The 56,647-nt window shown below is 52.3% G+C and carries 63 protein-coding genes and 1 pseudogene (1 of these 64 cut by a window edge); 8 read left to right on the top strand and 56 right to left on the bottom strand.

Annotation, left to right across the window (positions count from 1 at the left end; translation table 11 throughout):
• Positions 1 to 416 precede the first annotated feature (416 nt).
• From guaA to groES, 9 genes are all read right to left on the bottom strand, one after another.
• Entirely contained in the window at positions 417 to 2,009 is a 1,593-nt protein-coding gene (gene guaA, locus A7E48_RS03315; protein WP_068169430.1) for a glutamine-hydrolyzing GMP synthase, read from the bottom strand.
• A gap of 81 nt (positions 2,010 to 2,090) precedes the next feature.
• The gene (locus A7E48_RS03320) at positions 2,091 to 2,657 is read right to left on the bottom strand and encodes a DUF3817 domain-containing protein (protein WP_068169432.1); all 567 of its coding nucleotides are present in this window, start codon (positions 2,655 to 2,657) and stop codon (positions 2,091 to 2,093) included.
• Positions 2,654 to 3,622 (bottom strand): SURF1 family protein, encoded by a 969-nt coding sequence (locus A7E48_RS03325; RefSeq protein WP_068169435.1) that lies wholly within the window; start codon positions 3,620 to 3,622, stop codon positions 2,654 to 2,656. The genes A7E48_RS03320 and A7E48_RS03325 overlap by 4 nt, the downstream gene beginning before the upstream one ends.
• Positions 3,623 to 3,731: 109 nt before the next feature.
• The gene (locus tag A7E48_RS03330; RefSeq protein WP_068169437.1) at positions 3,732 to 4,862 is read right to left on the bottom strand and encodes a GuaB3 family IMP dehydrogenase-related protein; all 1,131 of its coding nucleotides are present in this window, start codon (positions 4,860 to 4,862) and stop codon (positions 3,732 to 3,734) included.
• Positions 4,863 to 4,919: 57 nt separating this feature from the next.
• Positions 4,920 to 6,437, bottom strand: a complete 1,518-nt coding sequence (guaB, locus tag A7E48_RS03335; protein ID WP_068169442.1) for an IMP dehydrogenase — start codon at positions 6,435 to 6,437, stop codon at positions 4,920 to 4,922.
• Between the two features lie 181 nt (positions 6,438 to 6,618).
• Entirely contained in the window at positions 6,619 to 8,652 is a 2,034-nt protein-coding gene (locus tag A7E48_RS03340) for an acyltransferase family protein (protein WP_158004392.1), read from the bottom strand.
• Positions 8,653 to 8,702: 50 nt separating this feature from the next.
• A complete protein-coding gene (locus A7E48_RS03345; protein ID WP_068169447.1) occupies positions 8,703 to 10,793 on the bottom strand; it encodes an acyltransferase family protein in 2,091 nt (696 codons plus the stop codon).
• Positions 10,794 to 11,006: 213 nt separating this feature from the next.
• A complete protein-coding gene (gene groL, locus A7E48_RS03350; protein ID WP_068169449.1) occupies positions 11,007 to 12,593 on the bottom strand; it encodes a chaperonin GroEL in 1,587 nt (528 codons plus the stop codon).
• A 33-nt stretch (positions 12,594 to 12,626) separates the two neighbouring features.
• Positions 12,627 to 12,923 carry a co-chaperone GroES gene (groES, locus tag A7E48_RS03355; protein WP_198924120.1) on the bottom strand — a complete coding sequence of 99 codons (297 nt, stop codon included), beginning with the start codon at positions 12,921 to 12,923 and terminating at the stop codon, positions 12,627 to 12,629.
• Between the two features lie 209 nt (positions 12,924 to 13,132).
• On the opposite strand from groES, the gene A7E48_RS03360 reads away from it, so the two are divergent.
• Positions 13,133 to 14,419: a class I SAM-dependent methyltransferase gene (locus tag A7E48_RS03360; protein ID WP_068169456.1), complete on the top strand. Its 1,287-nt coding sequence runs from the start codon at positions 13,133 to 13,135 to the stop codon at positions 14,417 to 14,419.
• 124 nt (positions 14,420 to 14,543) lie between these two features.
• Positions 14,544 to 15,701 carry a glutamate--cysteine ligase gene (locus A7E48_RS03365; protein WP_068169459.1) on the top strand — a complete coding sequence of 386 codons (1,158 nt, stop codon included), beginning with the start codon at positions 14,544 to 14,546 and terminating at the stop codon, positions 15,699 to 15,701.
• Here the strand turns inward: A7E48_RS03365 and tsaD are convergent.
• The 5 genes from tsaD to alr are packed head-to-tail and all read right to left on the bottom strand — an operon-like array spanning position 15,685 to position 19,849.
• Positions 15,685 to 16,785: a tRNA (adenosine(37)-N6)-threonylcarbamoyltransferase complex transferase subunit TsaD gene (gene tsaD / locus A7E48_RS03370; RefSeq protein WP_068169462.1), complete on the bottom strand. Its 1,101-nt coding sequence runs from the start codon at positions 16,783 to 16,785 to the stop codon at positions 15,685 to 15,687. The two genes, A7E48_RS03365 and tsaD, sit on opposite strands and share 17 nt — an antisense overlap.
• Complete coding sequence (gene rimI / locus A7E48_RS03375) at positions 16,778 to 17,275, bottom strand: ribosomal protein S18-alanine N-acetyltransferase (protein ID WP_068169464.1); 498 nt, start codon at positions 17,273 to 17,275, stop codon at positions 16,778 to 16,780. The genes tsaD and rimI overlap by 8 nt, the downstream gene beginning before the upstream one ends.
• A complete protein-coding gene (gene tsaB / locus A7E48_RS03380) occupies positions 17,276 to 17,986 on the bottom strand; it encodes a tRNA (adenosine(37)-N6)-threonylcarbamoyltransferase complex dimerization subunit type 1 TsaB (protein WP_068169468.1) in 711 nt (236 codons plus the stop codon).
• Positions 17,987 to 18,013: 27 nt separating this feature from the next.
• The gene (gene tsaE / locus A7E48_RS11325; RefSeq protein WP_068169471.1) at positions 18,014 to 18,622 is read right to left on the bottom strand and encodes a tRNA (adenosine(37)-N6)-threonylcarbamoyltransferase complex ATPase subunit type 1 TsaE; all 609 of its coding nucleotides are present in this window, start codon (positions 18,620 to 18,622) and stop codon (positions 18,014 to 18,016) included.
• A 3-nt stretch (positions 18,623 to 18,625) separates the two neighbouring features.
• Complete coding sequence (alr, locus tag A7E48_RS03390) at positions 18,626 to 19,849, bottom strand: alanine racemase (RefSeq protein WP_068169474.1); 1,224 nt, start codon at positions 19,847 to 19,849, stop codon at positions 18,626 to 18,628.
• Between the two features lie 123 nt (positions 19,850 to 19,972).
• Between alr and A7E48_RS03395 the strand changes: the two genes are divergently transcribed.
• The 3 genes from A7E48_RS03395 (at position 19,973) to A7E48_RS03405 (ending at position 23,780) form a co-directional block, all read left to right on the top strand.
• Positions 19,973 to 21,229: a glycosyltransferase gene (locus tag A7E48_RS03395; RefSeq protein WP_233125963.1), complete on the top strand. Its 1,257-nt coding sequence runs from the start codon at positions 19,973 to 19,975 to the stop codon at positions 21,227 to 21,229.
• Positions 21,230 to 21,244: 15 nt separating this feature from the next.
• Positions 21,245 to 22,030 carry a phosphatase gene (locus A7E48_RS03400; RefSeq protein WP_068169478.1) on the top strand — a complete coding sequence of 262 codons (786 nt, stop codon included), beginning with the start codon at positions 21,245 to 21,247 and terminating at the stop codon, positions 22,028 to 22,030.
• Between the two features lie 274 nt (positions 22,031 to 22,304).
• Positions 22,305 to 23,780: a sugar transferase gene (locus A7E48_RS03405; protein ID WP_186303180.1), complete on the top strand. Its 1,476-nt coding sequence runs from the start codon at positions 22,305 to 22,307 to the stop codon at positions 23,778 to 23,780.
• A gap of 73 nt (positions 23,781 to 23,853) precedes the next feature.
• Here A7E48_RS03405 and A7E48_RS03410 read toward each other — a convergent pair whose 3' ends face one another.
• From A7E48_RS03410 to glmS, 3 genes are all read right to left on the bottom strand, one after another.
• Positions 23,854 to 25,437: an NAD(P)H-hydrate epimerase gene (locus tag A7E48_RS03410; RefSeq protein WP_068169480.1), complete on the bottom strand. Its 1,584-nt coding sequence runs from the start codon at positions 25,435 to 25,437 to the stop codon at positions 23,854 to 23,856.
• The gene (locus A7E48_RS03415; RefSeq protein WP_068169483.1) at positions 25,434 to 25,880 is read right to left on the bottom strand and encodes a holo-ACP synthase; all 447 of its coding nucleotides are present in this window, start codon (positions 25,878 to 25,880) and stop codon (positions 25,434 to 25,436) included. Before A7E48_RS03415 ends, A7E48_RS03410 begins: the two co-directional genes overlap by 4 nt.
• A 127-nt stretch (positions 25,881 to 26,007) precedes the next feature.
• Complete coding sequence (glmS, locus tag A7E48_RS03420; RefSeq protein WP_068169486.1) at positions 26,008 to 27,891, bottom strand: glutamine--fructose-6-phosphate transaminase (isomerizing); 1,884 nt, start codon at positions 27,889 to 27,891, stop codon at positions 26,008 to 26,010.
• Positions 27,892 to 28,040: 149 nt separating this feature from the next.
• Between glmS and coaA the strand changes: the two genes are divergently transcribed.
• The 3 genes from coaA to mscL all read left to right on the top strand — a co-directional run bounded on the left by coaA (position 28,041) and on the right by mscL (position 29,910).
• A complete protein-coding gene (gene coaA, locus A7E48_RS03425) occupies positions 28,041 to 28,997 on the top strand; it encodes a type I pantothenate kinase (RefSeq protein WP_068169491.1) in 957 nt (318 codons plus the stop codon).
• A 122-nt stretch (positions 28,998 to 29,119) separates the two neighbouring features.
• Positions 29,120 to 29,365, top strand: a complete 246-nt coding sequence (locus tag A7E48_RS11560; protein ID WP_083147170.1) for a D-alanyl-D-alanine carboxypeptidase family protein — start codon at positions 29,120 to 29,122, stop codon at positions 29,363 to 29,365.
• A gap of 146 nt (positions 29,366 to 29,511) precedes the next feature.
• Entirely contained in the window at positions 29,512 to 29,910 is a 399-nt protein-coding gene (mscL, locus tag A7E48_RS03430; RefSeq protein ID WP_068169493.1) for a large conductance mechanosensitive channel protein MscL, read from the top strand.
• 154 nt (positions 29,911 to 30,064) lie between these two features.
• Here the strand turns inward: mscL and A7E48_RS03435 are convergent, their stop codons facing one another.
• The 39 genes and pseudogenes from A7E48_RS03435 to fusA all read right to left on the bottom strand — a co-directional run.
• Entirely contained in the window at positions 30,065 to 30,349 is a 285-nt protein-coding gene (locus tag A7E48_RS03435) for a hypothetical protein (protein WP_068169496.1), read from the bottom strand.
• Positions 30,339 to 30,812 (bottom strand): annotated as a pseudogene (locus A7E48_RS03440) (PTS transporter subunit EIIC); the annotation flags it as partial. The gene A7E48_RS03435 and the pseudogene A7E48_RS03440, both read right to left, overlap by 11 nt.
• A 205-nt stretch (positions 30,813 to 31,017) precedes the next feature.
• Positions 31,018 to 32,376, bottom strand: coding sequence for a phosphoglucosamine mutase (gene glmM, locus A7E48_RS03445; protein WP_068169707.1), 1,359 nt, complete (start codon positions 32,374 to 32,376; stop codon positions 31,018 to 31,020).
• 25 nt (positions 32,377 to 32,401) lie between these two features.
• Complete coding sequence (gene ppk2 / locus A7E48_RS03450; protein ID WP_083147165.1) at positions 32,402 to 33,448, bottom strand: polyphosphate kinase 2; 1,047 nt, start codon at positions 33,446 to 33,448, stop codon at positions 32,402 to 32,404.
• A 198-nt stretch (positions 33,449 to 33,646) separates the two neighbouring features.
• Positions 33,647 to 34,144: a 30S ribosomal protein S9 gene (gene rpsI, locus A7E48_RS03455; protein ID WP_068169503.1), complete on the bottom strand. Its 498-nt coding sequence runs from the start codon at positions 34,142 to 34,144 to the stop codon at positions 33,647 to 33,649.
• Positions 34,145 to 34,176: 32 nt separating this feature from the next.
• Positions 34,177 to 34,620: a 50S ribosomal protein L13 gene (gene rplM / locus A7E48_RS03460; RefSeq protein ID WP_068169713.1), complete on the bottom strand. Its 444-nt coding sequence runs from the start codon at positions 34,618 to 34,620 to the stop codon at positions 34,177 to 34,179.
• 323 nt (positions 34,621 to 34,943) lie between these two features.
• Complete coding sequence (gene truA / locus A7E48_RS03465; protein WP_198924119.1) at positions 34,944 to 35,885, bottom strand: tRNA pseudouridine(38-40) synthase TruA; 942 nt, start codon at positions 35,883 to 35,885, stop codon at positions 34,944 to 34,946.
• 106 nt (positions 35,886 to 35,991) lie between these two features.
• On the bottom strand, positions 35,992 to 36,675 hold the full coding sequence (rplQ, locus tag A7E48_RS03470; protein ID WP_068169506.1) for a 50S ribosomal protein L17: 684 nt from the start codon (positions 36,673 to 36,675) through the stop codon (positions 35,992 to 35,994).
• Positions 36,676 to 36,782: 107 nt separating this feature from the next.
• Complete coding sequence (locus A7E48_RS03475) at positions 36,783 to 37,775, bottom strand: DNA-directed RNA polymerase subunit alpha (protein ID WP_068169508.1); 993 nt, start codon at positions 37,773 to 37,775, stop codon at positions 36,783 to 36,785.
• 145 nt (positions 37,776 to 37,920) lie between these two features.
• Positions 37,921 to 38,328 (bottom strand): 30S ribosomal protein S11, encoded by a 408-nt coding sequence (rpsK, locus tag A7E48_RS03480; RefSeq protein ID WP_068169512.1) that lies wholly within the window; start codon positions 38,326 to 38,328, stop codon positions 37,921 to 37,923.
• A gap of 73 nt (positions 38,329 to 38,401) precedes the next feature.
• Entirely contained in the window at positions 38,402 to 38,770 is a 369-nt protein-coding gene (rpsM, locus tag A7E48_RS03485; protein ID WP_068169514.1) for a 30S ribosomal protein S13, read from the bottom strand.
• Positions 38,771 to 38,928: 158 nt separating this feature from the next.
• Positions 38,929 to 39,042, bottom strand: a complete 114-nt coding sequence (rpmJ, locus tag A7E48_RS03490) for a 50S ribosomal protein L36 (protein ID WP_068169517.1) — start codon at positions 39,040 to 39,042, stop codon at positions 38,929 to 38,931.
• A gap of 125 nt (positions 39,043 to 39,167) precedes the next feature.
• Positions 39,168 to 39,389, bottom strand: a complete 222-nt coding sequence (gene infA / locus A7E48_RS03495; protein ID WP_005505018.1) for a translation initiation factor IF-1 — start codon at positions 39,387 to 39,389, stop codon at positions 39,168 to 39,170.
• Between the two features lie 177 nt (positions 39,390 to 39,566).
• The gene (gene rlmN, locus A7E48_RS03500; protein WP_068169520.1) at positions 39,567 to 40,751 is read right to left on the bottom strand and encodes a 23S rRNA (adenine(2503)-C(2))-methyltransferase RlmN; all 1,185 of its coding nucleotides are present in this window, start codon (positions 40,749 to 40,751) and stop codon (positions 39,567 to 39,569) included.
• 65 nt (positions 40,752 to 40,816) lie between these two features.
• Positions 40,817 to 41,653 carry a type I methionyl aminopeptidase gene (gene map, locus A7E48_RS03505; protein ID WP_068169523.1) on the bottom strand — a complete coding sequence of 279 codons (837 nt, stop codon included), beginning with the start codon at positions 41,651 to 41,653 and terminating at the stop codon, positions 40,817 to 40,819.
• 101 nt (positions 41,654 to 41,754) lie between these two features.
• Complete coding sequence (locus A7E48_RS03510) at positions 41,755 to 42,318, bottom strand: adenylate kinase (protein ID WP_068169528.1); 564 nt, start codon at positions 42,316 to 42,318, stop codon at positions 41,755 to 41,757.
• Positions 42,315 to 43,625 (bottom strand): preprotein translocase subunit SecY, encoded by a 1,311-nt coding sequence (secY, locus tag A7E48_RS03515; RefSeq protein WP_068169531.1) that lies wholly within the window; start codon positions 43,623 to 43,625, stop codon positions 42,315 to 42,317. The genes A7E48_RS03510 and secY overlap by 4 nt, the downstream gene beginning before the upstream one ends.
• A gap of 247 nt (positions 43,626 to 43,872) precedes the next feature.
• Positions 43,873 to 44,331: a 50S ribosomal protein L15 gene (rplO, locus tag A7E48_RS03520; protein WP_068169533.1), complete on the bottom strand. Its 459-nt coding sequence runs from the start codon at positions 44,329 to 44,331 to the stop codon at positions 43,873 to 43,875.
• A gap of 2 nt (positions 44,332 to 44,333) precedes the next feature.
• Positions 44,334 to 44,543 carry a 50S ribosomal protein L30 gene (rpmD, locus tag A7E48_RS03525; protein WP_068169536.1) on the bottom strand — a complete coding sequence of 70 codons (210 nt, stop codon included), beginning with the start codon at positions 44,541 to 44,543 and terminating at the stop codon, positions 44,334 to 44,336.
• Positions 44,543 to 45,235 carry a 30S ribosomal protein S5 gene (gene rpsE / locus A7E48_RS03530; protein WP_068169539.1) on the bottom strand — a complete coding sequence of 231 codons (693 nt, stop codon included), beginning with the start codon at positions 45,233 to 45,235 and terminating at the stop codon, positions 44,543 to 44,545. The genes rpmD and rpsE overlap by 1 nt, the downstream gene beginning before the upstream one ends.
• Positions 45,235 to 45,594, bottom strand: a complete 360-nt coding sequence (gene rplR, locus A7E48_RS03535) for a 50S ribosomal protein L18 (RefSeq protein ID WP_068169541.1) — start codon at positions 45,592 to 45,594, stop codon at positions 45,235 to 45,237. The genes rpsE and rplR overlap by 1 nt, the downstream gene beginning before the upstream one ends.
• A gap of 2 nt (positions 45,595 to 45,596) precedes the next feature.
• Entirely contained in the window at positions 45,597 to 46,133 is a 537-nt protein-coding gene (gene rplF / locus A7E48_RS03540; RefSeq protein ID WP_068169544.1) for a 50S ribosomal protein L6, read from the bottom strand.
• 25 nt (positions 46,134 to 46,158) lie between these two features.
• On the bottom strand, positions 46,159 to 46,557 hold the full coding sequence (gene rpsH / locus A7E48_RS03545) for a 30S ribosomal protein S8 (RefSeq protein WP_068169547.1): 399 nt from the start codon (positions 46,555 to 46,557) through the stop codon (positions 46,159 to 46,161).
• 78 nt (positions 46,558 to 46,635) lie between these two features.
• On the bottom strand, positions 46,636 to 47,196 hold the full coding sequence (rplE, locus tag A7E48_RS03550; protein ID WP_068169548.1) for a 50S ribosomal protein L5: 561 nt from the start codon (positions 47,194 to 47,196) through the stop codon (positions 46,636 to 46,638).
• Positions 47,196 to 47,531 carry a 50S ribosomal protein L24 gene (gene rplX / locus A7E48_RS03555; RefSeq protein ID WP_068169550.1) on the bottom strand — a complete coding sequence of 112 codons (336 nt, stop codon included), beginning with the start codon at positions 47,529 to 47,531 and terminating at the stop codon, positions 47,196 to 47,198. The genes rplE and rplX overlap by 1 nt, the downstream gene beginning before the upstream one ends.
• Before the next feature lie 3 nt (positions 47,532 to 47,534).
• A complete protein-coding gene (gene rplN / locus A7E48_RS03560; protein ID WP_068169553.1) occupies positions 47,535 to 47,906 on the bottom strand; it encodes a 50S ribosomal protein L14 in 372 nt (123 codons plus the stop codon).
• Between the two features lie 409 nt (positions 47,907 to 48,315).
• Positions 48,316 to 48,588 carry a 30S ribosomal protein S17 gene (gene rpsQ / locus A7E48_RS03565; RefSeq protein WP_068169555.1) on the bottom strand — a complete coding sequence of 91 codons (273 nt, stop codon included), beginning with the start codon at positions 48,586 to 48,588 and terminating at the stop codon, positions 48,316 to 48,318.
• Entirely contained in the window at positions 48,585 to 48,827 is a 243-nt protein-coding gene (rpmC, locus tag A7E48_RS03570) for a 50S ribosomal protein L29 (protein ID WP_068169559.1), read from the bottom strand. The genes rpsQ and rpmC overlap by 4 nt, the downstream gene beginning before the upstream one ends.
• Before the next feature lie 5 nt (positions 48,828 to 48,832).
• Positions 48,833 to 49,249 carry a 50S ribosomal protein L16 gene (gene rplP / locus A7E48_RS03575; protein ID WP_068169561.1) on the bottom strand — a complete coding sequence of 139 codons (417 nt, stop codon included), beginning with the start codon at positions 49,247 to 49,249 and terminating at the stop codon, positions 48,833 to 48,835.
• Positions 49,250 to 50,056, bottom strand: a complete 807-nt coding sequence (gene rpsC / locus A7E48_RS03580) for a 30S ribosomal protein S3 (RefSeq protein WP_068169563.1) — start codon at positions 50,054 to 50,056, stop codon at positions 49,250 to 49,252.
• Complete coding sequence (gene rplV / locus A7E48_RS03585; RefSeq protein ID WP_068169567.1) at positions 50,057 to 50,422, bottom strand: 50S ribosomal protein L22; 366 nt, start codon at positions 50,420 to 50,422, stop codon at positions 50,057 to 50,059.
• A 61-nt stretch (positions 50,423 to 50,483) separates the two neighbouring features.
• Complete coding sequence (gene rpsS, locus A7E48_RS03590) at positions 50,484 to 50,765, bottom strand: 30S ribosomal protein S19 (RefSeq protein WP_068169571.1); 282 nt, start codon at positions 50,763 to 50,765, stop codon at positions 50,484 to 50,486.
• 12 nt (positions 50,766 to 50,777) lie between these two features.
• Positions 50,778 to 51,614 (bottom strand): 50S ribosomal protein L2, encoded by an 837-nt coding sequence (rplB, locus tag A7E48_RS03595; RefSeq protein WP_068169575.1) that lies wholly within the window; start codon positions 51,612 to 51,614, stop codon positions 50,778 to 50,780.
• Between the two features lie 39 nt (positions 51,615 to 51,653).
• Entirely contained in the window at positions 51,654 to 51,953 is a 300-nt protein-coding gene (gene rplW, locus A7E48_RS03600) for a 50S ribosomal protein L23 (RefSeq protein ID WP_068169577.1), read from the bottom strand.
• Positions 51,953 to 52,576: a 50S ribosomal protein L4 gene (rplD, locus tag A7E48_RS03605; RefSeq protein ID WP_068169581.1), complete on the bottom strand. Its 624-nt coding sequence runs from the start codon at positions 52,574 to 52,576 to the stop codon at positions 51,953 to 51,955. The genes rplW and rplD overlap by 1 nt, the downstream gene beginning before the upstream one ends.
• Positions 52,577 to 52,581: 5 nt before the next feature.
• The gene (gene rplC, locus A7E48_RS03610) at positions 52,582 to 53,238 is read right to left on the bottom strand and encodes a 50S ribosomal protein L3 (RefSeq protein WP_068169586.1); all 657 of its coding nucleotides are present in this window, start codon (positions 53,236 to 53,238) and stop codon (positions 52,582 to 52,584) included.
• A 14-nt stretch (positions 53,239 to 53,252) separates the two neighbouring features.
• The gene (gene rpsJ, locus A7E48_RS03615; RefSeq protein ID WP_068169589.1) at positions 53,253 to 53,561 is read right to left on the bottom strand and encodes a 30S ribosomal protein S10; all 309 of its coding nucleotides are present in this window, start codon (positions 53,559 to 53,561) and stop codon (positions 53,253 to 53,255) included.
• 478 nt (positions 53,562 to 54,039) lie between these two features.
• On the bottom strand, positions 54,040 to 55,230 hold the full coding sequence (tuf, locus tag A7E48_RS03620) for an elongation factor Tu (protein WP_068169718.1): 1,191 nt from the start codon (positions 55,228 to 55,230) through the stop codon (positions 54,040 to 54,042).
• Between the two features lie 186 nt (positions 55,231 to 55,416).
• Positions 55,417 to 56,647, bottom strand: the 3' portion of a protein-coding gene (fusA, locus tag A7E48_RS03625; RefSeq protein WP_068169592.1) for an elongation factor G. Its footprint extends 884 nt past the window's final position; the window shows 1,231 of its 2,115 coding nt (coding positions 885-2,115); its start codon lies beyond the right edge, outside the window — the gene reads right to left on this strand; the stop codon is at positions 55,417 to 55,419.

Consider the following 56,647-nt stretch of genomic DNA (forward strand, 5'->3'; position numbering starts at 1 on the left):
TACCAGAAAAGTAAACGAGGTACCGTATCAAGACGGTACCTCGTCTACCTTTCTGGTACTTCACATGAACTACTCGTTCAAAAGAGTATCTCGACCCCCATCAATAGCAAAACAAAAGCTCCCATTCTCTAAACAACAAGAAAATGAGAGCCTCTGACTTCGCCCGACAGCGGAACTAACGCGTTCGGAAACCTTCGTTACAGAAAACAAAACTCCGGCTTCGCCGAGTAACCGCAATTTTTACTTCCTCGCGCGCTCGGAAAACTGAAACATTATCTCCTTCGGCTCCGCCTCTGGATAGTAACCGCAATTTTTACCTCCTCGCGCGCTCGGAAAACTGAAACATTATCTCCTTCGGCTCCGCCTCAGGATAGTAACCGCAATTTTTACTTCCTCGCGCGCTCGGTAAATTGCGGTTACTCCCATTCAATCGTTCCCGGAGGCTTCGACGTCACATCGAGCACCACTCGATTCACCTCAGACACCTCATTAGTAATACGATTCGAAATCCGCGCCAACACATCGTACGGCAAACGAGTCCAATCCGCCGTCATCGCATCCTCAGAAGAAACCGGACGCAACACAATCGGATGACCATAAGTACGACCATCACCCTGCACACCCACCGAACGAACATCAGCAAGAAGTACAACAGGGCACTGCCAGATTTCCTCATCCAGACCAGCCTTAGTGAGCTCCTCACGCGCAATCGCATCCGCAGCACGCAAAGTCTCAAGTCGGTCAAAAGTAACCTCGCCAATAATACGAATACCCAAGCCAGGGCCAGGGAACGGCTGACGAGCCACAATCTTCTCGGGAACACCCAACTCGCGGCCAATCGCACGAACCTCGTCTTTGAACAAAGTACGCAAAGGCTCCACCAGCTCAAAGGTCATGTCCTCAGGCAGACCACCCACATTGTGGTGAGACTTAATATTCGCAGCACCCTCACCGCCACCGGATTCAACGACGTCGGGATACAAGGTACCCTGAACCAAGAACTTAATCTCGCCGCCTTCACCTGAAGCTTCTTCAATGAGTTTGCGCTGAGCATCCTCAAACGAGCGAATGAACTCGCGTCCAATAGCCTTGCGCTTTTCTTCAGGATCAGTCAAACCAGACAAAGCAGTCAAGAAACGCTCTGACTCATCAATGGTGACAACCTTGATGCCCATGGTGGAGGCGTAATCATTCTCAACCTGCTCGCGCTCATCCTGGCGCAGCAAACCGTGATCGATAAAGAAGCAGGTTAGCTGGTCGCCCACAGCCTTATGGACCAAAGCCGCAGCAACCGAGGAATCAACGCCACCGGAAAGAGCACAAATCACCCGAGCAGAACCAACCTGCTCACGAATCTTCTCAACCTGCTCTTCAATGATGTTGCCGGTGGACCACGACTTCTCTACACCGGCAATGTTATACAAGAAGTTCTCGAGCGCCTGCTGACCGTAATCAGAGTTATTGACCTCAGGATGCCACTGCACACCACCCAGCTTTCGCCCTTCATCAACCATCGCAGCGACGTCTGCACCGGGAGTAGTTGCCAAAACTTCGAATCCCTCGGGAGCTGCGGAAACGGAATCCCCGTGGGACATCCAAACGTTCTGCACCTTGGGGGTTCCGGTGAGGAAGGAAGAATTCTCAGCACACAGCGTAGCGTCGGTCGCGCCATATTCGCGGCGACCAGTATGAGATACGGTTCCGCCCAAAGTCTGAGTCATCAACTGGAAACCATAGCAAATACCGAATATCGGTACGCCAGCTTCAAACAGAGCCTTATCTCCTGCAGGAGCGCCTTCGGCGTAGACCGAGGAAGGACCACCGGAGAGCACGATAGCGGCAGGGTTCTTTGCCAAAATCTTTTCTGTGGCAAGAGTATGCGGAACGATTTCGGAATAAACTCCGGCCTCACGGACGCGACGAGCGATAAGCTGTGCGTACTGAGCGCCGTAGTCAATCACCAGAACCGGACGCTCTTCGAGCTCGGTTGAATGTGCTGATGTTGTCACGAGTCACCTTATATGATCGATTGTTTTCTCGTATGGATTCACCACACGAAATGGATATAAAGCCATTCTAAAGCACGAGGCCTAGTAACGCTTGGTCGCCTGGGGGTTAGCGTCAAGCAATTCCAGGGTCTCGCGATGGATTCGCTTCTCCACAATAAAGGAGAGGAAGGGGACTACGCCGCCGAGCGCCATCACGATGAGCTGAGGCAGACCCCAACGCATGAGCAACCAGAGACGGAAACAGGAGAAGAGATACACCACATAGAACCAACCGTGAACGATGAGAATCCAGGTAGAAATGTTGATACCACCGGTAAGGTTTCCCATATCCCGATCTAACCAGCCCAGGGCAACCGTTTCGCCGGTTTGGGCGTTGGCGCCACCGGCGATGAGGTCATAGCCAAAGATATAGCGGGTGACCATTTCAGCGACCAAAAGGAGTAGGAAAGTACCGGAAATCCAGGCGCACCATTTATAGAAAGTGAGCGCACCACGAATCTGTGATTCGGTGCCACCAAATTTCTTACGAACGGTAAACCCGCCCTTGCCGTCGGCACGTCCTCCTTCGGAAAGAGTAACTTTCTTACCATCGGTTCGTTCGGTAGGGCGAACCTGCGGTGCAGGTCGCGGAGTATTGTGTTCAGTCACTGATGCAACTTTCCGTCATTGCCCGCGCGGTCATCACGCGGGACGTCGTCAAAGAAATAATACTGTTGGTCTGCTGGATCCCAGTAATAATAACGGCCTGATTCTTCATCTAGCCAGTATTCGCCTTCGTATTCGAAGTACAGGGCTGGATTGTTTTGTTCGCGGTAAGAATCGCGAAGCATCCGCCACCAGAGGTACACCGCGAATCCTGCGAAGACAATCCATTCCAGAGCATAAAAGATATTGAGCCAGTTGACCTCTTCATCGGTTACCTGCTGAGCGCGGACCGGTTTAAGCTGCTCGCTTTGACCCAGGATAGTTGCTGAGTCAGATAGTGTGCCGTCTTCGTTCAGCGGCAGTTTTTCTGAGGCGGGCACCTCAGCGTCGTTGGTGAGTAACGCGCCGTATAGCGGCACGTCCCATATATTACTGAGTTGAGCAGCCGACGCCGAGCCCAAAGTTCTTCCCTGGGTTTTCTCTTCCTCGGTCAGGTCGGAAGAGTAGAACGGAGCATCGTTGGCAACTACGCGACCTGCAATAGTCACCTCGCCTGAAGGTTCCTGAGGTATTTCAGGTGATGCAGTCCATCCGCGAGCAACCGCAATGCTGCGCTGTTGAACCTTGCCCGCAGCCGTTACTTGCGCTCCATCGTCCGGGGTGAATTCGCTCATCACCCAGTATCCTTTTTCACCCTCATGCAACTTCTCGGCCACCAGGTATGAAGAACCCGGAACGTACTTTCCTGTAGCGCTCACCATGGTGTCCGCTTCAGTAGTTGTCAAAGGCTCGTGTTCAATCAGCACCGATTCCCAGGGATGCACCACCTCTTTAGCGGGATCCGCGCTCACCTGTCCTAGAGTTGACGCGTTGAGCTGCCATTTACTGAGCATCACAAAACCGAATGCCACTGCCAGCACAAGCAGTAATGCGGCGATCCAGCGAGGAGTGAGAGCTAATTTGAACACGCTTTCCAGCCTATCTGTTTTTGATAGAAAATGCCCTGCCCCTTCCGCTGATTATTCGGAGGTGGCAGGGCATTCACAGCAAACGTTGAGCCGTTCGCAATCCTATGATTTATTCCGCGTGGAAGCCATTCAATACAACTTCACTACGCTGGAAGGACTTGAGGTCTGTGAAACCGCAGGTTGCCATCGAACGGCGTATAGCGCCCATGATGTTAGAAGTACCATCGGTGTGATGGGAGGGCCCATAAAGAACCTCTTCCATCGTTCCACTGGTTCCCAGCTGGGTACGGATGCCGCGAGGGAAATCGGTGGAGTGGGCTTCATTACCCCAGTAGAGGCCCTTACCAGGAGCTTCTTCGGCGCGTGCCAAAGGTGCACCGATCATCAGAGCATCAGCGCCGAGCGCCAAAGACTTCACCAAATCGCCTGACCGGCCAAGCTCACCGTCGGCAATAACATGCACATAACGACCACCAGATTCATCCAAGTAACGAGAACGAGCCGCAGCAACATCTGCGATGGCTGTTGCCATCGCAGCTTGAATACCCAGTCCACGGCGATTGGTCTTAGAAGAGCCGCCACCGAAACCTACGAGTACACCAGCAGCACCGGTGCGCATCAGGTGAAGCGCAGGCGTGTAACCTGCAACACCTCCCACAATCACGGGAACATCCAACTCATAAATGAACTTCTTAAGATCCAACGGTTCATGGTTTGAAGACACATGTTCTGCCGAAACAGTAGTCCCGCGAATCACAAAGATATCCACTCCAGCCTTCACCACGGTTTCATAAAATTCCTGAGTGTTCTGTGGAGTCAGTGCGCCGGCTACGATTACGCCAGATTCGCGAATCTCCCGCAGACGCTCGGTAATCAATTCTGCCTTAATCGGTTCAGAATAAATCTCCTGCATCCGACGAGTAGCAGCCACATGATCCTGCAGATCCAAGGCGGTAATCTCATCGAGATAAGGCTGAGGATCCTCATAACGAGTCCACAAACCTTCAAGATTCAGTACACCCAATCCACCCAATTTACCCAGAGCAATAGCAGTCTGAGGGCTCATCACTGAGTCCATAGGAGCAGCAATCAAAGGGGTATCAAACGTAAATGCGTCAATTCGCCAGCTGGTATCAACATCGGCGCGGTCACGAGTACGGCGGGATGGTACCAGAGCTACGTCGTCCAAAGAATACGTACGGCGAGCACGCTTGGACAATCCAATTTCAATCTCGGTCACGAATTTTCCTTTCAGCACGTGGGAGCTTTAATCGGAGTTCCCACGCTGAATACGTTTTTAGCGGCGGTAGTTAGGGGCTTCTACGGTCATCATGATGTCGTGAGGGTGTGATTCCTTCAGACCTGCCGGGGTGATACGCACAAACTTACCCTTGTACTTCAGCTCTTCAATGGTGCGAGCGCCCGTGTAGAACATTGTCTGGCGCAAGCCGCCTTCAAGCTGGTGCAGAACAGAGGAAAGAGGCCCGCGGAAGGGAACCTGACCCTCGATACCTTCGGGGATGAGCTTCTCCTCGGAGGAAACATCTGCCTGGAAGTAGCGGTCTTTGGAGTATGACTTATGGCGGCCACGAGAAACCATAGCCCCTAGTGAACCCATACCGCGGTATGCCTTGAATTGCTTTCCATCCACAAAAATGAGATCGCCGGGAGCCTCGGCAGTACCTGCCAGCATCGAGCCCATCATGACTGAATCAGCGCCGGCAACGAGAGCTTTTCCGATTTCACCGGAGTGCTGCATACCGCCATCGGCGATAACAGGGACACCCGCGGGGATAGCAGCTTTAGCTGCCTCATTGATGGCGGTTACCTGGGGTACGCCGATACCGGCGATAATTCGGGTGGTGCAGATTGAACCGGGACCAACGCCCACCTTGACGGCGTCTGCGCCAGCATCAACTATTGCCTGAGCGCCTTCGCGGGTTGCTGCCTGGCCGCCAATAATATCGACGTGCGCTGCAGCTGAATCCTTCTTCAGGCGGGCAATCATGTCCAAGACACCCTGAGAGTGTCCGTTGGCGGTATCAATAAAGAGCGCATCAACACCGGCTTCAACCAGGGTCATCGCTCGCTCGTAGCCGTCACCGAAGAAGCCAACAGCTGCGCCGACCCGGAGGCGGCCTTCGTCGTCCTTAGTGGCATCGGGGTACTGCTCGGTCTTGATAAAGTCTTTGACCGTAATCAAACCGGTGAGCTTGCCGTCGTTATCGACCAAGGGCAGCTTTTCGATTTTGTTATCGGCCAGGAGCTTGAAAGCTTCATCCTTGTCCATGCCCTCGCGACCGGTGATGAGAGGCATAGGAGTCATGATTTCGCGCACGGTGCGAGTGGTGTAATCGCTCTCGGGAAGGTAGCGGATGTCACGGTTAGTGATAATGCCAACCAGCACGCCGTTCTCGTCCACTACGGGTAGACCAGATACGCGGAAGTGACCGCAGACCTGGTCAAGTTCTTCAATAGTTGCATCGGGGCCAATAGTTGCGGGGTTGGTAATCATGCCCGACTCTGAACGCTTCACGCGATCAACGTGGGATGCCTGATCCTCAATCGAAAGGTTACGGTGAAGCACACCCATACCGCCCAGACGAGCCATAGCAATCGCCAAATCAGATTCGGTCACCGTGTCCATTGCCGCTGAAATGATGGGCGTCTTGAGAGTAATACGCTTGGAAAGTTTAGTGCTGGTATCAGCATCTGCGGGATTGACGTCAGTGTTGCCCGGAAGCAGTAGGACGTCGTCGTAGGTCAGACCGGTGAAGCCAAAGGGATCTTCTGAGAGAGCGGTGGGAGTTGACATATATGCCCGAACCTTTCGGTTGTTGTGCTTTTCGGTGGTCGCAGTTCGCCAAAAATTGGATATCCAGTCTCAATTCTAAACCCCATCGAGGATTCTTCGAACCCCACTGTGTTGCGGTTAAAAGGACACTGGCGATGTTGCCCACCTCAACGCCTATTCGGTTCAGCTTATTCCCCACTACCTATTGAGTGTTGCGAGCCTCCCGCTCTGCTATGGCATCTTCCACTCGCTGAATAAAAATATTCTTAGCAGAGAGCACGTAAGTTCGTGTCAAATGAGAGTCATCTCGGTAAACATAGACGTTGCCGATCTCCGATGGGCAAGAACCATTCGGGCAAATAATATCCGTCATATCCACCGGCGCTACAACAGGAATATCTTTAAACTGAGTGAGCGGGCTTGGCGTTCTCGCCAGCTCCGAATCAAAATCGCATAATCCTTTGGTGCGAGTTTCACAATCTGCGTGTGTCTCTTTGAAACGGGGATTATCTCGCAACGCAATGAGCCCAATTCCTTGCTGCTGCATATGGTTCGCGAAATCTCTCAAACCGGTAGGCACAATTTCTCCGCCTTCGTCCGGCAAGCTAATGGTACCGATGATAATAACCTGGTCCGGGTGCATGCCATCGATATAGCGCTGGGTATTTTCTACCCATGCCTGGCAGTCAGGCTTTTCAGTGTTCATGCTGGGCTCTAGAAAGTAGCAGTCGTTAAACTGCACATACTGCAAGTCCCAGCCTTCTTTTTTCGCGAGGGCAATCAGAGCATCTCCCCACTGGTCCATGTGAGAATTTCCGACAGCAATCACTTTTTGAGTTGGCTTCTCATTCGCCACTAACTGGTTGCAGTTCCATTCCTCAAAACCATATTTTTTCAAAACCTCGGGGGCGCAATGGTTAGCGTAAATGGGGCGATCATCATATCGCTCGGCAGAAAGTGGCAAATACTGAGCATCGGTAGATACTGGCTTGTCAAAACCCTTTTGAAGAACTTGAGCACCCGGATTATCAACTGCCGCATTAGCCTGAATTTCTGCCTGCTGACGTTGCAAATCTGCTGACCACTGGTTAGATACGGTGATAACAGCCAGGGTGCACGCCGCAATGACGAGTGCTGAACGCCAGTTCCGCGCATCTAACCAGGACCAAGACCGGAGGGGGCGTTCGATAACGTTCGTCAGGATCCAGGAGAGCGCCACCGATACGAGAAGAAGAATCAAACCGGCAAATAAATCGGCTTTCTCCTGCTGTACTTTGTAGAGGTAAAACACCAAAAGCGGCCAGTGAATCAGATACAGCCCGTAAGAATATTTGCCCAACCACAGCATGGGTTTGGTCGAGAGGAAACGGTCTGCGCCCCATCGTGTGCCGGATTCGCCCGCTGCGATGATTGCAGCAGCAGCAAGCGTGGGCCATAGCGCAACATATCCGGGGAAGGCACCCTCGACGTCGAGGATGATTCCACAACTCACGATAGCTACCAGCGCCACCCAGCCGAGCATCCCTCGAAGGCGCTGCGGAATTCTAATCCACGGCAGAGCAATGGCAAGAAGCGATCCCAGGGCGAATTCCCAGAGCCTGGTCCACGTCGAAAAGTAAGCGATCTCCTGGTCAGCGCCAGTGAGCCATACAGAATAAGCCAGTGAAAGGCCAAACACGGTTCCGAAAACGCTGAAGAGAATGACGCGCGGGCGACGGCGAAAAATCTTATACAGCACCCAGCACAAAGCGAACAGCAAAGGCCAGATGATAAAAATCTGCCCCTGGACCGAAAGGGACCAGAAGTGCCTCAGCGGTGAAGCTTCGGAGGAATCCGCCGCATAATAGTCCACCATATTTGAAATGGACCACCAGTTCTCTCGATAGAGAATAACGGCTTTGGCTTCTTCCATGATGCCCGCCCAGCGGGGTGCGGGCAGTATCTGCCAGGTCCCCCAGAGCGTCGCCAATACAACCACCGTAGCAAGCGGCAGAATCCGCTTGAAAGTATGAACCCAATACCTCAATACAGCCCGTGCAAAAATCGGCTGACCACTTTCAATCTTTCGAGTAAACGAAAGAGTCATCAAAAAAGCCGAAATCAGAAGAAAGATATCCACACCGCCGGATACGCGCCCCAGCCAAATGTGGTAGATAGCCACCAGCGTCACCGCGAAAGCTCTCAGCCCCTGAATTTCAGGGCGGAACTTGCGCGGTGAACTAGGAGTGCTGTTCATCATTCCTCCGACGAATAATTTTTGAGGTACGGCGTGCGGTACAACGTCCGTTATTCAGATTTCGTAGAGCCTTCTGCTCGTTCTACAGCCGGTTCAAAACGGTCAATGAAATTAGGGATAGCAGTATCTATGTAGCTCTTAGATATATGGTTTGCATCCATATAGGTGTATACATTTCCAATGATCGAAGGGCAGTTACCATCAGGGCACACTAAATCGGTGAGATTGACTGTAGAGAAGCCTGGGTACTGTTGCTCTAACGAGTCCAACGGGTTGTTATGTATGTCTTGCCCAGCTGGCTTAGAACAAATTTCTCCCTTGCTATTGCAGTCAGCAAAACTGGAATCAAAACGAGGGTGGTCACGTAGCGCAATGACCTCTAACCCTTCGCCAGTCAGAGACCCAATGCGGTCCTTCATTCCATCAGTTACTTCATCAGGACCGTTCGGAACTGATCGGGACCCGGTTACTACAACCGTTTCAGCTCCAGCATCGTGAACAAATTTGTCTGCCTGATTGGAAAAATTAGCGCAGACGTTAGGGTCCCCGTCTTTGAACTGATCAAAGAAGCAACCACCTTCTAGGAAGTAGTACAGTGCCCAGTTGTTTTCTTTGGCGTACTCGGTCAGCGCTGGTGACCACACCTGCATATGACTGTTTCCTACAGCGACCACGATTTTATCGGGGTGTTCTGGCAGGTTAGCAGTATTGCAGTGATCTTTGAGCACAACATCTGTTGAGAACGGCAAGTTATCTGCAGTGCAGGGTGTGCCTACGTTCGCCCAGTCGTCAGGTAGTTGAGCGAGGGTGGGAAATGGTGCCGCATTAGCGTCACCCTCAAATTTGAAATCTGCTGCCAGAGCAGCTGCACCGGGGTTGTTAAGTGCCTTGAGGGATTCTGCTTTATAAGCATCGTAGGCGAGCTTGCCCTGCCATCCCAGAGTGGGAATCATGACGAGCGCGATGCAGGCAGCCACCACAGCGAGCCCACGAATCGGCGAAAGGTCGGGAGCCTTCCATGCGCGCAACGGCTGTTCAATATAGCGGGTGATGATGTAGGAGAAAAGAACAGAAAGAGTCAGTAGTCCTACACCCGATACGAAACCTGCTTTTTCTGTGTGGTTGCGTGAGAGGAAGAATACCAGAAGCGGCCAGTGAATCAGGTAGAGGCCGTAAGAATAGTTACCCAACCACATGAGTGGCTTCAAGGTCAGCAAACGTTCTGGACCGAAGGCAGTCTGAGTATCTCCGGCGATAATAATCATCGATGCCGCAAGTGTGGGCCACAGCGCATGGTAGCCAGGGAACACGCCTTCGACGTCAAAAATGAAACCGCAGCTAATAATCATGACGATACCTGCCCAGCCCATTGCCGCACGCACATAGCGGTTAATACTGAGCCAGGGCATCACAATAGCCACCAAAGAACCCAACGCGAATTCCCACAAACGCGCAAAAGTATTGAAGTAAGCAGTCTGCTGGCTCGTTGCGGTGACAAAGATCGAATATGCCAAAGAACCGGCAAAGATGGTGCCGAACATGAGAAGCATCAGTCCGCGGACATTCACCCGCGTTGCACGAATAATCAGCCATCCCAGCAAAAAGACTAGCGGCCACAAGAGGTAAATCTGCCCCTGCACTGAGAGAGACCAGTAGTGGCGGAAAGGAGATGCCACAGAGGAGTCAGCGGCATAGTAGTCCACCAGGTTAGAAATGGACCACCAGTTTTGGTAGTAAAAAACTACAGATTTTGCTTCAGAAAGCAGGCTTTCCCACCGGTCAGCGGGAAGGAAAAGGTAAGAACCCAGCAGGATTCCAACGACCACTACAGAAGCCAACGGCAGGATACGTTTGAACACGTGAATCCAATAGTCAACCACCGAGCGGAAACCAGCGAACTTATTGTTTTCCATACGGCGAACGAACGACCCCGTCATCAAGAAAGCTGAGATGAGCAGGAAGACGTCAACGCCACCTGAGACTTTACCGAACCACAGATGGTATGCGGCGACTAAGAGCAATGCAAGCGCGCGCAGACCCTGAATTTCAGGGCGGAATTTGCGATTCGATTGATTGTTAATAATCTGAGTTCCCTGCTTATTGCTTAAGGGAACAGAAGACATGTTGTGGGAATTTGTCATCTGCTTCAATCATCTGGTGCGGTATTCACATCTCGCTCTGAAAGGAGACAAGAGTGAATATTTCCTAAGGGTGTGATTACCAATTTGGCTATGAACACGTTACCTGAAGTTTACTGACGAATCAGTCGGCGAAATAAGAATTCCCCTCCTTTGTGAGTAATCACAAAGAAGGGGAATTGTCTGTTTATTCAAGACGGGTTAGAACAAATTCTTCTAGTCGTCTTCAGTTTCTACAGGCTTTTCCACTACAAGGGTTTCGGTGGTAAGAACCAGCGCAGCAATAGAAGATGCGTTCTCCAAAGCTGAACGGGTAACCTTCACAGGATCGATGACGCCGGCGCCCATGAGGTCGCCGTATTCACCGGTCTTCGCGTTGAAGCCCGAACCCAAGGGAAGTTCAGCAACCTTTGAAGTAACCACATAGCCGTCTTCGCCAGCGTTTTCTGCAATCCAGCGCAGGGGCTGAACAAGTGCACGCTTGACGATTTCTACGCCGGTCTGGGCGTCCTTAGAATCGAGTGAAACCTCGTCTAAAGCTGCCAAAGCATGAACCAGAGCGGTACCGCCACCTGCTACGATGCCCTCTTCCAGAGCCGCACGGGTGGAGGAAACAGCGTCTTCAATACGGTGCTTGCGTTCTTTAGCCTCGACCTCAGTAGCTGCACCCACCTTGATGACGCCGACACCGCCAGCCAGCTTTGCCAGACGCTCTTTGAGCTTTTCGCGATCCCATTCAGAATCAACACGCTCAATCTCCTTGCGGAGCTGAGCCACACGATCAGCAACAGCATCGGAGGTACCTCCGCCGTCAACGATGGTGGTGTTGTTCTTTGTTACGGTCACACGGCGGGCAGAGCCAAGCTGCTCCATGGTGACTGAATCTAGAGTGACGCCGAGTTCGTTAGTGATAACGGTGCCGCCGGTCAAGATGGCAAGGTCTTCGAAGATAGCCTTGCGACGATCGCCGAAACCGGGTGCCTTCAGCGCAACAACGTTGAGGTTGCCGCGCATTTTGTTGACGACCAAAGTAGAGAGAGCTTCGCCTTCTACGTCCTCAGCAATGATGGTCAGCGGTTTCTTCGCCTGAACAATCTTTTCCAGCACGGGCATAATCTCATGAACCGTGGAAATCTTGCCCTGGTAGAGCAGGATTGCGGTATCTTCGAGAACTGCCTCGGCACGCTCTGCGTCGGTAACGAAAGAAGGTGAGAGGTAACCCTTGTCGAACTGCATACCTTCGGTGATATCCAGCTCGATTTCGGTGGTGGAGCCATCTTCAATGGTGATGACGCCGTCCTGACCGACCTTAGAAAATGCCTCTGCGAGAAGCTCACCAATTTCAGGTGACTGGGCTGAGATAGCAGCCACGTGAGCTACTTCTTCGCCCTGAACTTCGCGCGCGTTATCGAGCAAGCGCTGCGAAACTGCCTGGGTAGCTAGCTCGATACCGCGTTTAACCTCGCCAGGCGCCGCACCTGCGGTAACGTTACGCAACCCTTCGGCAACCAATGCCTGAGCAAGCACGGTAGCGGTGGTGGTACCGTCACCGGCAACGTCGTTCGTCTTGGTCGCTACTTCCTTGGCAAGCTGTGCACCAAGGTTTTCGTAGGGGTCATCCAGCTCAATCTCGCGGGCAATGGAAACACCGTCGTTGGTAATGATGGGTGCGCCCCACTGCTTATCCAAAACCACGTTGCGGCCGCGAGGGCCCAGGGTGACCTTGACAGTGTCTGCAAGCTTATCCACACCGGCTTGGAGGCTCTTGCGAGCAGCATCGTTGAATTCTAGCTGTTTTGCCATGAACTCATCAGCTCCTTAGTTTGTGGGAATAATTTACTTGGAGATTACTGCGAGAACGTCGCGGGCAGAAAGAATCAGGTAGTCCTGACCTTCGAAGGAAACTTCGGTTCCGCCGTACTTGGAGAAGATAACGGTGTCACCTTCTGCTACATCTACGGGAAGGCGGTTGCCCTTGTCGTCTACGCGACCGGGGCCAACAGCTACGACCTTAGCTTCCTGGGGCTTTTCTTTAGCGGTATCGGGAATTACCAGACCTGACGCGGTGGTCTGCTCTGCCTGAACAATCTGAACTACTACGCGATCTTCAAGAGGCTTGATGGAAGACATTATTACTCCTTCATCGATGATGAAATCTTATGATGGGTGACCGTTTCCAGAGAGCTATCAAGGACGTCGTCGCGGTGCCGCCCTCGAAGGCGTTTAGCACTGTGAGCGGTCAAGTGCTAATACAAACTTTAGAACCGCTGGCGTTTCAGGGTCAAGAAAGCGCGCGCGTTTCGCGATGAGCGCACCGGATGTCTTCGCTAAGATGAGCAGTGATGTCTTTACTTTCTTCGCCTCCGGCGCTTGCACTATCTGCGCGAGAACTTGAAACCGTGGACCGATTCGTCCCTTACCTGCAGAAGGATGCTCTGGAATATGCCAGTGCTCTGCGAGCTGAAGGGTTTGGCCCTCCCTCCGTATCCGCCATTTTGAATCAAGCGAAGCTGCGCACGCAGGCACTCTCTAAATTTGGCGAAGCCGCTCAAAAAATGGTGTTGACCGAGCCTGGTTTCGAGCAAGCAACCCGTGCGTCAGTGGCGCGTTTGCATGCTCAGCGTTTCAAAGAAGCTGGCGTGGTGTCGGTTGCAGACTTAGGGTGTGGCATCGGAGCAGATTCTCTAGAATTTTCGCGCGCGGGCATGAGCGTGCTTGCGGTGGAGCTTGATGAAGCTACCGCCGCTATGACTGCCCATAATCTCTCCGACTACCCTCGTTCGATGGTGAAAGTGGGAAATGTTGAGCACCTCGATATATCTGAGCTAAAAGATAACGAAGGAAACCCCGTTCAAGGGCTCTGGCTAGATCCTGCCCGACGCACAGTGGAGCAGGGGCGAACCTCGTCTCGAATTTTCGACGCCGAAGCGTTCTCTCCTCCCCTATCGTTTGTGGTGAAACTGGCTCAAACCGGTATCCCCATGGGTGTGAAGATGGGGCCGGGAATCCCCCATCATGAAATTCCCGAGCAGTGCGAAGCCCAATGGATTAGCCACGGCGGCCAAGTGGTAGAAGTAGTTCTGTGGTTCAATGCGCTCGCCCGTAAGAACGTGCGCCGCAGTGCAACGTTGCTTTCCCCTCATCCACTGGAACCTGAAATACTCTTTGAAATCACCAGCGCTATCGATGACGTTGAGGTTCCCCCGGCGGATTCGGGCGAGATTGAAGGTTTCCTCTACGAACCCGACGGCGCTATTGTGCGTGCGCACCTGGTGAGTGAACTCGCGGATCAGCTCGGTGCACATTTGATAGACGAACACATTGCCTATCTCAGCGCCGACAAGGAGCTAGACTCCCCTGCCGTGAGCGGCTATAGAATTCTTGGCGAGATGCCTCTGCAAGAAAAAGTGTTGAAAAAATGGGTGCGCGAAGAAAACATCGGTACGCTTACCATCAAAAAACGCGGGGTAGATATTGTTCCTGAGCAACTACGTAAAAAGCTCCTGGGGCAGAGCAAGAAGAAAAAGGGTTCCGTTGAAGGCACTCTGATTGTCACGAGGCTAGGGGAAGGCACAGCATCTCGACGCTTGGCATTATCGGCCCAACCGCTGATGACTTTTACCGGATAAGAGCCTCCCTTTTCTAGCACCCTGAGAGACATCTCACTATGTGTACTCGTATGTAAAATCCACTTTTTCGCTGACCTATCATTAAAGTCAGACGCCTTACTTCTCATCGTTCAGGAGAACCTTAGTGATTTCATTCGCCAAATCGGCTCAATCAACCCTCGGTGTTGAGTGGGAATTAGCGCTCGTCGATAGCAAGAGCATGGAGCTCACCTCACGAGCGCAAGAAGTATTCGATTTGATAGAGGAACTTTCTCCTGAACTGCTAGATGCTTCCACCGGCCCGCATATTACCGGTGAATTTTTAGATAATACGGTGGAGCTCGTGACTGGTGTTTCCGCTAATGTTGCCGAAGCGGTCCACCAGTTAGAGAAAGCAAAAGAACAACTCATGGTCGCCACCGACCAGTTGGGTATTGAAATTTTTTCGGCGGGTACTCATCCCTTTTCTCGTTCTATTGACCAACCTATCGCCAATAAAGATCGCTATCAGAAGATGCTGGATCGCACCCAGTACTGGGGTAGGCAGATGATGATTTACGGTGTGCACGTTCATACCGGTATTGATAGTAAAGCCAAGGCATTGCCTGTATTGAATGGTTTGAGTAATTTCTATCCGCATCTGCTGGCGCTTTCGGCGTCCTCTCCGTTCTGGGAGGGCTTCGATACCGGTTATGCGAGCCAGCGTGCGCTCATGTTCCAGCAGCTGCCCACCGCAGGTCTGCCCTTCTCGTTTGAGAGTTGGGAAGATTACGAAGTCTTTTTGAAAGATTTGATGGTGACCGGTGTGATTGATGATCCTAGCGAGAACCGCTGGGATATCCGCCCGGTAGCTCATTACGGCACTGTTGAAATGCGCGTTTGCGATGGTTTGTCTTCGCTCAACGATATTTCCGGGCTTGTAGCGTTTGATCAGTGCCTGGTGGAATCGCTCTCACGCGATTATGAAGCGGGAAAAATTTTAGCGCCGCTAAAACCCTGGCATATGCAGGAAAATAAATGGCGCGCCGCTCGCTATGGCTTGGATGCGATTATTATCCAAGACAACGACAATAACGAGTTGTTAGTGACCGAAGATATTGAGCGTCTGCTTAATATCTTTGAACCTATTGCCCGCGATTTAGATTGCTCAGATGATCTAGCGCAGGTTGAACGGATGATTCAGGACGGCGGCAGTGCAACCCAGCAACGCAAGATAGCGCAGGAGAGCGGTAACGATTTGACCGCCGTCGTGCGCTATCTCGTGGAGCAGACAAAGTCTCCGTACTTTAGATCAGAACGGTAGTCACCGGTAGCGAAGAATCGGTTTCAAAAGCGATTCCAGAAGGCTCTCTACCTTCTGCCACCAGTCGTGCGCCCAAAGCGGCGACCATAGCCCCGTTATCGGTGCACAGTGAAAGTTTGGGAATAATCAGGGTAATTCCGTGTTCTGCGCAGCGATCGGCAGCGAGCTGGCGCAGGCGGGAATTTGCCGCTACTCCCCCGCCTAGAAGCAACGTTTTGATGCCTTTTTCTTGGCAGGCAAGCATTGCTTTTTTAGTAATGACGTCCACGACGGATTCCTGGAAGGACGCCGCGATATCTGCAACGGGGATTTCCTCTCCTCTTGCTTCGAATCCTTCGACTACTCGTGCTACAGCTGTTTTGAGGCCTGAGAAAGAGAAATCATAGCGGTGGGGACCGGGATTTTCGGCGGTGCCCATGAACTTGCGCGCGGATAATCCGCGGGGAAAGTTAAACGCTTTTCGGTGACCAGCTCGTGCCGCGTTATCGATGGCGGGGCCACCTGGATAGTTGAGACCTAGCAAACGCGCGACTTTGTCGTAGGCTTCGCCGGCGGCGTCGTCCAGGGTTGCCCCTAAGAGTTCAACATCCGAAGTAATGTCTCGAACTGCCAGAATCTCGGTGTGACCGCCTGAAACTAAGAGCGCTCCAAGTCCTTCGCGGGGGAGCTGGTCGAGCAGTTCAGCACCGTGACCTTCGATTCCAGAGTCTTCCAGTAATCCCACGCCGACGTGCGCTACCAGGTGATTGATGCCATAGAGCGGTTTGCCCGTAGCAACGGATAGAGCTTTGGCGGCAGAGACACCCACCATAAGAGCACCAGAAAGCCCTGGCCCTGCAGTCACTGCAATGGCATCAATCTCATCGAGCGTGACATCGGCGTCCCGCAACGCACTCTGCAGAGCAGGAACAAAAGCATCCAGGTGAGCACGAGATGCTATCTCTGGGATAACTCCCCCAAAACGCACGTGTTCATCCATCGAAGATGACACGGTGTTGGTGAGCAAAGTATTACCTCGCACAATGCCAATACCCGTTTCGTCGCAGGATGATTCAATCCCTAGCACTAGAGGTTCTTTAGTCATGCGTTGCTCCCGGTGAATTGAGTGTCAGAGATTTTTCCATGATGAGGGCGTCTACGCCGTCGTTATAGTACCCGGCGCGGCAGTGTATCTGCCGGTATCCGTTCAGATGATAGAGATTTTGAGCCCGCAGGTTATCCGCTCGAACTTCTAAGAGAATACGCTGAGCGCCTCGTTGCGCTGATTCACGATGTAAGAAATCCAACATAGCCCTGCCGTACCCTTGCCCTTCATACTGAGGCAGAACCGCAATGGTCTGAATATCGGCGGTATCTGCTATGCACATAGCACCGGCATAACCTACGATTTCGCTCTCTTTTTCAATGACGACATAGGCGCGGGTAGGGTGCTGAATCTCTGCAAGAAACATTTCCAGTGGCCAGGCATCGGCGGGGAAAAGGGAGAGTTCTGCGGTATGCACAGCTTCTACATCGTGAAGGGTCATTTCACGCATTATTGCGTGAGCCACGGCAGGCAGTTCGGAATGCAGCATTTATTTTTCACCCGGCACGGTAACGGCAGAAATACTTGCTTTTTTGCGGGCAGCAGGAACTTTGGCGTCAGAATCCCTGAGATAAAGTGCTGAAGTGTCCTCGGAGAGGTTCTCTAGTCCCAGCCGAGAAGCGGCTTTCAGCAGATATTCGGCGTCAGGCTGATGGTTTTCGAAACCCTCCACGGTCTTCATCACATCGGAGTAGAGCCCAGCACCTTTGCCGTATGCGGCGACGTCGGGAACTTCCTCTGCAGGTCCCACGCAGGGTCCAGAAACCAAGGTGTACCCCTTGTTCTCCAATAAGAATTCCGCGGAATAAACTTCGCGGCGTCGCGCGTCAGTGGCAATCACGAAGCTGTCGTTTCCCGCCCGTCGCGCGTCTTCAAACACGTATTCTGCAAGTGCATAAAGGCTCATCAGCCCCAGCACCGGTTTGTCCCAGGCAAATCCCACAGTACGGGCGGTGACGATACCTGCGCGTAATCCGGTGAAAGGTCCGGGCCCGGTGCCGCATACAATGACATCTATCGAAAAGGGGTCAACTGCGGCATCGTGAAGGGTCTCTTCTACAAAGCGAGCCATGACTTCAGCATGTGAACGAGTATCTGAGGTACGGCGGTGAGCGAGCATCTCGACTTCTCCGCTGTCCTGGTGGATCTTTGCGAGTGCTACAGAGGCGGTTGCCGAGGAATCTAAAGCAAGTACAAGCACGGTATTTGTATCAACTTCCAGTGGTGGTTATGCAGTGAGGGGCGCGTTCTCAAGCGCTTGAGATAGTTCGCTCCATGCTGTGCCTTCCCAGCGGGGGCCAGAGGCGAGGATTCTCAGGGAACGCGGCTCGGGAGCATCTTCTTCAGCTTCTTCGTTTTCTTCCCAGGGATCGTGTTCTTCGGTGGCAACGAATTCTAATCCAGCTTCGATATCTGCACCGGTTACGCGGGTGAGTTCAAGATCTAATCGTGATTCTGCCAGATGCTCCACTTTGTCTCTACCCCACTCAATAACGGTAACGGACTGGTCCATTGAGTATTCGAGGTCGAGGTCGTCGATTTCTTCGGCAGAACTCAAGCGGTAAGCATCGACGTGTACTAAATCAGGGCCGCCGGGGCGAGGACCGTCGGGGAGATTGGGATGCGCTCGTGAGAGAACGAAGGTGGGTGAGATGACACCTTCTCGGACGCCAAGCCCCTCCCCCAGAGAGCGAGTGAAAGTAGTTTTTCCTGCCCCTAGTTCTCCCGTGAGAATGAGCAAATCACCCGGTTGCAGGAGCGGCGCTAAGGCTAGTGCTACCGATCGGGTATGTTCGGGGCCTTGTAATGCAATGTCAATTTTCGAAAGTGCGGTCATTTGTTAGCTCTCGCTGGTTGATGTCGATTCGCCAATAAATACGCGGTCCACACGAGAGGATATGCGTGTGACGATTTCGTAGTTGATAGTACCTGCAGCCTCTGCCCATTCGGTCACCGACGGATTTTCTCCGTTGCCAAAGAGGACGACGGGAGCGCCGAGGTATCCAAGTTCGGGGTCAGAAAGTCCGGGTTTACCTAAGTCAATGACCATTTGGTCCATAGCAATTCGACCTACCACCTGATAAGTCTGGGCTTGTGCACCGGCAGGGTAGATGCGCACGGGGGCGTTGGAAGCGACGCGCGGAACCCCGTCGGCGTACCCCACAGGCACCAGTGCAAGGGTGGTGGGGGTTTCGGTGCGATAGTTCAATCCATAAGAAACACCTTGTCCGGCAGGTACTTCTTTGACGGAGTTGATAAAGGTTTGAAAGGTCATGACCGGTTGAAGCTCAAAATCTTCAGGATCATGTGAGGAGATGGGCGATAGTCCATAGACACCCAAACCTACTCGAACCGCGTTACCCAGGAGTTCTTCAGGAATTGCTTCCTGCCCGTGCATCAGCGTGCCGGGTGTATTAGCTATATGGAAAAGTTCGGGGTTCAGCCCTGCCTGGCGTACATGATTGACAGCAGCGTTGAAGGCTTCCAGCTGAGTGAGAGTCTCGGTACGGGCAGGTTCGTCGGCTACTGCCAGATGGGTAAAGACACCTCGTACGGTCACGAGATTTTGCTCTTCATACTCACGAGCTCGGTGCAGCAAAGCGGGCAGATCAGCGAGGGTGCAGCCATTTCTCCCCAAGCCAGTATCAACTTTTATATGCACGACGGCGCGGGTTCCTACTTTTTGCGCAGTCTCGGCGACGGCGTCCAAATCCCAACCCGAGACCCCCAGCTCAATATTTCCTGTCAGCGCCCGGGAAAAATCAGAGTTGAGAGTGTGCATCCAGGCCAGTAGCGGGGCGTCGATTCCAGCACGACGTAGGGACAAACCTTCACGGATGTGGGCAACGCCCAACATATCTGCTCCCGCTTCTAGCGCCGCTCGTCCTACTTCTATAGCGCCGTGTCCGTAGGCATCAGCTTTCACCACGGCAATGAGGGTACGCTCCCCTATCTCAGTCTTGAGGTGTCTCACGTTGTGGCGTACAGCGTTCAGGTCAATGACAGCCATGCGCTCGGGAGCACCAGGCGCAAGCACGGGTGTAAAAGATGGCGTGGCAGACATACGTTTCTCCTGAACGTAGAGGGTCATTGCTTTCTAAATCTTACGCCCTTGCGTATTATCCCGGTTAAGCGCACCTTTCTTTAATCTTTGAGCAGCATCTGAGTGTGTCCTAGAGTTAGAGCTGTGAATGAGATATTTACTGCAGATGAGTGCAAGGTACAAACCTCGGAGAACGGTGTGCACCTTCACATCATTTCGATGCATACTTCCCCGCTAGCTCAACCCGGTGAGGGCGACGCCGGTGGAATGAATGTGTATATTGACCGTTCGTTACGAGCACTTCTGGCAGAATTTCCTCAGCTCTCCGTTGAAATTTTTACTCTGGCGCCGCAACGTTTGAAACGCTCCTGCCAGCAGGTCTCCGAGCGCGCAGTCGTCCATATGATTGAGATTGAAGAAGCGTTCGGTGCTAAGAAGTCCGAGCTCCCTGGTTTCATCGATGAATTTGCGCGCCGAGTTCAGCAAAAGTCCCGCCGCTCCCCCGACATCATTCATTCTCACTATTGGCTCTCAGGTTTGGTGGCATTGCAGTATGGCGAGGATATCCCGGTGGTTCATACCATGCACACTACCGCCGCAGCTAAGAACGCGCGGGCAGGCGCCGGCGAGCCGCATGAGCCGGCCGAACGACGCCGTGCTGAACAGGAAATTGTCGAGAAGTGTGCGGCGCTGGTGGTCAATACCGCGGTAGAGAAAGAGCAGATGGTTCGCTTCTATGCGGCGGATCCTGCCAAGATTTCGATTATTGAGCCCGGCGTAGATACCGGTATTTTTAAGCCGGTTGCCGGTGAACAAGCTAACCATGCGGGCTCTGCGACCTCGGCGCATCTTGTTTTTGCTGGTCGTCCTCAACCCCTGAAGGGGCCGCAAGTTCTGGTGGAAGCCCTGGCTTTACTCCCTGCAGACCTGGCGGTGAACCTTACGGTCATAGGGCGCTCGGACACCGACTTTGAAGAGCAACTACTGGCACGCGCCCAGGAGCTCGGGTTAGAACAGCAGGTAGAACTTATTCCTCCGGTTTCTTCCCGCGATCTTGCCCAGCACTTCAGAAGGGCAGATATAGTGGCGTGTCCCTCGTCGTCGGAGACATTTGGGCTGGTCGCTTTAGAGGCTCAGGCCTGCGGAACCCCGGTCATTGCTACCGATGCAGACGGATTAGCGGCTGCCGTTGAGCACCAACGCTCAGGTGTATTGGTTGCTACCCGCGATGCACCAGACTGGGCACAGGCTATAGAACACCTTGTGCGCCACCCCCAATTACGCCAGAATCTTGGGGCTTTTGCCGCACAACGAGCTGCTCGCAAGACGTGGGAGCTCACCGCAGAACATCTCTTTGAACTTTATTCTTCCCTTTCAAAACCGTCCTTTACTGACCGCTAAAGACTAGGAGCTTCCATGAAACTCAAAAAATTTACGCTCACTGACCAAGAATTTGCAGATTATCTTAATCAGGCCCGTATTTGCGGCGATATAGCGACCACTCGCGAGAACAACATCAGCCACATGCACGGATTCGTGGAGGGCAACGAGCACCTGGAATTTGGTGTGAAGTGGACCAGGGATTGGACCTATGAAGATATTTTCGAGTTGATGGCGCGGCGGGTGGGAACAAAGAATGAGGCCTCTTTCCTCGAAGGTCAAGATTCAATCAGCGCGGAAAAATGTATTGAGGCGCTCTATGAGTATTCAGAAATCTTCGGACGTGCGGTCCGTAACCAGCAAAAATTACTATTCGGAACCGGCCACCCTGCCGGACTTTTCCCCATCTACTGCGAGCTAGCGCGCTACGCCGAGAGTGCTGGGGCAGAAATTTTGCAGATTCAAGAGGGAGATAAATTTCTCGACGGCGAAATTCGGCAGATTCTTGATGTAGTGATGTTTGAACAGTATGGCAACCTACAGCACACGCATTTTCCCGGTCCGATGGAGCTTTCTCTCCGTCAGCTCAGAGAACGGGGAACCGAACCTGATCTGGTGATTGCTGATCATGGTCTGGCTGGGTATGCTGCTAGCGCTGGGCTAGCCACAATCGGCATTGCAGATTGTAACGATCCCGGTCTATTTGTTTCGGCTGAGCAGGGGCAACTTTTGGTAGCGGTTCCTATGGACGATAATGTAAATCCTCATCTTTACCAGCCGGTAACCGAATTTATCCTAACTAAGGCAGGTTTGCTGGGATAAGAGGTATCCTCTATCTTTTTTCTATCATCTTGCCCACGTTTACCCCCTAAATAGCAGGAAACTTATACCCTAGTGAGAGGGTATTTTGTCCCCGGTTTAGGGAACAGTCGGTGTTGCAAAACCGACTGAGCATATATCACGCATATTATTTTTGATACTGATAAAGAAATATGAAGTTTAGAATAGAACTCTATGAGGTAATAGGGTCTTTTCGCCGCATTGACGAAAAGTATCCTCATAGAGGCAGAGGGCAAATAAAAAGGGGATTAACTAGGTGGAGAACGAATCCATCATCGAAGAGCGCTGGGCAGAAACTCGCGACACGCGCACGTGGCAACCTAAAATCGTTGCCGCTCTTAATATCGGTGATTTTCTCGCAATAGCAATTACTATCATCGTCGCACACGTGGTGAGTTTTGGTTGGCGTGATGCCAACGTACTCGGTCGTGCCGAAGCAACTTTGGATTACAGCGCAACCGGAATCATCATTGGCATTTTGTGGTTCATTTCCTTGGAGATTGCTAACTCACGAAATATTCGCTATCTAGGTCAAGGCAACGACGAATACCGCCTAGTTATCAAAGCAACCACGTATTTCTTCTGTGCGGTAGCAATTTTCTCGTACGTCACGACTATTGACTTTGCCCGTGCCTACATTCTGATTGCCTACCCTTTGGGTCTTGCACTTTTGCTCATTACGCGGTGGTGCCTACGCCGCTATCTAGTGCACTGGCGTAACAAGGGACGTGCGCTTACTCGCGTTATGGTGGTTTCCGACGAAATTTCCGGCGCTCACCTCTATGACACTTTGCATGGTGCTAAGCAGTCCGGTCTTAACCCGGTCGCTTTCTATCTTCCCGGTTTTGAAGCCGGCACTACCGTTGCTGGGTACGACGTACCTGTGTTGGGGTACAGCACCAATTCCCAGGAGATTCTCGAAGCCTGCCGCGCTCACAATATTCATGCGGTTGCTGTTTCTTCGGGCCACCGTCTTACCCCTAAAGAGCTTCGGTCTTTGGGCTGGGACCTGGCAGCTGGCCACGTCAAACTGATCGTTGCCCCCGCAATGACTGACATCGCCGGTCCGCGTATTCGCACTCAGCCGCTCAACGGTGTTCCACTCATTCACGTTTCGACCCCGCGCATGGAGGGTTTCTCTGCTCTGGTCAAGCGCACAATTGACATCGTCGCGGCATCTTTCGGTCTTATTCTTCTTTCCCCGCTTTTGCTGGTTGTAGCTTTGATTGTGAAGTCTGACGGAGGACCGATCTTCTTCCTGCAGCAACGTGTAGGTTACCGCGGTCGTCCTTTCCACATGGTGAAGTTCCGTTCGATGGTAACTAACGCTGAAGAGCTGAAAAAAGAGCTGATGTCGCAGAACGAGGGTAACGGCATTCTCTTCAAGATGGCTGACGATCCTCGCATTACCAAAATTGGTAAGTTCATTCGTAAGTATTCAATCGATGAACTCCCCCAGCTATGGAACGTACTCATTGGCGATATGTCGTTGGTAGGTCCTCGCCCACCTCTGGAATCTGAAGTAGAGCAGTATGAGGAAGATGCTTATCGCCGTCTGTTGGTAAAGCCCGGTATTACCGGTTTGTGGCAGGTTTCTGGCCGTTCTGATCTTTCGTGGGAAGAGTCCATTCGCTTGGATCTCTACTATGTGGAGAACTGGTCCGTTATTGGCGATATGGTCATTCTCTTCCGCACAGTTCGCGCTGTATTCGCCCAGGAAGGCGCTTACTAAACATGTAGGGATGAGAAGAAAATGCCGGTTACTTCTGTGAAGAAGCAACCGGCATTTTTGCGCTTGAAAGCACCTAGGAAGCTAAGAAAGTAGCCACGGCCTGCGGAATATGTCGGACAACCTGAGACGGCGGCACAGGTCCCTGCAGACCGCCCTGGTGGACGACGTCCGCTGCTAGATGATGGATGCGAACGGCACAGGCTGCAATCCGTGCATAATTTTCAGGTTCAGGCTTCTCTTCTCCCGATGCTGGCATGGTTGAATTTTCTTGTTCAAGAGACGCTTCATATTGAGCCAGCAGGGCACCGAGAATCCCGCATAGCGTATCTCCGCTGCCTGCAGTGGCTAGCCAGGGAGTTCCTGGAGCAACACTGATAACTTTTCCGCTGGGGGACGCAATCAGAGTAGTTGCCCCTTTCAACAGCACTGTTGCTCCGCTCAGCACAGCTGCTCGTCGCGCCCAGAAAACTGGATGCGCTTCTATGTCTGCGCGGGAGGGAGCTTTTTCTTCCCCCATCTTCTCTTCCCACCGCTGGGCATCGAGTACTTGTATCCACTGCAGAAAACCTTCCAATTCGCCGGCATGTGGAGTAAGAATTTTATGGCTACCCAGGATTGCTTCCATCGCCACCCAGCGGCCAGCTACTTCGACAGCGGCGGCGTCCAAAACTGCTGCCTCTTTCGCCTGGATAGCATGTAGGAGGTCCTGCTGTCGATATTCGGGATTAGCCCCTGATCCCGCCGCCCATGCTTGTACGTGAAGTTCCTCCGGCTTCTGCTGGCTACACACAGCTTCAGGTGTATTGAGCTGGATTTGATAGTTGAGGCGGTCTGTTCCTACGAAACGAACCATACCGGGTCCCGTATGGACGGCGGCTTGGGTGCTCATTAAAGCGGCTCCGGGATACTCTTCGCTTCCGCAAATCATCCCCAAAACTCCGCGCGTGTATTTATGGTCAAATGCTCCGGGTTGGGGCAAACAACCGACCAGTTCAGCATCGCTATAGCGAACCGCGTCAGCTGTTGTCTCCCTCAACAAATCAGAAATTCCTAAATCAGCAACCACCATTTCCCCGCAGAGAGTTTCGGCTGAAGTGAGGAAAGGGGTCTTAGCTGCAATGAAAGTCACGGTGCGTTGCGCCCACAGAACCGGTTCAAATACTTCCCCTGAATCGGCGTCTATACCGGAGGGAAGATCACAGGCAACGACCGCCGGTAGCTCCCCACGTAGCTGAATTTCCCTCAAACTCTGCACTACCTGCTGGGAAGTGTTCCGTAATCCCCCTCGGGACCCAGTTCCCAGAATTGCATCGACCACTACGGCGTAGTCGTCCAACGACTCGGGCAGCCCTGCCAGGACTTCTCCCCCGGCTTCGAGGAAAGCATCTAAGGCATGTTCGACGGCGGAACCCTCGGTAAGGAGAGCATCTACAGCGGTTCCTCCTTGAGCTAGAGATGCGCCGGCAAACAGAGCATCAGCACCGTTATTACCCTTCCCCGCCAGCAACAGCACTTTGTTCTTCGCGCTCAGATAGTTTTCAAGGGAGCTACTCAACGCCAGGGCTGCGCGTTGCATCAGATAACCGTCGTAGTCCGGTGCGCTGACCACCGGCTCTTCAATAGCACGAATAGTACTTCCTGAATAGGCAGAAATCATCGGCTTTCTCCTTCCACGGCAGGTTCCACTGATATGAGCTGGTGAGCCCCCTCAGCGTCAATCTGCAGTAAAATTTCCTGTTCTTCTAGCGTGAGGTGTTCGGCAACCACAGAGGCAATTGCAACAGGGTCATCGTGGGTAATAGTCAGATGCCAGCGATTAATACCTAAGGATGCTGCGCGATCCGCAACCGTGCCCGTAGTAACTACGAAGGGCGCGCCGTCGTCAGTATTTTCAATCCAGCAATGCTGCCATACCATGCCACTCGGTGCACGCAACGCCTTAGCGATTGCCTCCTTAGCCGCAAAACGAGCCGCCAATGATCGGAGCGTTTTTCCCCTTTCTGCCGGCACAAATACGCGCTCTATCAGCGCAGGATTTCTCTCAATAATGAAGGCAAACCGGTCAAGGTTTACCACGTCGATGCCCGTACCTATAATCACTGCGGCGGTCCTTTCCTCTGTATCCAGTTTAGACACCCGCGCCATCAGGGCACGAAAAAGGGACGCCCCCCCTGGCAGGTAGCGTCCCTTTTTACTTCACCTTAGCTCAAGCTAGTGAGTAGTCTGTTTACTCAACAGTCACTGACTTTGCAAGGTTACGAGGCTGATCAACATCCAGACCCTTAGCACCGGAGAGTGCGCAAGCGAAAATCTGCAAAGGCACGGTAGCCAGCAGAGGCTGCAGCAAAGTGGGGCACTGGGGGTAACGGATAATGTGGTTGGAGTAAGGCTCCACTGCGGAGTCGCCTTCTTCTGCAATCACAATGGTTACTGCACCACGGGCGCGGACTTCCTGAATGTTCGATACGACCTTGGAGTGCAAGGAATCGCGACCGCGAGGTGAAGGAACAACCACGAAGATGGGCTGACCCTCTTCGACCAGAGCGATCGGACCGTGTTTGAGCTCGCCAGCGGCGAATCCTTCAGCATGAATGTAAGCGATTTCCTTGAGCTTCAAAGCGCCTTCTAGCGCTACGGGGAAGCCAACGTGGCGGCCGAGGAAGAGCACCGAATCGGAGTCCTTCATCTCAATGCCCAGATCCTTGATCTGCTGTTCGTTGTCCAGGATTGCCTGAATTTTCTCAGGCATAGCCTGCAGTTCTTTCAGAACGCTCTGGATTTCGTCCTTGTACATGTTGCCGCGCAACTGTGCGAGGTATAGACCCAGCAAGTAAGCTGCGGCGATCTGGGACAGAAATGCCTTGGTGGAGGCAACAGCAATCTCAGGACCTGCGTGGGTGTACAGAGCAGCGTCTGATTCACGAGGCAGGGTGGAGCCGGTGGTGTTGCAGATGGAAACAACCTTGGCGCCCTGTTCCTGTGCATGGCGCACAGCCATCAGAGTGTCCATGGTCTCACCGGACTGAGAAAGGGAAACGACCAGGGTCTTCTCGTTCACAATGGGATCCCGGTAGCGGAACTCATGTGCGAGCTCAACTTCGGTGGGGATACGGCACCAGTGCTCGATAGCGTAGCGTGCAACCTGACCTGCATAGGCAGCGGTACCGCAAGCTACCACGATGATCTTATCGATGGAGCGCAGAATCGAGTCATCGATCTTGAGCTCGTCAAGAGTCAGGTTACCCTTTTCATCGAAACGCCCCATCAGGGTATCGCGCACAGCCGCGGGCTGTTCGTGAATTTCTTTCTCCATGAAGGAGTCAAAGCCGCCCTTTTCAGCAGCTGCTGCGTCCCACTCGATAGCGTAGGGCTTGCCTTCTGCAGCGTTACCTTCGAAGTCGATAATGCTGTAGGAGGTAGCGGTAATGGTAACGATCTGATCCTGGCCCATTTCAACTGCGCTCTTGGTGTAGTCGATGAAACCGGAAACATCAGAACCAAGGAAGTTTTCGTTTTCGCCCAGACCGATAACCAAAGGTGAGTTGCGGCGGGTTGCCACTACTTCATCTTTGTGATCTGCGTGAATAGCCAAGATGGTGAAGGCACCTTCAAGACGATTCGAAGCGAGGCGAAGAGCCTCGGTCAGGTTTTTGTCCTCAAGCTTGTTGTAAATGCTTGCAATGAGGTTTGCTGCGATTTCAGTGTCAGTTTCTGACTTGAATTCCACACCTTCAGCGAGAAGTTCGGTGCGAAGCTCTGCGAAGTTTTCGATAATGCCGTTGTGCACAACAGCCATTTTGCCGCCGTCGACCACATGGGGGTGAGCGTTTGCATCGGTAGGTCCGCCGTGGGTTGCCCAGCGGGTGTGTCCAATTCCGATGTTTGATTCTGAGAGAGGGTGAGCTTCTACTTCTTTGGCAAGGTTGACGAGCTTGCCCGCTTTTTTGCGGTACTCAATACCTTCGTCACCAATGACTGCTACACCAGCGGAGTCATAACCACGGTATTCCTGGCGGCGGAGACCTTCCAGGAGCACATCGTATGCACCATGACCGAATTCTTTACCGTCTAGGGTATGACCCAGACCTACATATCCAACAATTCCACACATGTGGGTAATAATACCTGAGAGCAGGTGTATGTACTGGTAAACACTCGTGTTGTCCACTCTTCGGTTATCTATTGCGTTTATCTCATCCTTCAAGTCTTTTAAGCTCTAAAGATTAGGTTGCGGGCATTCGTATAACTAAGATATTGACAATGAGCGCCGCTTCATTATTGCCAAAGTTCTCCCCGTACACCGAGCTTGATCGAACTACATGGGCTCGACTCGCTTCAGAAATTCAGGTTCCTCTCACCCAAGAGGAGATTGAAGACCTTCGTGGTTTAGGGGAAACAATGAATGTTGAGGAAGTTCGGCAAGTTTATTTGCCCCTTTCTCGGCTGCTGAATCTCTATGTGAATGCCACCAGCTCTCTCAACCATATGACTAATGATTTCCTTGGGGTCTCCCAGCGCCGTGTTCCATTTATTATTGGAGTCGCTGGTTCGGTGGCTGCCGGGAAGTCAACTACCGCTCGTATTCTGCAAGCACTTTTGCGCCGCTGGCCATCTACCCCTCGTGTACAACTCGTCACTACCGACGGTTTTCTTTATCCCAATGCTGAGCTAGAGCGACGGGGAATCATGGATCGTAAGGGGTTTCCTGAGTCATATAATCGACGCGCGCTCTTACGGTTTGTTTCGGAGATCAAATCTGGAGCACCTGTGGTTACTGCACCGAAGTATTCGCATCTCTACTACGATATTTTGCCCGATGAGTGTATCGAGGTTACTGCCCCGGACGTCCTGATTGTTGAAGGGCTAAATGTTTTAGCACCGGCGAAGACGGGTGCAAACGATAAGGCGGCGCTTTCCCTCAGCGATTTTTTTGATTTCTCTATCTATGTGGACGCGCGGACTTCCGACATCGAACGCTGGTACATCGAACGTTTTCTTTCATTGCGGGACTCGGCATTCCAAAATCCCCACTCACACTTCAATAAGTATGCGGATTTGGACGACGACGCTGCGAAAGATTTGGCTCATTCCATTTGGAAATCGATTAATGAACCAAATCTGATTGAAAATGTGCGCCCCACTCGCGGTCGAGCTACCCTTATTCTCTCCAAAAGCGCAGATCATACTATTTCGCGCGTCCTGCTCCGTAAGAACTAAGAGGTTAGCGATGGATCTTCCCCGTCGTCATGTGCTGTGGCTGGGCCCCCCGCGTCAATCTCTGTGTTGGTCAATAAAGCCCTCCCTCTAAAGCCTCAAAATTGGGCGCCTGAGGACTTAACATCTGTAGGCACAGTACGGTATGTTTTGCCGATTCCCCGGAAGCGCAGTGGTTAGCGAAGAACGCACATCGCTTTGGTTTCATCCTCCGCTTCCCCTATGGGAAACATGAGATAACGGGGTATTGGTTTGAGTCCTGGCATTACCGTCATATCGGGGAAAGTGAAGCACAGCGTTATCAGAACGCCGACGCCGCAAGCTTGGAAGAATGGTGGGGATTCGAACCTGCACCACAGTATCTCAGTTAGATGTACGAACAATTAATTCCCATCACCTCTAATTTTGGGTGAAGAACTCCCCCTTATGTTCGCCGTGAGAAGTCACACTTGCTTTCCTGGTAAATATTTTCGATAAATTATTCCCAATCTGTCTAGGCAAGATTATTCTTGAACTCATGCTTAGTGGATATAAAGATTTTATTACCCGTGGAAACGTCATTGACCTTGCAGTAGGTCTTATCATTGGCGGCGCTTTCACTACCGTTGTTAACGCACTTGTTGAGAGTGTACTTATGCCTGCAATTGCAATGATTTTCCAGGCTCCCAACTTCGATAGCTGGTTGGCTTTTGGCGACGTCAAGGTCGGCGTCTTCTTGACCGCAGTCGTCAACTTCCTTATCGTTGCAGCAGCTCTGTATTTCTGCATCGTCATGCCCATCAACAAGATGAACGAACACCGCGCTGCAAAGCTTGGCACTGAGGATCTTGCTGACGAAGCTGAAGATCCCCAGTTGGTTCTCCTCAAAGAAATTCGCGACGCTATCTCAGCGCCTAAGGGTGACCCCCGCGTCTAATTTCTTTTGAGTCAAAATAAAAATGCCCCGCATCGTATGATGCGGGGCATTTTTGTTTCTCTATCAGCCCGAGATACAAGAAAGCGCCCGCCTCCGGTCAGTGTTTCTCCTGACAGAAAGCGAGCGCCTTATTACTCTGCAAAGATGAAGGTACTTAGGCGAGTGCTCGCTTGAAAGTAGCCTGCAAATCTTCAAAGAGGGGGTGGGAACTCTCGATGCCGGTTAGTTCAGTAACCACTGCTGGCAGTTCCACTGAACCATCCTTGACAGCAGCGAGCTTACTCTGGAGTTCCACAGCTTCAGGATCTTCCTGAACATCGAACTTCAGCAAAGCCTCAACAGCGGCCAGGAGTCCGCTTACCGGGCGCCCCATCTCGGCAAGTTCTGCTGCAGGACCGATGAATCGTTCGTTGCGGCTAGCCTTGCGCAACGGCGGCAAAGATACCGGCTGAGAAGTTATTAACGAGCATCTCGAAACCGGAGCGGATTTTGCCGTCCCACAGACCGTCAAGCTTCTTCATGCACCATGCAGCCAGAGGGCCCATAATCATAGCGCCGAGGAACATGGGCGACTTTGCACCATCTTCGCCGACAAATACCTCTGCAGAGGCACCCATGATGACGCCCATAGTTGCAGCAGCACCAACCACACCGCCGCGGTGTTCGTAAATGAGCTTGCCGCCGGTGTATGCAATCAGAATGGGGAGCAAGAAGAAGACCATGGGGTCGACCATGGACGAAATTTTCTCGTTGGGGAAAAAGCCCTTAGGAATAAAGAGTGCGGTAATGAGTCCCCAGGCAATAAATGCACCGATGTTGGGCATAATCATGCTGGAGAGGAATGTACCCAGCTTTTGTACGCGAACGCGAATAGAGGTGCGCTCCACGTTGGTTTCAGTCATTGAAACCCCTAACTTACTTTATGTGTGAACCTTTCTGCTAACAGATATCTCTGAAAACACTAAGCTCACATATCATTTCTAGGCTGAAAAGACAATTCAGATGTCTAGATTCTACACTTTTAAGTCACATATCTGTACAGATTTATCCCAGATATGAGAAGAGGGAAGACGCCGTTCGGCGTCTTCCCTCTATTGATGGAAATTCTTACAGTGAAAGCTCTGCAGTCACTACATCAGCTAGACGTTGAGCCACGCTATCCGCTGTTTCCTGGTCAGCAGCTTCAACCATGACGCGCACCAAAGGTTCGGTGCCTGAGGGACGCAGCAAAACTCTACCGCTCTCCCCCAGCTCCTTCTCTGCTTCAGCTACAGCATCTTGCAGAGCAACCGAATCTTTCACGCCGTCGCGGTCAACGCCCTTGACGTTGATGAGCTTCTGCGGCGTAGGTTGCATCCGTGCTGCCAACTCACTCAAAGGAAGTCCCGTATGAGCGACCTCAGCGGCAAGATGAAGACCGGTCAAAACGCCGTCGCCAGTTGTTGCATAATCACTCATAATCACGTGACCAGACTGCTCGCCACCGAGGTTAAACCCGTTAGCGTTCATCGATTCAAGAACGTAGCGGTCCCCGACAGAAGTGCGTTCCAGCTTAATGCCTTGCTCTTTCAGGTACAGCTCGAGACCCAAAGAGCTCATCACTGTAGCAACCAAGGTATTGTCTTTGAGGCGACCTGCATCCTTCATCGCAACAGCGATAATGGACATAATTTTGTCGCCGTCCACCATGTTGCCCTGCTCATCCACTGCCAAGCAGCGATCGGCATCGCCGTCATGGGCAATACCCATATCAGCACCGTGTTTTACCACGGCAGCCTGGAGCTTTTCGGGGTGCGTAGAGCCCACGCCGTCGTTGATATTCGTGCCATCTGGCTCGGCCGCCAAAACAATAACCTTCGCCCCCAGCGTGCGAAACGCGTCGGGAGAAACACCGGATGCTGCACCGTTAGCACAGTCAAGAACAACAGTCAGACCATTAAGACGACGATGCTCTGGCATGGTGGAAAGCAAGTGAGTGATGTAACGATCCTCGCCGTCAGCAAGCGGGCGAATTCGCCCTACTTCGCCGCCGATTGGAGCACGAAAATCTTTCTCCTTGAATAACTTTTCAATAGAATCTTCAAGCGAATCATCCAGCTTCTTACCCCCGCGAGCAAGGAATTTAATTCCGTTGTCTTCTGCAGGATTGTGTGAAGCCGAGATCATGACACCGAAGTCCGCATCGGTTGCGCTGACCAAATATGCTGCTGCCGGTGTGGGGACCATGCCAGCGTCCCACACGTCTACACCGGAAGCGGCAAAGCCCGCCATCATTGCTGACCCAATGAACTCACCGCTAATGCGAGAGTCATGGGCAATAACAGCTTTGGGTCGCGCACCCTTTTTTACCGTATTGAACCCCAAAACGATGGAGGCGGCTTGAGCAAGCTCGAGTGCCATACTCGGAGTGATTAGCTCGTTTGCAAGTCCGCGTACACCGTCAGTTCCAAATAATCTCTTAGACATCACTGGTTATTCTACGCCCTGAAGGCTACTTTGTATCTTCTTTCAGTACTGGGAAGCCCTCAGGATTTTCAGGTTCGTCGTCTTCGAACACATCAGAACCAGAACCAACAATGAGCGGGTCCACCGTTCCTACTACTTTGTGATCTTTGTTGGGGTAGTCAAACTGCGTCAAAACGTAACGCATAGCTTCCAAACGTGCGCGCTTCTTATCGTTAGATTTGACTACCGTCCAAGGAGCATCACCGGTATCAGTGTAGAAGAACATAGCTTCTTTAGCTTCGGTGTAGTCATCCCACTTATCTAAGGATGCAAGGTCTGTGGGGGACAGCTTCCACTGGCGCACGGGATCGGTCCGGCGGGAGTCAAAGCGAGCCAGTTGCTCTGCGCGGGTTACAGAGAACCAGAACTTAATGAGCTTAATGCCCGAGTTTACTAGCATGCGTTCCAACTCGGGAGCTTCGCGCATAAATTCGTAGTATTCCTGCGAGTTGCAATAACCCATGACGCGCTCGACGCCGGCGCGATTGTACCAGGAGCGGTCCATCAGCACGATTTCGCCGCCAGCAGGCAGATGCTTAATGTAGCGTTGGAAGTACCACTGGGTCTGTTCAATTTCGGTCGGTTTTTCCAGCGCAACCACGCGTGACCCGCGGGGGTTCAGATGCTCAGTGAAGCGCTTAATAGCTCCACCCTTACCAGCTGCATCGCGACCTTCAAAAATAATAAGTAGCTTCTGCCCGGTATCTTTGAACCAGAGCTGAAGCTTCAGCAGTTCAATCTGGAGGGCGCGCTTCTCCCGCTCGTATTCTTTTCGGCCTAGCTTCTCGTCGTAGGGGTACCCCTTTTTCCAAGCATCCGATTTTTTGCTATCGCCTTTTAGTTTCTTCTGTAGCGACGAAATTTCGTCCAGTTCAGCAGAGTAGTCCTCCACGACAGATACGCGTCGAGTCTCTTTCTTCAATGCCGATTTAATAGCATTGTTGTGCTCGCCACCGGGAGTAGTCTCACCGGTTTTTGCCTGATCCTGGGTCGAAACTTCTTTGTCCGCCGAGGTTTTACGAGGGGCTACCATAGCTTACCTTTCATAGAGTGACATGTGGTTCCAGTCATATTCTATGTGAGAGAGCTCCTACAAGTATTTGTTACATCTATTTAGACTTTATGAAAATCTCATTCAGCCTGTATCTTGGGTATATCTGAACATAAAGCAAAAGGCAGAGCCGAAATCGGCTCTGCCTTTTGAGTAAGAACTTGACGTTCGAAGCGTTGATTAACGCTTGGAGAACTGTGAAGCCTTACGTGCCTTCTTGAGGCCTGCCTTCTTACGTTCGATAACGCGTGCGTCACGAGTCAAGAAACCAGCCTTCTTCAGGGCAGGACGGTTGTTCTCTACGTCAATCTCATTGAGTGCGCGTGAGATACCCAGGCGCAGAGCGCCTGCCTGACCTGATACGCCGCCGCCATTGATACGTGCGATGACATCGTAAGCGCCTTCAAGCTCAAGAAGCTTGAAAGGATCGTTTACTTCCTGCTGGTGAAGCTTATTGGGGAAGTAGGTAGCAAGTTCCTGACCGTTAATAATCCACTTTCCGGTGCCGGGCACAACGCGAACGCGTGCAACAGCTTCCTTGCGACGTCCCACTGCTGAACCGGAAACGGTAAGCGCGGGGCGAGCTGCCTTTGCTTCTTCTGCTACGGGAGCGGAAGATTCAGAGGTGTAGCTAGTGACCTCTTCTTCGTTTACAATCTGCTCTTCGTTCTGAGCCACGATTTCTCCTAATGTTCTTTCGTTGGCCCGAATTACTGGGCGACCTGGGTGATTTCGAAGGTCTTGGGCTGCTGAGCAGCGTGCGGGTGCTCTGCACCTGCGTAAACCTTGAGGTTCTTCAGCTGCTGAGCCGCAAGCTTGTTCTTAGGAAGCATACCCTTAACAGCCTTTTCTACGGCGCGAACGGGGTTGGTTTCCAAGAGTTCAGCATAAGATACCGACTTCAGACCACCTGGGTAGCCTGAGTGACGGTATGCACGCTTCTGTTCAAGCTTTGCACCGGTTAGTGCAACCTTTTCAGCGTTGATGATGATGACAGAATCGCCGGTATCAACATGAGCAGCAAAGGTCGGCTTGTGCTTTCCGCGCAGCAGTGTTGCGGTCTGGCTGGCAAGACGACCCAGGACAACGTCAGTAGCGTCAATGACGTGCCACTGGCGCTCTACTTCACCGGGCTTGGGAGTGTAAGTGCGCAAAATTTCGCCTTTGTCTCGTATGTACATATGGCGCTTAGTTGGGTATCGCGCCTCTTTCAACGTGCGATTAGCAGGGTTTGGGTGAGGACCAAACGCATCTACTCGTTCACAAACTCCCTGGGCGCATCTTTCTTTTCTGCTCTGCAACCAAGCTGTAGAAAGGCGCACGTGAATCAGGGCGGAACACGCACAACGTATGAAACTATACATCAGGTATTTTGCTTAATCCACATGAACTAGCTGTAAATCACTGGTTTAATCTTTGAAATACCATGTTTGTAATTCAACTCTCTTAAGAGCCAGCCATTATGTTTTCCACAGTTCTAACGTGGATTTAAAGGGAGCTCTCTCATCGCCCGTGCCTGATCTGCTTGTACTCGATAGAGGTCCGCCGCCGGATACTCGATATGTGCTAAAGCAAGACCACGAGGGCTAGCAAGTCGCACATCAGAATCGCGCCGTGGATTTTCAATACGACTTCCCAACCACACGAGGTCTTTTTTGCCTTGCCCTACGAGCACCAGCGATGCAACCAAAGTCCGTACCATATTGTGGCAGAAAGCATCCGCACGGATAGATGCCTCCACTAGACCATCATCTCTACGAGTAAAAAAAATCTCTCGCAATTCGCGAATGGTAGTCGAGCCCTCTCTCGGCTTACAGAACGAAAGAAAATTATGTAACCCCAGTAAATTCTGAGCCGCTGAGTTCATTAAGTCCAGATTGAGCTCATCGTCAATCTGCCATGCCATATGCCGGACGAGCGGGTCAGATCCCTTGGACATGAAACCGTCTTCAATTAAGTAGCGATATTTTCTTTCTAATGCGGAAAACCTCGCATCAAAAGTATGAGGCACTTCCTGGGCAGAGAACACGGTAATAGCTTTTTGGAGAATACCGTGCAATCGAGTTGGTACTCCCAGCTCCTGTTCGGCGTCGTTGAGGCATTTACTCATTGCTCCCCGGAGTTTACGTGGCAGAGCTTGCGCTGGCGAGAGCCCGCTCCTTCCGGCAGCACTCTCCCACTTATCTTCGGGGATATCGCAATGTATGACTTGATGTAGAGCATGCACTCCCGCGTCAGTACGACCAGCTACAGTGACGTAGATGGGCTGGCGAAAAATCATGGCGAGGGCCTCTTCAACCACTCCTTGTACCGTCACCAGCTGAGGTTGCTTTGCCCACCCTGCAAAGGGGAAACCATCGTAAGCTAAGTCCACCCGAACGCGTTGGGTACTTACCTCACCAAGATCTTCGTCTGCCACGGTCTCTCCCCTTCGTATCACCCGATACCTCACATTCTTTAAAACAAAACTGCCGCCCACAGTTTACCTGTGAGCGGCAATTTAGAGCTAAAAGCTCAAAATCCGATTATTCGGAAATTTTCTGAGCAGCTTCGCCACCAGCAGGTGCGTAACCTGCAGCCTTAGCTGATTCAGCATTATCGAACCAGATTTCAGCCCTGGTGGATGAGTACCAGCGTGAACCAGGCACGTGGTACTTCATGGAGTCAGAATTACCCTTGACTTCAAAGCCCTCGGGAGCCTCGCCGGACTCAAGAGGTGCATGTGAGCCAGCAGGCAGGTCTGAAGAATCGGTTGCAGTAGCTGCTACAGGAGCTTCAGTCTTTGCTTCTTCAGCGGGAACTGACTTAGTAGCTACCTGAGTTGCTTCTTCAACAACTGCAGCAGATGCAACAGGCTCCATCACAAGTTCAATAACAGCCATGGGAGCGTTATCGCCCTTGCGGTTACCAATCTTGGTGATACGAGTGTAGCCACCGGGGCGTTCTGCCATTGCAGGCGCAATAACGGTGAAGAGCTCGTGAACTACAGATTTGTCGGTCAAGGAGCGCAGAACGCGACGGCGTGCAGCAAGATCGCCCTTCTTAGCGAAGGTAATCAAGCGTTCAGCCACAGGGCGCATCCGCTTAGCCTTGGTAACGGTAGTGGTGATGCGCTTGTGCTCAAACAACTGCTGGGACAGGTTGTTGAGCATCAGACGCTCGTGTGTTGGGCTACCGCCGAGGCGGGGACCCTTAGTGGGAGTAGGCATAATTATTTCTCCATGGAATTACAGTTCCGTGGTCTCCATCATGGAGTCTTTTGGAACCAAGCTTTTGACGTTTAGGTTCGCCTTTATAGGCTGGACCGAAGCAGGATTTAGATATCTCCGTAGCCGTCTTCGTCATCGTGCATACGAGCAAGTTCAAAACCGGGAGGTGAATCCTTGAGTGCTAGACCAAGCTCGGTAAGCTTCGCCTTGACCTCATCGATAGACTTTGCACCGAAGTTACGAATATCCATAAGATCCGCTTCACTGCGTGCAACGAGCTCACCCACGGTGTGGATGCCCTCACGCTTAAGGCAGTTGTAGGAACGTACTGACATTTCGAGATCTTCAATCGGAAGAGCAAGATCAGCAGCCATTGATTCGTCAGCAGGTGACGGACCAACCTCAATACCTTCAGCTGCGGTATTGAGTTCGCGTGCCAAGCCGAACAGCTCAACCAGGGTGCTACCTGCCGATGCGACTGCATCGCGAGGAGCAATAGCTTCCTTGGTTTCGACGTCCAAAGTAAGGGAGTCGAAGTCAGTGCGCTGCTCCACACGAGTTGCATTCACACGGAATGTAACCTTCAGAACGGGTGAGTAAATGGAGTCAACCGGGATACGGCCAACTTCGCTATCTCCGCTCTTGTTCTGAGCTGCTGAAACGTAGCCGCGACCACGCTCAATAGTCAGCTCAGCGTCGAAGTTTGCTCGTGAGTTCAGGTGCGCAATGTGCAAATCCTGGTTGTGGATCTCCACACCTGCGGGAACCTCGATGTCTGCTGCGGTGAGTTCACCTTCACCCTGCTTGCGCAGGTATGCAACAACAGGTTCATCGTTCTCAGATGAAATTGAAAGCTGCTTGAGATTCAAGATGATTTCAGTGACATCTTCGGTAACGCCCTCAACGGTGCTAAATTCATGCAGCACGCCATCGATGCGAATGCTGGTTACAGCGGCACCGGGGATTGATGAGAGCAGGGTTCGACGAAGCGAGTTACCCAGGGTGTAGCCGAAGCCCGGTTCGAGGGGCTCGATGGTGAAGCGAGAGCGGTTTTCCGCTACTACTTCTTCACTCAAAGTGGGGCGCTGTGCAATAAGCACGATGTTTCCTTTCGGTGAGCATCCGCTATATGAGCTCACAGGGTTGGGAAAACAAGGGATAAGGAAGCAGACGAAGCAGTCTGTCCAATGATCACCTAGCCTTGGGCTGGGTAACCGCCCGGACGGATCCGGGAGACGGCATCAATTAGACGCGGCGACGCTTCGGAGGACGGCAACCGTTGTGTGCAACGGGGGTAACGTCCTGAATCGAACCAACTTCCAGGCCGGTAGCCTGAAGTGAGCGGATTGCGGTTTCGCGACCTGAGCCCGGGCCCTTAACGAATACGTCTACCTTACGAACACCATGTTCCTGAGCGCGCTTTGCAGCGGTTTCAGCAGCCATCTGTGCAGCATAAGGAGTTGACTTGCGTGAGCCCTTGAAGCCCATTTCGCCAGCTGAGGACCATGAAATAACAGCACCGGTAGGATCGGTAATCGATACGATGGTGTTGTTAAAAGTTGACTTAATGTGTGCCTGACCGGCAACAATATTCTTGCTTACCTTGCGGCGGCCAGCAGTTTTACGTGCCGCTGCGCGAGTCTTGGGAGGCATGTATTGATTCTCCTACAAAGGTTGGTTATACGTTGGTTCAACGAAGAAATTGTTGAACTGAAACAACGCGTTATTACTTCTTCTTACCAGCGACAGTACGCTTGGGACCCTTACGGGTACGTGCGTTGGTCTTGGTACGCTGACCGTGAACCGGAAGACCGCGACGGTGACGCAGACCCTGGTAGCTACCAATTTCGACCTTACGACGAATGTCAGCAGCAACCTCACGGCGAAGGTCACCTTCAACCTTGTAGTTACCTTCGATGAAGTCACGAAGTGCAACGAGCTGCGAATCATCAAGATCCTTTACCCGTACATCGGGGCTAACGCCAGTTGCCTCGAGTGCTTCGTGAGCACGGGTCTTGCCCACGCCGTAAATGTAAGTAAGAGCTACTTCCACGCGCTTTTCGCGGGGAAGATCGACTCCAGCGAGACGTGCCATATTGGCTGTTCTCCTTATTTGTTTCAGAGGTCTATGGCATCACTGCCCGAGAGTATTCTCGGTCCCCGGCCTCTGGATCCGGAGGTATCCCATCAAAAGAGAGGAGCGGTGCCTATATCATTATTTGTCCCTAAGGACTCAAGCAGTCAACAGCTAAATTAGCCCTGGCGCTGCTTGTGACGCGGGTTTTCGCAGATCACCATGACATTGCCTTTACGGCGAATCACTTTGCACTTATCGCAGATCGGCTTAACGCTCGGCTTGACCTTCATCGCATTCCTTTGCGTTGATTGCAATTCTTTGCATTGATTGATTTACGGGATAAGAGGTTTCCGTTGGAACACGTTACCCCTTAACATGAAATGCACGCCGGCGAACCGACGCAAACTTCATGGGCTTATTTGTAGCGGTAGACGATACGACCACGTGAGAGGTCGTAAGGAGACAGTTCCACTACAACCCGATCCTCGGGGAGAATTCGAATGTAGTGCTGACGCATTTTTCCTGAGATGTGCGCAAGAACCTTGTGTCCGTTATCTAGCTCAACGCGGAACATTGCGTTGGGTAGAGCTTCTACTACAGAACCTTCAATCTCAATGACGCCGTCTTTTTTGGCCATATCCTCCGCTAACGTCGGTGTTCGTAACGTCCGCCACGAACAACAGTTTGATAGTTGAATTGTCTTTCAGCGCACACAAAGTACACGGTAGTGACAACCAACTATCAAGTGTACGGGAACTATTCTTAAAAGTTAACTGGTTTCTCGTCACATTCACGGCTGGTAGCAGTTTTCGTTTTATTCCTGAGCAGCCAACTGACCACAAGCGCCGTCGATATCGGAACCTCTCGTATCCCGGATGGTCGTCGGTATCCCGTGAGCACGCAGTCGTTCTACAAAGTTTTGTTCTACACCCTTACGGGATGCTGTCCATTTTGACCCTGGAGTGGGGTTGAGTGGGATGGGGTTAACATGAACCCAACCGCGCCCACGCGATGCAAGTTTTTTGCCGAGGAGGTCAGCACGCCATCCTTGATCGTTGATGTCTTTGATGAGGGCGTACTCGATAGAGATGCGGCGGCCCGTGGTGCGGTAGTAGCTGTAGGCGGCATCCAGCGCTTCATCTACTTTCCAGTGAGTGTTGATGGGGATAAGCTCGTCGCGTAGTTCATCATCAGGTGCATGAAGAGAGAGCGCCAGAGTGATGGGAAGCTTTTCCATTTCAAATTTACGCATACCGGGTACCAGTCCAACGGTGGACATTGTGAGTCCACGCGCAGAAATACCTAGTCCTTCAGGAGCAGGGTCAATCAGACGGTGGACTGCTCCCATGGTGCGTTTATAATTCGCTAGAGCTTCGCCCATGCCCATAAAGACGATGTTGGAGACTCGCAAAGGACGCGTATCCTCGTGCCCATCCTCAGCCTGTTCGATGCCCTTCATCTGCTGCAGATAGCGCGCACCTGCCACAACCTGTTCTACAATTTCTGCGGTAGAAAGGTTTCGGGTGAGGCCCTGCTGCCCAGTGGCGCAGAAAGGGCAGTTCATTCCACAACCTGCTTGCGAGGAGATACACATGGTCACGCGATTTTCGTAGCGCATAATCACGGACTCCACCAAGGCACCGTCGAACAGACGGTGAACAATCTTGAGGGTATCGCCGCCGTCTGCCTCTAACGTACGAACGTTGGTTAGCAGCTTGGGCATAGCTTTAGCTACCATCTCCTCGCGATCGGCGGCAGGAAGGTCAGTCATTTGAGCGGGATCATCAATGAGCCTTTCAAAATAATGCTTTGAAAGCTGAGACGCGCGGAATGGCTTATAGCCTAGCTCTTCCAGGAACTTCTTGCGTCCTGCCATATCGAAGTCCGCAATATGAGCCGGGGGTTGTTCTCGTCGAGGAGCTTTAAGGGCGATTTGACCTGGTTCAGGGCGTATGGTTGAAATTTCAACCGGTACTTTAGTGGTTTCAGTCATGTTCATGTTCCTTCCGCTGTCTATTCAGTTTCTTGAACTGAGCAATTAGACCGATAGCGAGGTAAAAAGTATTAGGCGGGAATGGGTTTGACGGTAACGCCAAGTTTAGACAATTCCGATGCTCCGCCATCTTCTGCTGTGAGAACCCAAATACCATCAGAGTGGATAGCAACGGAATGTTCCCACTGGCAGGCGTCGCCGCCGTCATTGGTTTTGATTGTCCAGTCGTCTGCTAGCACGTGTGTCTCAATCGAGCCGGTCACTAGCATGGGCTCTATAGCGAGGGCCATCCCCTTTTTCAAGCGGGGGCCAAGATCTCTAGCGGCATAGTTCAGGACGTCAGGAGCCATGTGCATGGAAGTACCGATGCCGTGCCCGACAAAGTCTTCAATAATTCCGTACTTATCGCCAGTTTCTTCACGGACGAACTGTTCGATAGCTACGCCGATTTCACCGACTTTTCGAGCACTGGCAACAGCAGCGATTCCATGCCACAGAGCCGCTCGGGTAATTTCAGAAAGCTCACGTCGCTCTGCAGATGCATTCCCTACCATTACGGTGCGGGCAGAATCGCCATTCCAAATTTTACCCGTTGCAGGGTCGGTGAGTACCGCTCCCCCATCGATGGAAACCATATCCCCCTCGAGCAGCTCTCGGGGTCCAGGAATCCCATGCACTACTTCGTCATTGACAGAAGCACAAATCATCGCCGGATAATCATAATATCCCAAGAAATTTGAAGTAGCGCCGTTGGCAGTGATTATCTCTCGGAAGGCAGAATCCAAATCTGCAGTGGTCTTCCCAGGAGCAACAGCTGCAACCGCCGCATCCAATGCACGAGAAGTGACGACTCCAGCCTTAGCCATCCAAGCTAGCTGAGCATCAGTTTTGTATTCAATACGGCGCACTCTTACTCCTTCTTATGCTAGATTTCCTGTCTAGCAAACCTGTCCATCTTCATTTAAATGGCTGTGCCCCCGCAATGACCGGGGGCACAGTGCTCATAAATTTATTTCAAAGCGTCTAACAAACGCTCTGTAACTTCATCAATTTCGCCGAGACCGTTTACTTCTTTAATCAGACCGCGTTCACGATAAATTGACAACAACGGAGCGGTCTCTTTTTCATAAACGTTCAGACGGTGGCGAATGACTTCTTCATTGTCATCTGTACGTCCTTGCTCAGCGGCACGACCCAAAAGACGCTGTACGAGCTCCTCATTATCCGCAACAAGAAGCAGAACCTGATCAATTTCCTCATTATTCTCAGCGAGGATGGTATCAAGTTCGTGAACCTGCTCCGGGTTACGAGGATAGCCATCTAGCAGGAAGCCATCCTTGGTGTCGTCTTCTGCTAAACGAGCACGAACCATCTTATTCGTTACTGAATCTGGAACCAGATTTCCCGAATCGATGTAGCTCTTAGCTTCTTTTCCGAGATCGGTCTCTTCCTTGATGTTCTTACGGAAGATATCGCCAGTAGAAATAGCAGGAATCGAAAGCTGTTCAGAAATCTTCACAGCCTGGGTGCCTTTACCGGCACCGGGAGGACCAATAATCAACAAACGGTTCATCGGAGCAATCCTTCATAGTTTCTTTGTTGGAGCTGAGCGTCAATCTGCTTCACAGTATCTAGACCAACGCCGACCACGATTAGCAGCGATGCACCGCCAAACGGGAAGTTCTGATTAGCGTTGAACAGAATGAGAGCTACCAGCGGAATCATTGCAATAACAGCAAGGTAGAGAGCGCCAGGAAGGGTAATACGGTTCAACACATACGTGAGGTAACGTTCCGTGGGCTTACCTGCACGCACACCAGGAATAAACCCACCATACTTCTTCATGTTGCCTGCAACTTCTTCTGTATTGAACGTGATGGAAACGTAGAAGTATGCGAAGCCGAGAATGAGCAAGAAGTACAGAGCAATATAGAGCGGATGATCACCCTTGACCAAATAGTCATTAATCCAAGAAACCCAAGCCGGCGGCGGAGTACCGTCAGATGGAGTATTGAACTGAGCCAGAAGACCAGGAATCATCAACAACGATGAAGCGAAAATCAATGGAATAACACCAGCCATATTGACCTTCAACGGAATATAAGTTGAAGTACCGCCAATGGTGCGGCGTCCAATCATTCGCTTTGCATACTGAACAGGAATGCGACGCTGAGACTGCTCCACGAACACGACGGCGATGATTACGAGCAGCCCCACTGCACAAACAGCGGCGAAAATCCCCCAGCCATTGGCAGTTGCAATATTACCCATTGCGGTGGGGAACGATGCAGCGATTGAAGTGAAAATGAGCAGGGACATACCGTTGCCCACGCCCTTTTCAGTAATCTGTTCACCCAACCACATGATGACGCCTGTACCGGCAGTCAACGTGATAACTATCAGTAAAATATTGATAAAGCTATCGTCGGGGATAATCGGCAGGGGGCAGTTACCCAGTAGTGTGCCAGATCGTGCCAACGAAATAATAGTGGTGGAGTTCAACAAAGCCAGCAGAATCGTCAAATAACGAGTGTACTGAGTAAGCTTTGTCTGACCTTGTGCACCTTCTTCATGCAACTCTTGGAAACGTGGAATCACCACGCGCAACAGCTGAACGATAATCGATGCGGTGATGTACGGCATCACGCCTAGAGCAAAAATAGAAAGTTGCAATAGGGCGCCGCCGCTGAATAGATTCACCATGTCGTAAACTCCGCCGGTAGTGTTACCTAGAGCCAGACATTGTTGAACGTTGCCGTAAGAGATACCGGGAGCAGGAATGAAAACGCCTATCCGATAAATTACGATAATGCCAACGGTGAACAGCAGCTTACGCCGCAAATCGGGGGTTTTGAATGCCCGTCCGAACGCGCCAAGCACATGTCCTCCTGAAAAATTGGGAAGTCAATATATTTGATAGCGCATCAAAAAGGGCGCACAAAATCAAACAATTAACACATCCTTTTTAGTTTAGCTGGTTAAAACAGCAATTGGGGACACCGGAGGAGATATGCCCATAATGTCAATGCTCACTCTTATCCCCTCCCCACGAGAAATAAAAATCCTCCGCTCCCCAAAGGGAACGGAGGATCTTTCATAGTTTTCAGTAACTCACGTTACTCACAAACTACTTGACGGTTACAGAACCGCCAGCTGCCTCAATCTTTTCGATTGCGGACTTGGATGCCTTATCAACGGTGACGTTAACCTTGACGGAGATGTCGCCGTTACCAAGAACCTTAACCAGTTCGTTCTTACGAACTGCGCCCTTTTCAATAAGCGTGTCAACAGTTACGTCGCCACCCTCGGGGAAAAGTTCCGAAATACGATCCAGGTTTACAACCTGGTATTCGGTGCGGAAGGGGTTCTTGAAGCCACGCAGCTTGGGAAGACGCATGTGCAGCGGAAGCTGACCGCCTTCGAAGCCAGGACGAACCTGGTAGCGTGCCTTGGTACCCTTGGTGCCGCGACCTGCAGTTTTACCCTTCGAGCCTTCACCGCGGCCTACGCGGGTCTTTGCTTTGTGGGCACCCGGAGCGGGGCGCAAGTCGTGAATCTTGATAGCTTCGTTATTGATCTCTGCCATCTTTATTTGACCTCCTCAACCTTCACCAGGTGAGCAACGGTGTTAACCATGCCGCAGGTGACGGGGTCTGCAGTACGAACAACCTTGTTACCGGGGCGCTTAAGGCCCAAGGAACGAAGGGTGTCACGCATGTTCTGCTTCTGGCCGACGTAAGACTTGAGCTGAGTAATCTCAAGCTGAGCGTCGCTGGGCTGAATTCGCTTACCGGTCATTACGCACCTGCCTTTTCAGACTTGGACTTGAGCAAGAAGCTCGGGATGACCTCATCGTTAGGCAGACCGCGACGTGCCGCAACAGCTACGGGCTCTTCAAGCATCTTGAGAGCTGCGATAGTTGCCTTCACAATGTTGATCTGGTTCGAAGAACCAAGTGACTTGGAGAGCACATCGTGGATACCTGCTGCTTCGAGTACCGCGCGAACGGGACCACCAGCGATAACACCGGTACCTGCGGTTGCGGGACGAAGCATTACCACGCCAGCGGCTGCTTCACCCTGCACACGGTGAGGAATGGTGCGATCTTCGATGCGGGGAATGCGGAAGAAATTCTTTTTCGCTTCCTCAACACCCTTAGCAATAGCTGCAGGAACTTCTTTAGCCTTGCCGTATCCAACGCCAACCATACCCTGGCCGTCTCCAACAACGACAAGTGCGGTGAAGCTGAAGCGACGACCACCCTTGACGACCTTGGAAACGCGGTTGATGGTTACAACGCGCTCAATGAACTTGTCTTTCTCTTCATCGCGACCGCGGTTGTTGCGACGCTCACCGCCACGGTTTCCGCGACGTTCACCGCCACGGTTGTTGCGGCGATCTTCAGAGGAAGACTTCTCGGTGGTTTCAACTGCTTCTGCGGTTGTTTCAGTCACCTGAGTTTCCTTTTCGTTTACTGCCTGCTCGCTCATTAGAGTGCCAGACCTCCTTCGCGTGCGCCTTCAGCAACTGCAGCTACACGACCGTGGTACTTGTTACCACCGCGATCGAAGACAACAGCTTCAACGCCTGCTGCCTTGGCGCGCTCTGCAGCGAGCTCACCAACGCGCTTAGCCTTAGCGGTCTTGTCCAAATCAGCGTTACGAAGATCAGCTTCCATGGTGGAGGCGTATGCCAAGGTCTTGCCCTGAACATCGTCGATAACCTGAACGAACATGTGACGGGTTGAGCGTGTAACGCTCAAACGGGGACGTGCAGCGGTGCCAGATACGTACTTGCGAACGCGTGCGTGACGACGTGCGCGTGCAGCTGACTTTGTTTTGATAGCCATTATTACTTACCAGCCTTTCCGACCTTGCGGCGGATCTGCTCGCCTTCGTAGCGAACGCCCTTACCCTTATAGGGGTCAGGCTTACGTAGACCATGAATGTTAGCAGCGACCTGTCCGACCTGCTGCTTATTGATGCCGGAAACGGTCAGCTTATTCTGGCCCTCTACAGTAAAGGTGATTCCCTCAGGAGCCTTAATGGAGATGGGGTGTGAATAACCGAGAGCGAACTCAAGATCCTGGCCTTTGGCTGCCACACGGTAACCGGTACCAATGATTTCAAGCTTCTTCGTGTATCCCTCAGTAACACCGATGATCATGTTGTTGATCAAGGTGCGTGAAAGACCGTGCAGGGCACGTGATTCGCGCTCGTCATTGGGGCGGGAAACGGTGATGGTGCCGTCTTCCTGAGCAACAGTGATCGGTGCAGAAATCTCGCGGGATAGTTCGCCCTTGGGACCCTTCACAGAAACGTTGTTGCCGTCAATTTTTACCTCAACGCCGGCAGGAACCGAGATGGGGAGACGTCCAATACGTGACATTTACTCTTCCTTTCTCTTCTACCGACTACCAGATGTAAGCGACGACTTCGCCGCCAACACCCTTCTTCGCAGCCTGCTTGTCAGTAAGCAGACCTGAAGAGGTGGATAGGATTGCGATGCCGAGGCCACCGTGTACCTGAGGTAGGTTGGTGGATTTTGCGTATACACGCAGACCCGGCTTGGAAATACGGCGTACGCCTACGATGGAGCGTTCGCGCTGGGGACCGAACTTCAGAGCCAAGGTAAGAGTCTTGCCTACCTTTGCGTCTTCAACTTCGAAATTAGCAATGTAGCCTTCAGACTTCAGGATCTCAGCGATGTGACCCTTCAGTTTGGAAAAAGGCATAGATACGGTGTCGTGATGTGCTGAGTTTGCGTTACGCAAACGGGTCAGCATATCTGCGACAGGATCTGTCATAGTCATGTGGGCTCTTGCCCTTCCTCATTGCGGTTTCCTCATCCGTTGCTGGTTAATCAGCGGGAGGGACCTACAACGTAGTCGTTACTTGGTTTTGAACGGGAAGCCAAGCGCCTTAAGTAGTGCGCGGCCTTCGTCATCGGTCTTTGCGGAGGTAACAATGGTGATGTCCATACCGCGAACGCGATCGATGGAATCCTGATCGATTTCGTGGAACATTGACTGTTCGGTCAAACCGAAGGTGTAGTTACCATTGCCGTCGAACTGCTGATCCGAGAGACCGCGGAAGTCGCGGATACGGGGCAGAGCGAGAGTGATCAGACGATCAAGGAATTCCCACATGCGATCGCCACGAAGAGTGACGTGCGCGCCGATGGGCTGACCTTCACGCAACTTGAACTGCGCAATTGACTTCTTTGCACGAGTTACAAGAGGCTTCTGACCGGTAATCGCGGTCAAGTCGCGGATTGCGCCGTCCATGAGCTTTGCGTCGCGTGCTGCTTCGCCAACGCCCATGTTAACTACAACCTTTACGAACTTAGGTGCCTGCATAACGTTGGAGTAGTTGAACTCCTCCTGAAGTGCAGGGGTAACCTCTTCGTTGAACTTGGTCTTAAAACGAGGGGTGATCTTGGTTTCGGTCATTAGATGTCCTTACCTGAGCTCTTAGCAACACGTACACGCTTGGTGCGAGTCTTGCCGTTGATCTCTTCAGTCTCGAGGCGGAAGCCAACGCGAGTGGGCTTCTTGGTCTCTGGATCAACGATTGCAACGTTAGAAACGTGAATCGGAGCTTCAACCTTTTCAATGCCACCGGCAACACCGGTCATTGGGTTTGCCTTGTTGTGCTTGGTGACAATCTTGACACCTTCGACAATGACGCGATTTTCTTTAGGGATAACGCGCAGAACTTTACCCTGCTTGCCCTTATCAGCGCCGGAAATAACCTGAACCAGGTCACCTGACTTGATTTTAGCCATGAGTTACAGCACCTCCGGAGCGAGCGAGATAATCTTCATGAACTTCTTATCGCGCAGCTCGCGACCGACTGGGCCGAAGATACGGGTGCCGCGAGGATCGCCATCAGTATTTTTGATGATGACTGCGGAGTTCTCATCGAACTTAATGTAGGAACCGTCTGCACGACGAGTTTCCTTCTTGGTGCGGACGACAACCGCCTTGACGACGTCGCCCTTCTTTACGGTACCGCCAGGAATTGCATCCTTAACGGTTGCGACGATGATGTCGCCAATACCTGCGTAACGACGCGCAGATCCACCGAGAACACGGATGGTCAGGATTTCCTTCGCACCGGTGTTATCAGCAACCTTGAGTCGTGACTCTTGCTGAATCATATTTCTCCTGTCGTCTCGCCGGTTCCGACCGCACGGTATGTTGTGGGCCAGCCTTGCGGAACATTTTTACGGGATGTGTTGACGCACCGGTCCCGACGATCCTGATTCAGAGGAAGCGGGTTGGCGGATACGCCTAGGATTTAGCCATGCCAGGAACATCTGACCCGCAATAAAGCGGGAGTACCCGCATTTGGCGGCATTATGCTTTGGCACGAAAAAATCCGTGGTTGCGTGGAATTATCCACACAGACCTAAAACTCTATCAGGGTTTATTCATCTTCAAAAGAGTTTTGCCCCACATACAGGCAGGAACTCACTGTGATATCCACCGTACTGGGTCAAAAAATAGCCCTCCCCCGCTTTTGCGGGGAAGGGCTATCTATATTGTGTGAGACAAGCTCAAAAAGACTTACTTAGCCTTTTCGATGATCTCGACGACGCGCCAACGCTTGGTAGCGGAGAGCGGACGAGTCTCAGCCAAACGAACAAGGTCGCCAACGCCAGCAGTATTCTGCTCGTCATGTGCCTTGATCTTGGAGGTCTGAGTCAAGATCTTGCCATACAGACCGTGCTTTACGCGATCCTCAACTTCAACAACTACGGTCTTGTCCATTTTGTCGGACGTCACGTAGCCGCGGCGAGTCTTGCGGTAATTGCGCTCTTCGTTAGTTACTTCACTCACTTGGCTTCACCTTCGGTTGAGGGTCGAATACCGAGCTCGCGCTCACGCAGCACAGTGTAAACACGTGCGATATCGCGCTTTACGGAACGAATTCGACCGGGATTTTCAAGCTGACCGGTGGCTGCCTGGAAACGGAGGTTGAAAAGTTCCTCCTTTGACTTACGCAGCTCTTCTGATAGAGCCTCATCAGAAAGCTCAACGAGCTTATCGATGCTCAGATCCTTTGATCCAACTGCCATTTCGCTTACTCACCACCTTCGCGACGCACAACGCGTGCCTTCATCGGGAGCTTGTGAATCGCAAGGCGCATTGCTTCGCGAGCCACTTCTTCGGACACACCGGAGAGTTCAAACATGACTCGGCCGGGCTTGACGTTTGCAACCCACCATTCGGGTGAACCCTTACCGGAACCCATACGCGTTTCAGCAGGCTTCTTGGTCAAGGGACGGTCAGGGAAGATGTTAATCCATACCTTACCGCCGCGCTTGATGTGGCGGGTCATTGCGATACGTGCAGCTTCAATCTGACGGTTGGTGACGTATGCGGGAGTAAGAGCCTGAATGCCCCACTCACCGAAAGTTACCTCGGTTCCGCCTTTTGCCATACCCGAACGCTTGGGGTGGTGCTGCTTACGATATTTTACTCGACGGGGAATAAGCATTTATGCCTCACCGTTTTCTGCAGTCTTGGCTTCAGTGTTAGCTGAAGTGTTGTCATTACGACGCTCACGACGAGGGCCACGGTTGCCGCCAGGACGACGACGGTCGTTGCCACGGCGGTCTCCACCACGACGATTACCGGCGGCAGCCTGCTGTGCAGCAAGTTCCTTGTCGGTCAAATCGCCCTTGTAGATCCATACCTTCACGCCGATGCGGCCGAAAGTGGTCTTAGCTTCGAAGAAACCGTAATCAATGTTCGCACGCAGGGTATGCAGAGGCACACGACCTTCGCGATAGAACTCTGAACGTGACATTTCAGCGCCGCCCAAACGACCTGCACACTGGATACGAATACCCTTAGCGCCGGCACGCTGTGCTGACTGGATAGCCTTCTTCATAGCGCGGCGGAAAGCAACGCGTGATGCGAGCTGTTCTGCAACGCCCTGAGCTACGAGCTGAGCGGACAGATCAGGCTGAGCAACTTCGAGAATGTTCAGCTGAATCTGCTTGTTGGTTAGCTTCTCGAGCTCACCGCGGATGCGGTCAGCTTCTGCGCCACGGCGACCGATAACGATACCGGGGCGTGCAGTGTGGATATCCACACGAACGCGGTCACGAGTACGCTCGATTTCAACCTTGGCGATACCTGCGCGCTCCATACCTTCGGAGAGGAGCTCGCGGATCTTGACGTCTTCACGAACGAAGTCCGAGTAACGCTCGCCTTCCTTGGCGGAATCAGCGAACCACTTGGAAACGTGGTTAGTGGTGATGCCAAGTCGGAAACCGTTAGGGTTAATCTTCTGTCCCATTTAGCGGCCCTCCTCCTTCTCGGGGGTAGCGACTACCACAGTGATGTGGCTGGTGCGCTTGTTGATGCGGAATGCGCGACCCTGTGCACGAGGCTGAAAACGCTTCATGGTGGGTCCTTCATCCACAAATGCTTCACTGATGAAAAGCTCTTCTTCCTTGAAGGATTCGCCTGAAGCGGATGCCTTGGAGCGAGCGTTTGCAACAGCTGATGCAACGATCTTGAATACCGGTTCCGAAGCGCCCTGAGGAGCGAACTTCAGAATTGCCAGAGCCTCTTCCGCTTGCTTACCACGGATCAGGTTGACGACTCGGCGTGCCTTCATAGGCGTTACGCGTACATAGCGCGCTGATGCCTTAGCTTCCATTGCCTATCTTTCTTTCGTCTTGGTTCGAAAGGAAAAACGTTCTTATATCGGAAAACCGATATTAGCGACGCTTACCCTTACGATCGTCCTTCACGTGGCCACGGAAAGTGCGGGTCTGAGCAAACTCACCGAGTTTGTGTCCGACCATCGACTCAGTGATGAACACGGGTACGTGCTTGCGTCCGTCATGAACTGCAATGGTATGTCCGAGCATGTCGGGAATAATCATTGAGCGACGTGACCAAGTCTTGATTACATTCTTGGTGCCCTTCTCGTTCTGAGCTGCAACCTTTAGGAAAAGGTGCTGATCGACGAAAGGACCCTTTTTCAAACTACGAGGCATGTTCTAGGCTCCTTAGCGCTTCTTGCCAGTACGACGGCGACGAACAATGAGCTTGTCGCTTTCCTTGTTGGGGCGACGAGTACGACCCTCGGGCTTACCATTCTGGTTAACCGGATGACGACCGCCAGAAGTCTTACCTTCACCACCACCGTGCGGGTGATCAACAGGGTTCATGACAACACCACGAACGGTCGGGCGGATGCCCTTCCAGCGGTTGCGTCCTGCTTTACCCCAGTTGATGTTTGCCTGCTCGGCGTTACCAACTGCACCAACGGTTGCGCGGCAACGAACATCTACGTTGCGGATTTCGCCTGAAGGCAAACGCAGCTGAGCGTAGCGACCTTCACGAGCAACAAGCTGAATAGATGCGCCAGCGGAGCGGCCCATCTTGGCTCCGCCACCGGGGCGAAGTTCTACAGCGTGAATAACAGTACCCACGGGGATGTTGCGCAAAGGCAGGTTGTTACCAGGCTTAATGTCAGCTGACGGACCTGATTCAACGATGTCGCCCTGGCTCAAACGGTTGGGAGCGATGATGTAACGCTTGGTGCCATCGACGTAATGCAACAGTGCGATACGAGCGGTACGGTTTGGATCGTACTCGATGTGTGCAACGCGTGCGTTTACGCCGTCCTTGTCATGACGACGGAAGTCGATGAGACGGTACTGGCGTTTGTGTCCACCGCCCTTGTGACGGGTGGTGATACGGCCGGTGTTGTTACGACCGCCGGTCTTTGAAAGCGGACGAAGCAGGGACTTCTCCGGGGTTGAACGGGTGATTTCTGCGAAATCAGCAACGCTCGAACCGCGGCGACCCGGGGTCGTCGGCTTGTGTTTACGAATACCCATTTAGTATTTCTTTCCTTCGCTAAAGTGGTCTCCGCGGGACTATGCCTGCGGACCGCCGAAGAGGTCGATGGTGCCTTCTGAAAGAGTCACAATCGCGCGCTTGGTACTCTTACGAGTACCCCAGCCAAAGCGAGTGCGCTTGCCCTGGCGGTTTGCGGTGTTGACGGAAGCAACCTTGACGTCGAAAATTTCTTCGATAGCCTGCTTGATTTCCAGCTTGTTTGAGCTGGGGTCAACGAGGAAGGTGTACTTACCTTCATCGAACTGACCATAGCTCTTTTCCGACACGACGGGAGCAATGATCACGTCGCGGGGATTCTTGTTGATAGAGACGCTCATTACTTAGCAGCCCCCTTCTTAGCCTTGGATGCAACTGCGACGAATACGTCGTATGCGTCCTTGGTGAAGATGACGTCGTCAGAAACCAGCACATCGTAAGTGTTGAGCTGATCTGCGTAAAGAACGTGTACCTTCTCCAGGTTGCGTGCTGACAGCGCTACTGCATCTTCCTTGCGGTCGATAACCAACAGAACGTTCTTACGTGAAGTGATCGAAGCAATTGATGCCTTGATTGCCTTGGTGGAAGGAGTGTTACCTTCTACCAAGTTCTCAACAACACTGATGCGACCGTTACGTGCACGATCTGAAAGCGCGCCGCGAAGTGCAGCTGCAATCATCTTTTTGGGAGTACGCTGTGCGTAGTTACGAGGGGTCGGGCCGTGTACAACGCCACCACCAGTCATGTGGGGTGCACGGATTGAGCCCTGACGTGCGCGGCCGGTGCCCTTCTGCTTGAAAGGCTTGCGACCTGCGCCCGAAACTTCGCCGCGGTTTTTGGTTTTATGGGTACCCTGGCGTGCTGCAGCGAGCTGAGCTACAACTACCTGGTGAAGCAAAGGCACAGATGCCTGAGCGTCAAACAGGTCAGCAGGCAGGTCTACCTTGACAGTATTGACAGCCATTGTATTTAGGCTCCCTTCACAGCGGTGCGGACCAAAACAACGCCGCCCTTAGGACCGGGGATAGCACCCTTGATCAAAAGAACATTGTTTTCGGTATCTACACCCTGGATAGTCAGGTTCATAGTGGTGTGACGGTTTGCACCCATACGACCAGCCATACGCATACCCTTGAATACGCGTGCGGGGTAGGATGCGCCACCGATTGAGCCAGGCTTACGGTGGTTCTTGTGGGCACCGTGTGATGCGCCAACACCTGCGAAGCCGTGACGCTTCATAACGCCGGCGAAACCTTTACCCTTGGTCTTGCCTACAACGTCTACCTTCTGGCCTTCTGCGAAGAGCTCTACGGACAGTTCCTGTCCGAGGGAGTACTCTGCAGCATCAGAAGTGCGGAGTTCAACGAGGTGACGGCGAGGGGTTACGCCTGCTTTCTCGAAGTGACCAGCCAAAGGCTTGGTGACCTTGCGAGAATCGATTGCACCGAAACCGATCTGAACAGCTTCATAGCCATCGGTGTCTTTGTTGCGCAGCTGAGTGACGACGTTAGAATCAGCCTTAACGACGGTAACGGGAATGAACTTGCCGTTCTCGTCCCAGACCTGAGTCATGCCGAGCTTTGTGCCCAACAGGCCCTTCACCTGGCGCTCAAATTTGTTAGTCATTTAGATGCGATCCTCTACAGCTTGATTTCGATGTTCACGTCTGCCGGAAGGTCAAGACGCATGAGGGCATCAACAGCCTTAGGAGTCGGATCAACGACGTCGATCAGACGCTTGTGCGTGCGCATTTCGAAATGCTCGCGGCTGTCCTTGTACTTGTGAGGCGAACGAATAACGCAGTAAACGTTCTTTTCGGTCGGAAGGGGTACGGGGCCCACTACCGTCGCGCCTGCACGCGTAACTGTCTCAACGATTTTCCGTGCTGAAGAATCAATGACCTCGTGGTCGTAAGACTTCAGACGGATGCGGATTTTCTGTCCCGCCATCTGTCGGACTCTCTTTCTTGAAGTACTTCCCTGTAACGGGGCAATGCCCCTTTTTAGGCGCTTAAGGTAAAGAGCATCTGTACACTCTTTCGCGCCGTCTGATGCAAGCTGAATCCGAATAATTCCGGGTTCCTCAACTCACTCAAGCACCGACCCCCGAACTCGGGCGTGTCGCTTATATTATGCGCACTAATCCCTCGATCAGTCAGAACCGGGTCATATTTGGTCTTACTACTTCATTCAGCACAACCTCTGTACTGCAAGTTTTCGCATAGATTCAAGAAGAATAAGCTAATCAAACGTAGTAAGCGCTTGAACAACGTGTTCTATTCTTACAGAGCTACCGCCCGCTTGCAACCCCTATCTTGGATTAGTGCCTAGCTTCACACCTAATATGCAATATTAAACAAAAGATGCCCCGAGCTAGTGCTCGGAGCATCTTTTCAACTAGCCTGAGCCAGTTCGCGTCTTACATCAATTACTTGATGATCTTGGTTACGCGACCTGAACCAACGGTGCGGCCACCCTCACGGATAGCGAAACCGAGGCCCTCTTCCATAGCGATGGGCTGGATGAGCTCAACGGTCATCTCAGTGTTATCGCCAGGCATAACCATTTCGGTACCCTCAGGAAGAGTGATAACGCCGGTTACGTCAGTTGTACGGAAGTAGAACTGAGGACGGTAGTTTGAGTAGAAGGGGTTGTGGCGTCCGCCTTCATCCTTGGAAAGGATGTAGACGTTAGCTTCGAAGTCGGTGTGGGGGGTGATAGAGCCGGGAGCTACAACAACCTGGCCACGCTCAACGTCGTCGCGCTTTAGACCACGAAGAAGCAGACCACAGTTCTCGCCTGCCCATGCTTCGTCGAGCTGCTTGTGGAACATCTCGATACCGGTAACGGTGGTCTTCTGGATGGGGCGAATACCAACGATTTCAACTTCAGAGTTGATTGCGAGGGTACCACGCTCTGCACGGCCGGTTACAACGGTACCGCGACCGGTGATGGTGAAGACGTCCTCGATAGGCATGAGGAAGGGCTTGTCGGTTTCACGAACGGGGTCCGGAATGTAGTCGTCGACAGCTTCCATGAGCTCTTCGATCTTTGCAACCCACTCAGGGTCGCCTTCAAGAGCCTTGAGAGCAGAAACGCGGATAACGGGAGCGTCATCGCCATCGAATTCCTGTGAGGAAAGCAGATCGCGAACTTCCATCTCGACGAGGTCGAGAAGCTCTTCGTCATCAACCATGTCTGACTTGTTGAGTGCAACAAGCAGGGTGGGAACGCCAACCTGGCGAGCAAGAAGAACGTGCTCGCGGGTCTGTGCCATGGGGCCGTCAGTTGCAGCAACAACGAGGATTGCGCCGTCCATCTGAGCAGCACCGGTGATCATGTTCTTGACATAGTCAGCGTGGCCGGGAGCGTCAACGTGTGCGTAGTGGCGCTTCTCGGTCTGGTACTCAATGTGAGCAATGTTAATGGTAATACCGCGCTGGCGCTCTTCAGGAGCGGAGTCGATCATACCGAAGTCGCGCTGCTCGTTCAGATCAGGGTACTTTTCAGCAAGAACCTTGGAGATAGCAGCGGTAAGGGTGGTCTTACCGTGGTCAACGTGACCAATGGTACCAACGTTTACGTGAGGCTTGGAGCGCTCGAACTTAGCCTTAGCCAAGGGTGTTCCTCCTAGAACGAAATTGAAAAACATGCACTCGGGTTTCTCACCGGCGCAGTCCGTTTATAAAACGGTCTAGCGTCTACATTAGCGGATTACGCCGGTGAGGAGAAACCTTTGTGAGATTTCAATAGTTTATTTTTAGTAAATTAGATGCGGCTCACATAGTGGAACCGCGCGAGGCGATTATTCGCCGCGGTTCTTCTGGATGATTTCGTCAGCAACTGCCTTGGGAACCTCAGAGTAGCTATCGAAAGTCATCGAGTAAACTGCACGACCCTGAGTCTTTGAACGCAGGTCGCCAATGTAACCGAACATTTCAGAAAGCGGTACGTTAGCGTGAACAATCTTCACACCAGCGGCGTCTTCCATGGACTGAATGTGGCCGCGGCGAGAGTTAAGGTCGCCGATAACATCGCCCATGTACTCCTCAGGAGTACGAACTTCAACAGCCATCAAAGGTTCCAGCAGTACGGGGTTAGCGCGACGTGCGCCTTCCTTGAATACCATGGAGCCAGCAATCTTGAAGGCCATTTCAGAGGAGTCAACGTCGTGGTAAGCGCCGTCGATAAGGGTAGCCTTCACACCAACAACAGGGTAACCTGCGAGGATACCAAGCTGCATAGCGTCCTGGATACCGTGGTCAACGGAAGGAATGTATTCACGAGGAACACGACCACCGGTCACAACGTTGTCAAACTCGTACAGTTCTTCAGAATCGAGAGGAATAGGTTCGAATGAAACCTGAACCTTCGCAAACTGACCTGAACCACCGGTCTGCTTCTTGTGAGTGTAGTCGACCTTTTCAACAGCCTTCTTGATGGTCTCGCGGTAAGCAACCTGAGGCTTACCAACGTTAGCCTCAACCTTGAACTCACGCTTCATGCGATCCACGATGATGTCAAGGTGAAGCTCACCCATACCGCCGATTTCAGTCTGACCGGTTTCATCGTTCAAAGAAACGGTGAAGGTGGGGTCTTCAGCTGAAAGCTTCTGAATAGCGGTTGACATCTTTTCCTGGTCACCCTTGGTCTTAGGCTCAATTGCCACGAAGATCACGGGAGCGGGGAAGCTCATGGACTCAAGAACGATGGGATTTGCGATATCGCACAAGGTATCACCGGTGGTGGTGTCCTTCAGACCAATCGCTGCGTAGATGTGACCTGCCTGAATCTCTTCAACAGGGTTCTCCTTGTTGGAGTGCATCTGGAAAAGCTTACCGATGCGCTCTTTCTTACCCTTAGTGGAGTTAAGAACCTGCTGACCTGATGACGCCTTACCCGAGTAAACGCGGATGTAGGTGAGCTGACCGTAGAACGGGTGAGCTGCAACCTTGAACGCCAAAGCTGAGAAAGGCTCGTCAGAGTTAGGCTTACGAGTAAGCTCCTTTTCTTCGTCCTTGGGATCGTGACCGACC

The organism is Rothia sp. ND6WE1A (assembly GCF_001683935.1).
Taxonomy (GTDB): Bacteria; Actinomycetota; Actinomycetes; order Actinomycetales; family Micrococcaceae; genus Rothia; species Rothia amarae.

What these genes read in the sequence shown, in the direction of transcription:
- guaB (WP_068169442.1), bottom strand. Translation starts at nt 6,437, where the DNA reads ATGTCAACTCCCACCGCTCTCTCAGAAGATCCCTTTGGCTTCACCGGT.
- A7E48_RS03340 (WP_158004392.1), bottom strand. Translation starts at nt 8,652, where the DNA reads ATGAACAGCACTCCTAGTTCACCGCGCAAGTTCCGCCCTGAAATTCAG.
- A7E48_RS03345 (WP_068169447.1), bottom strand. Translation starts at nt 10,793, where the DNA reads ATGACAAATTCCCACAACATGTCTTCTGTTCCCTTAAGCAATAAGCAG.
- groL (WP_068169449.1), bottom strand. Translation starts at nt 12,593, where the DNA reads ATGGCAAAACAGCTAGAATTCAACGATGCTGCTCGCAAGAGCCTCCAA.
- A7E48_RS03360 (WP_068169456.1), top strand. Translation starts at nt 13,133, where the DNA reads ATGTCTTTACTTTCTTCGCCTCCGGCGCTTGCACTATCTGCGCGAGAA.
- tsaD (WP_068169462.1), bottom strand. Translation starts at nt 16,785, where the DNA reads ATGACTAAAGAACCTCTAGTGCTAGGGATTGAATCATCCTGCGACGAA.
- rimI (WP_068169464.1), bottom strand. Translation starts at nt 17,275, where the DNA reads ATGCTGCATTCCGAACTGCCTGCCGTGGCTCACGCAATAATGCGTGAA.
- tsaE (WP_068169471.1), bottom strand. Translation starts at nt 18,622, where the DNA reads ATGACCGCACTTTCGAAAATTGACATTGCATTACAAGGCCCCGAACAT.
- alr (WP_068169474.1), bottom strand. Translation starts at nt 19,849, where the DNA reads ATGTCTGCCACGCCATCTTTTACACCCGTGCTTGCGCCTGGTGCTCCC.
- A7E48_RS03400 (WP_068169478.1), top strand. Translation starts at nt 21,245, where the DNA reads ATGAAACTCAAAAAATTTACGCTCACTGACCAAGAATTTGCAGATTAT.
- A7E48_RS03410 (WP_068169480.1), bottom strand. Translation starts at nt 25,437, where the DNA reads ATGATTTCTGCCTATTCAGGAAGTACTATTCGTGCTATTGAAGAGCCG.
- glmS (WP_068169486.1), bottom strand. Translation starts at nt 27,891, where the DNA reads ATGTGTGGAATTGTTGGATATGTAGGTCTGGGTCATACCCTAGACGGT.
- coaA (WP_068169491.1), top strand. Translation starts at nt 28,041, where the DNA reads ATGAGCGCCGCTTCATTATTGCCAAAGTTCTCCCCGTACACCGAGCTT.
- mscL (WP_068169493.1), top strand. Translation starts at nt 29,512, where the DNA reads ATGCTTAGTGGATATAAAGATTTTATTACCCGTGGAAACGTCATTGAC.
- glmM (WP_068169707.1), bottom strand. Translation starts at nt 32,376, where the DNA reads ATGTCTAAGAGATTATTTGGAACTGACGGTGTACGCGGACTTGCAAAC.
- ppk2 (WP_083147165.1), bottom strand. Translation starts at nt 33,448, where the DNA reads ATGGTAGCCCCTCGTAAAACCTCGGCGGACAAAGAAGTTTCGACCCAG.
- rplQ (WP_068169506.1), bottom strand. Translation starts at nt 36,675, where the DNA reads ATGCCTACTCCCACTAAGGGTCCCCGCCTCGGCGGTAGCCCAACACAC.
- rpsK (WP_068169512.1), bottom strand. Translation starts at nt 38,328, where the DNA reads ATGCCTCCCAAGACTCGCGCAGCGGCACGTAAAACTGCTGGCCGCCGC.
- rpsM (WP_068169514.1), bottom strand. Translation starts at nt 38,770, where the DNA reads ATGGCACGTCTCGCTGGAGTCGATCTTCCCCGCGAAAAGCGCGTGGAA.
- rpmJ (WP_068169517.1), bottom strand. Translation starts at nt 39,042, where the DNA reads ATGAAGGTCAAGCCGAGCGTTAAGCCGATCTGCGATAAGTGCAAAGTG.
- infA (WP_005505018.1), bottom strand. Translation starts at nt 39,389, where the DNA reads ATGGCCAAAAAAGACGGCGTCATTGAGATTGAAGGTTCTGTAGTAGAA.
- rlmN (WP_068169520.1), bottom strand. Translation starts at nt 40,751, where the DNA reads ATGAACATGACTGAAACCACTAAAGTACCGGTTGAAATTTCAACCATA.
- A7E48_RS03510 (WP_068169528.1), bottom strand. Translation starts at nt 42,318, where the DNA reads ATGAACCGTTTGTTGATTATTGGTCCTCCCGGTGCCGGTAAAGGCACC.
- rplO (WP_068169533.1), bottom strand. Translation starts at nt 44,331, where the DNA reads ATGGCAGAGATCAATAACGAAGCTATCAAGATTCACGACTTGCGCCCC.
- rpmD (WP_068169536.1), bottom strand. Translation starts at nt 44,543, where the DNA reads ATGACCGGTAAGCGAATTCAGCCCAGCGACGCTCAGCTTGAGATTACT.
- rpsE (WP_068169539.1), bottom strand. Translation starts at nt 45,235, where the DNA reads ATGAGCGAGCAGGCAGTAAACGAAAAGGAAACTCAGGTGACTGAAACA.
- rplR (WP_068169541.1), bottom strand. Translation starts at nt 45,594, where the DNA reads ATGGCTATCAAAACAAAGTCAGCTGCACGCGCACGTCGTCACGCACGC.
- rplF (WP_068169544.1), bottom strand. Translation starts at nt 46,133, where the DNA reads ATGTCACGTATTGGACGTCTCCCCATCTCGGTTCCTGCCGGCGTTGAG.
- rpsH (WP_068169547.1), bottom strand. Translation starts at nt 46,557, where the DNA reads ATGACTATGACAGATCCTGTCGCAGATATGCTGACCCGTTTGCGTAAC.
- rplE (WP_068169548.1), bottom strand. Translation starts at nt 47,196, where the DNA reads ATGACCGAAACCAAGATCACCCCTCGTTTTAAGACCAAGTTCAACGAA.
- rplX (WP_068169550.1), bottom strand. Translation starts at nt 47,531, where the DNA reads ATGGCTAAAATCAAGTCAGGTGACCTGGTTCAGGTTATTTCCGGCGCT.
- rplN (WP_068169553.1), bottom strand. Translation starts at nt 47,906, where the DNA reads ATGATTCAGCAAGAGTCACGACTCAAGGTTGCTGATAACACCGGTGCG.
- rpmC (WP_068169559.1), bottom strand. Translation starts at nt 48,827, where the DNA reads ATGGCAGTTGGATCAAAGGATCTGAGCATCGATAAGCTCGTTGAGCTT.
- rplP (WP_068169561.1), bottom strand. Translation starts at nt 49,249, where the DNA reads ATGCTTATTCCCCGTCGAGTAAAATATCGTAAGCAGCACCACCCCAAG.
- rpsC (WP_068169563.1), bottom strand. Translation starts at nt 50,056, where the DNA reads ATGGGACAGAAGATTAACCCTAACGGTTTCCGACTTGGCATCACCACT.
- rplV (WP_068169567.1), bottom strand. Translation starts at nt 50,422, where the DNA reads ATGGAAGCTAAGGCATCAGCGCGCTATGTACGCGTAACGCCTATGAAG.
- rpsS (WP_068169571.1), bottom strand. Translation starts at nt 50,765, where the DNA reads ATGCCTCGTAGTTTGAAAAAGGGTCCTTTCGTCGATCAGCACCTTTTC.
- rplB (WP_068169575.1), bottom strand. Translation starts at nt 51,614, where the DNA reads ATGGGTATTCGTAAACACAAGCCGACGACCCCGGGTCGCCGCGGTTCG.
- rplW (WP_068169577.1), bottom strand. Translation starts at nt 51,953, where the DNA reads ATGAGCGTCTCTATCAACAAGAATCCCCGCGACGTGATCATTGCTCCC.
- rplD (WP_068169581.1), bottom strand. Translation starts at nt 52,576, where the DNA reads ATGGCTGTCAATACTGTCAAGGTAGACCTGCCTGCTGACCTGTTTGAC.
- rplC (WP_068169586.1), bottom strand. Translation starts at nt 53,238, where the DNA reads ATGACTAACAAATTTGAGCGCCAGGTGAAGGGCCTGTTGGGCACAAAG.
- rpsJ (WP_068169589.1), bottom strand. Translation starts at nt 53,561, where the DNA reads ATGGCGGGACAGAAAATCCGCATCCGTCTGAAGTCTTACGACCACGAG.